Here is a 54,927-nt window from a genome sequence, read left to right as displayed (position 1 = left end):
GCTTTCACTCACCATTCTCGGAACATAGCCCGCATCAATTATCGCCTTGTCTATGACCGCCCGCACTCGCCCCCAATGGGTGCTATCGTAGCCGGGCACTGAAGCGATCGGCATGATGATTCCACAAAACCGCTTGGCTGAATCAACTTCAGTTGCGTCGTTCTTCGCCTTCGTCACCTGTTTTGCCTTTTCTCGAGTCATTGGGTCGAACCTTTCGGAATCTCATTGCCGTTTTGAGATGGGAAGGACGTTCCCTTTCTCGGCCGCGTCCCTCAAGGCGATGTCAACTGAGTAATCGTAGTCACCGTTCTTTATCTTCGTGCGCGCCTCGTCGAAGTAGTGTTGCGGCACAACAATCGATTTCGCACGCACGGCGTCTAATCGATCCATCAACTCTCCCAAACGTGCCTCAGCCGGCGCGACGTCCCCATGGGTCACGATTTGGGCAAGCTGGCGGAATCTGTCTTGCAGACTCTTGTACTCTGATGCGGCGTGTTTCAGCTCCTTCACATGAGTTTCAAACTCAAGTGCTTTCGCTATCGATGGGACGAGGGTCGTCAAAAGCCCTGCCAGTGCCACACTCCAAGCAGGAACTAACTCCTTCACGTATACGAGCCCTGTTATCGCCGTGAGTATTATTGGTGTCAGCACGACAACAGCGTGCTGGAACTTCACGGTTCCAAGCCATCCGTAGATTGCAGTCGACGTGTAGAGGCAGCTTTCTTCCTGCCGAAGGGCTTCGGCGCGTATTTCAGCAAGTCTCCGCGTGATCACGTCACGTGTATTGGTATCCTCGGTCCGAATATTTTCTGCCATTCTTGCCCCGCTGCTGCATCGTAGTCGTGTTTCTCCAAATCACACGCCGACTGCGCTATTGCGCGGGCCGTTTCGGCGCGAGAGAGCCACGCATCGCCCAATGCGAACACCTCCCCGGTTCCCGGAATACTGATGTATCCGTTTGCTCGTCGGCAAAGGTATTCGAGGAAATCACGCACATAGAAATCATACCAAAAGGTGCTTTGGTCGCCGTAGCCGCGGGCCGGAAGAAATTGAGAAACCAAAATTTCGATCACGAAGGATTTGAGCGGGACATTTTTCTCGTTGCGCCAATGCTTCATCATCTGTGCAAGCGCGCGGACGTTGCCGTTCATAGCATGATCGGTCTGTTGGATCTGTTCGATCTGCGCCCACGGGTCGACCGCTTTCCATTGTCCCCCATTACTTGTGTCGGGCATGAGATAGGTGCCCCAGTTTCGAAACACGGGCACAACTTCGATGGCGATCGAATTGAAGTCCACGACTACCACTTGACCGTCACCGCGAATGTCGGTTTGCGGGTAGTCCTCTAGCAGCAGACTTTTCACTTCCTGCAGTAGTTGTGATTGTACGTTACCCTGGCGCTGGTCGAAACGCGTCTTCACGGCATCTGGCAGCACAAAAAAGGAGTCGACATCCTGAGAGGGGCGTACTTGGGTCTGCTTGCCCCAGGAGCCTACGAGGAAACCCGGAGGTGCCGGATGAACATTTCCACCATAGTAGGCTCGTTCGAGAACTTCTCCGATAGCGAGGTGTTTGCCGATCCCGTCGTCACGTTGGATGGTTGTGATTTGAAGTGCATCGACGAAACGACGAAATCTTTCTCGAACAGCAATCCACATTTCGTCGCTCAACGCCTCGATACATTCACAAGTTATTCCACCATCTTCGACACTATGTCTAGTGGTGGCTCCCCGGCCGCCGTACTTCAGGAACTAAACTCGAAGCCGCGAGAGTATTCGCGAGTGCTGATGAGGTTGCTGCAGCCATGTTGCGGCCAAGAGCGGAGCGAAAGATTGATGCCCTTTGGGACGCAGTCGGCGCCTTGCTACCCTGGTGCACTCCTGGAGAATGCGCCGACTACTTTAGAGCTGCGGGATATGCGGCTATTTCAACCAGGTGACCGATCTTCAGGGCATCGATGGCGCCTTTGCGGGCGGGATCGTGCCTGTCTATGCCGGCTTCGATGCGACGGCGGACAGTCTGCATGTCGGGCACCTCATGCCGATCATGGCGCTCAGGCGGATGCAGCAGGCGGGGCACAAGCCGATCGTGCTGATCGGCGGCGGCACCACGCGTATCGGCGATCCCAGTTTTCGCTCGGCGGCACGGCCGATGCTGTCGGAGGACGAGATTGCGGCCAATTTCTCCGGCATCCGCACGGTCTTCGAGCGGCTGCTGACCTTCGGCGACGGGCCGAGCGATGCGGTCATGGTCAACAATGCCGACTGGCTGGACAGGATGGCCTGGATCGACATGTTGCGGGACGTGGGAAAACATCTCTCCGTCAACCGGATGCTCTCGTTCGACAGCGTCAGGACGCGGCTGGAGCAGCAGGAGAACCTGAGCTTCCTCGAGTTCAACTACATGATCCTGCAGGCGGTCGATTTCCTCGAGCTGTTCCGCCGCACCGGCTGCCGGATCCAGCTCGGTGGCGGCGACCAGTGGGGCAACATCGTCGGCGGCATCGACCTGATCCGGCGCATGGAGGGACAGGAGGTCTTCGGCATGACCACGCCGCTGCTGACCACCGCCTCGGGCGTCAAGATGGGCAAGACGGCGGCCGGCGCCGTCTGGGTCAACGCCGATCGCCTGTCGCCCTACGACTACTGGCAGTTCTGGCGCAACGTCGAGGATGCCGACGTGGTGCGCTTCCTGAAACTCTTCACCGAGCTGCCGCTCGACGAGATCGAACGGCTCGGCCGCGCCGAGGGTGCGGCGCTCAACGCGGTGAAGGAGCGGCTTGCCAACGAAGCGACGGCGCTGGTGCATGGGGCGGACGCCGCGCGGCAGGCGCAGGAGACGGCACGGCAGGCGTTTGGCGCCGGCGAAGCGGCCGAAGGGCTGCCGACCGTCGTGCTCAGCGATGCCGAGCGCAGCGTGGGCGTGGCGCTGATCGACCTGCTTGTCCGGGCCGGACTGGCGTCATCCAAGGGCGAGGCGCGGCGGGCCATCGCCGGCCGCGGCATTCGCATCGATGGCGAGGTCGTCGAGGATGCGGATGGGCTGGTGACCGTCGAAGGAGAGCCGCTCCGGCTCTCTCTCGGCAAGAAGCGCCATGTGGTGGTGAAGTAGGTCGGCTCGCGCGGCGGCTACCAGGCCCAGGCAGCCGCCGCTTCCGTTCCTGTGCCCGTCGCAAGATTCCAGCCGCACCGCGTCTGCGACGCGAACGCGCGTCGCGGCCCAGTGCAAGTGCGTAGCGCTGCTGGCGCCGTTTTCAGCCGTGCGGACGCACGGCTGCTGGATCCCTGTGACGAGCACAGGGATGAGGGAGGGTTGTATCCGCCAAGAACCGGGCCCCAGAGGCACGAAGTTGGGAATTGAGACGGAGCAGCGGCGAGATGACAGCTCCGCGAACCTCGGACAACGTCCCCTGGGTCCCCGCGTCACAATGTTCTCCGCAAACACCACAACGACACCATCGCCCTCATTCCTGTGCTCGTCGCAGGAATCCAGCCGCGCCGCGTCTGCGGCGCGAAGGAGACCTGCTGCCAGGTGTAAGAGCACGAGCGTGGTGGCGCATTTATCCGCCGCGCAAACGCGCCGCTGGAAGCAGGGATGTGAAGAGAATGGGCTGGAGCCGCCAATATCGAGGCGCCAACAGCCCCGGCAACAGATCGAGGGGCTTCGGCGGCCGACATTGCTGTTCCAACGCCGCGCTCGAAAGTGAGCCGGCACGAGGCCACCCGAGATCGGCCGCTAGGCGGATGCAACCGCCCTCGCCTCGACCTGCCCTGCGTCGTCGCCGTACCTCAAGCCCCACTGACACAAGGCCTCCGCCGCCACGTTCAGCGCCGCGCCGCGTGTCGTCAGCGAATAGACCACCTTGGGCGGAGTTTCCGGATAGGTCGTGCGGCTGACAAGGCCGTCGGCCTCCAGTTCGCGTAGCTGCTGCGCCAGCATCTTTTCGCTGATGGCGGGGATCGCCTGGCGCAGGCGGCCGAAGCGGCGGGCGGCGGTGCCGAGTTCGCAGAGGATATCGACCTTCCACTTGCCTTCGATCGCCTTCAACGCGGTGGCAAAGCCGCAATTTTCCATCGGTCTCGTCACGTCCTTCTCCCTTACTTCAGCGTAACCACTAACCGCCGGGTGCGTATTGCGCCGCGGTGATCCCACCATACGTCTGACCCGCACCGGCAGCCGCCGGCCGCGTCACGGGTCAAGCGCGATACAGGCGAGAACAAACGCCCGCGCGCCATGGATATGGAGATTGAAAATGCAACCTGCAATCAGCGTTCTGGGAATGGGGCGCATGGGATCGGCGCTGGCGCGCGCGCTGCTGGCCGCCGGCTACCGCACGACGGTCTGGAACCGCACGGCCGAAAAGGCGGCGCCGCTCGCCGCAGCCGGGGCCGAGGTCGCCGCAAGCGTTGGCGATGCTGTTGCGGCGAGCGCCATCGTCATCGTCAATGTCAGCGACTATGCGGCGACGGAGGGCCTGCTGCGCAACGGCGCTGTTGCCACCGCGCTTCACGACAAGCTGATCGTCGAGTTGACTTCGGGAACACCGGATGGCGCCCGCGAGGTGCAGGGCTGGGCAGCGCGGCACGGCATCCGCCATCTCGACGGCGCGATCCTGGCGACACCGGATTTCATCGGCACCGAGGCGGGCACGTTGCTGGTCTCCGGGCCGGCAGACGTCTTCGAGGCGGCGCGCTACGTGCTGCGGGCGCTCGGCGGCAATGTCCAGTACATCGGCACGGATCCGGGCCTTGCCAATGCGCTCGACAGCGCCCTGCTCGCCCTGATGTGGGGCGCGCTGTTCGGCGCGCTGCAGTCGATCGCCGTCTGCCGCGCCGAGGCGATCGATCTGGAAACGCTTGACAAGCAGTGGTCGGCAACGGCGCCGGTGGTCGAGGGGCTGGTTGCCGATCTGATCAGGCGCAGCGCCGCCGGTCGCTATACCGCCGACGCCGAAACGCTCTCCTCCGTCTCGCCGCACTTTGGCGCCTTCCGCCATCTCGTCGACCTGATGGAAGCCCGCGGCATCGACCGGACGATTACCGACGGCTACGAGGCGATCTTCCGTCGGGCGATTGCCGCCGGTCACCTGCATGACGACTTCGCGTCGCTGTCGCAGTTCATGGGCCGGTCGGCCTAAGGCATGGTGGCGTCAGAGTGGGTGTCGTCCCGCCTTGACGCCGCCTGTTCCCGGCTACGCGTGCAGGCGAAAACGCCTGGCGTCATTTGCCTGCCTTCGCACCGCTGTCTTCGATCGCCGGATCGAGCACGCCGACCAGGGTCATGCCGTCGGTAAAATAGGGGTCGCCGCCGCCGTTGCGACCGGTTGTCGTCGCACCGACGCCGGGGATCTCATAGGTCGACGGCACCTGCCCGGCCTTTCCGAGGTCGCCGATCACCAGATCGCGTTCGGCGTCGAGGTCGGGGCCGATGTGGTGCGTGATCTGTCCGGTGTCGTGGCTCAGGCCCACGCCGCGGTCGAAACTGGCCGAACCGAGCCAGAGCGGCCTGTCGCCCTCGGCCGTCGTCGTGGTCTGCCAGAAGCGCACATGGTTGCGCTGGTCGGCGCTGCGGCCGACCGGTTTTTCGAAGGCCAGGTCCTGCTTGCGCCCCTCGTAGAACAGCGGGCTGACGGGTGCATCCAGATCCGGGCGATCAAGCACGACGCTGAGGCCGATATCGATCGAAGACCGCAGCGTGACCTTGTCGGCGGCATCCCAGCCGGCGGCCGTAAAGGCACGAATGATCTGCTCCCTGGAGCCGACCAGCCCGACATTGATAGGGTCGCCCGGAATACCCTGTTCCGTCGATGTGACCATGGCATTGAGCGGAGTTTTCCGACGGTCGTCGTGAAAGATCCAGAGTTCGGGCACGAGGAAATAGCAGACCGCGAGATAGGCGATCAGCACGACCGCCGTCACGAAAAGACCAAGGCGCATGCCCGAGCGACGCCGCATCTCACTCCCCCCTCACCGTCGATCACGGCCGCAGTCTACGGCCAACCGGAACAGGACGGAAGATTATGACACCCAAGGCCGCGTCTGCACAGCGGGGGCCGTGGCAGAAGAAAATGCGCGGCTCCGTGGAGCGCGGACGGCAACGGTACCGCCGGCGTCAGGCGTGCACCGCACCTATAGTTGAGAGACGACCCTACTCCGCCGCATGCGCCTTCACCTCCAGCGCTTCCAGTTCGTAGGAATAGCCTTCCAGCATCTCATAGGCCTGCTCGATGGCCTTGATCTGCTCGTCGGTGTTCTTGATCGCCTCGGCAATCGACCGCGAGCGGGCGCGCAGCATCGAACCGAGCACGTCGGTCTCCGGCCGGCGGCCGAGGCGGTCGAGGTGCTTGCGCACGCGGGCGCGGTGGCGCTCAAGCTCGAGGATATGGAAACGGCTCTTGACGATATCGTCCGAAAGCTTGCGCCGCATGGCGGCGACGGGATCGAAGCTACCGGGCTCGCGTTCGTCGAGAATGAACTCGTTGACCAGCGTTTCCAGCATCATCAGGCCCTTGAGGTCACGTGGATCGGCGAGCTGCGGATCGTAGCCGGTATCGTCATAGACCTTGCGGCGCACCGGATCCTTGAGCAGTTCGTAGGCTATCTGCAGGCGCGCAAACTGTTCGGGATCGCCGCCGGAATCCGGATGCGCCGATTTCGCCGCCTTGCGATAGGCGCTGCGGATTGCCTGATTGTCCGCGTCGCGTTCCAGTCCAAGCAGTTCGTAAGGGTCGATCACGCTGTCCCTCTCCGTAAGTCACTCCACCGCCCGGCAAAGCCGTCCGGCGCATTCTCCGGGCGACGCAGTCGTCCGGCCCTCGCAATACTCTCGTCCGGTCAAGACGACACATTATCCGATCCGGACGCCATTTGGTCCGGCACGACCACACAATCTTCCTGCCAGAGCGACACTTCGTCCGGCCAAGGCGAAACTTCGTCCGGCCAAGGCGACGCTTCGCATGGCGCGGCCGCCGCCCCTGCCCCTTGGCTACGCCATCGCCGGCCAAGACGGAACCAACCTTCGGTAAAGCCTGCGCGTTATCCCGAAGATGTGCAAGCCTCCGGCTCGATGCCAGACGCAACGACGCCATCCGCTCGGGCGCAGCAAACAGCCCCGTCGGCGGCGCGCACGTTCGGTCGAGGTCGGGACGAAATTGTGTCGAGAAACGGGCCGTCCCCGATTTTTCTGACGGAGGAGTGAAGGGAGCTGCAAGAACCGGCAAATGCCTTGCGAAGACGGCAGGTTCGCCCTTTGACGCAACGCACAAGGTACTTGCCTTTTTCTGCAAATACTGTCACTTCTTGCGCCGTTCGGGCGATTTCTATCCCGGAGACTGGACTTTCAACTGCGCCCGACCTCGTGTTGGGACTGCCGGCAGCGGCACCGTAGACGTCTTTTCCCCGAATCGTGACCACTCGACGCCTTTCCGCTTGCAAGCGGAAGACGAGATGCCCACATCCCCCAGGGGGCGCGGGCAACGCAAATTGACTGAAGGAAAAGGACTTCTTCCATGGCCACTAAGGGCATCGTTAAATTCTTCAACCAGGACAAGGGCTTCGGCTTCATCACGCCGGATGGCGGCGCGAAGGACGTGTTCGTACACATCTCCGCCGTTCAGGCCGCTGGCCTTGCAACCCTCAAGGATGGCCAGCAGGTCACCTTCGACACCGAGCCGGACCGCATGGGCAAGGGCCCGAAGGCCGTCAACATCCAGGCTGCATAAGCCGGATCGTCCGATCGGACAGTCTTCAAGGAAACGGCGCTCCGCAAGGGGCGCCGTTTTCGTTTCAGGGGATCGATGCCCCAGGGACATGCCTCGGACAATCTGGTCCGTCAGCTCCGAAGCCCCGCCTCGTAAGCGGCCTTGAGCTCCGGAAACAACTCGCCATACGGCGGGCAATCTACGCCGAGGATCGCGACCTCGATTTCGCCCAGCTCCTCGAAATAGTCTTCGATATACGCGCCGCCGGTCGATCGGATCACCGTATCCCCGAGCATGACGACGATGACGCTTTCTTTGGTGATGATGTCGCGGCGATATGCGCTGGTAGGCAAGAACCGTCCAAACGTAACGCCCATTGCGGCATCGCCGTTCTCGAACGCCGTATACCCAATGAGCTGATCGTCGACGTAGATTTCGAACCGCTGCATTCGATAGTTCTCAGCGGTTCTCAGCGAGCTACTCCGCCGCCTGCTTCGCCGCCGTCGCCTCGAACACCGCACCGAAGGCTGCGTGGATCACTTCCGGCCCTGCCCCCTGGCGGGTCGCATCGGAAGACAGGATCTGTCGGTAGCGCCGGGCGCCCGACCAGCCCTGGAACAGGCCGACCATGTGCCGCGTCACATGGATCAGCCGGCCGCCGTTGGCGATATGCGTCGCGGCATACGCGGCCATAGCGTCACGGACATCGCTCCAGAAATCGAGATCGAGCCGGTGACCACGCTCGGAAAATTCGCCCGCAGGCTGCGCCGCCGTTCCTGTGAGCGGGTGCGGGAAATGGCCATCGGCCGCCGTCAGCATCGCACTGTCGTGATAGGCGGCACGGCCGAGCATGACGCCGTCAAGGTGTCGCAGTTGCTCAAGCGCCTGGCTCAAGGTCTGAAGGCCACCATTGATACCGATGAAAAGATTAGGATTTTCCCGCTTCAGCCGATGCACAAGGTCATAGTCGAGCGGTGGGATCTCGCGGTTTTCCTTGGGGCTCAAGCCCTGCAGCCACGCCTTGCGAGCATGCACCCAGACGGCATCCGTGCCGGCATCGACCACCTGCGCAACCAGCCTGCGCAGCGCCACCTCCGGGTCCTGATCGTCGACGCCGATGCGGCACTTGACCGTCACCGGGATCTTGACCGCCGCCTTCATCGCCGAAACGCAGGCCGCGACCGTTTCCGGCTCCTGCATGAGGCAGGCGCCGAAGGTGCCCGATTGCACCCGGTCCGACGGGCAGCCGACATTCATGTTGATCTCGTCATAGCCGAAAGCCTCGGCGATGGCCGCCGCCTCCGCCATCTTCCGGGGATCGTTGCCGCCAAGTTGCAGCGCGACCGGGTTCTCCGAGACGTCAAAGCCGAGCAGCCGCTGCCGGTCGCCCCGCAGGATCGCTTCGGCGACGATCATTTCCGTATAGAGCAACGCATGCTTCGACAGCTGCCGCGCGAAGAAGCGATAGTGGCGATCGGTCCAGTCGATCATGGGCGCCACGGCGAAGACCGGTGCGTTGAAATAGTGACGGTTGCCCGGATTTCCAGGCTGCGCGCGGCCTTCTGCCATGCTCGATCAACTCTCGTTATTCTGGCTCTGCACGCCGGTGCCACAATGTAGCACGCACGGCGGGTCTGTAGCACCGGGGCCCGATTGGCGCCAAGGCTCCCACAGGGGACCGCGCCTTATACAGCGCAACGCCCAAGAATGCGAGACGGTGCGAACGAAACGGACGGACCCTCTCTCGACGCAACCAGGAGTCCGCCGATCGCCGGACAGGACGTCCGGCTATCCAATTGATATTGCGGCCATCACACTTGCCGGCTACAACCTGCGCGGCAAAAATCTATGGGGAACATCGATGCTGAAATATCTCTACCTCGGACTGGCCGCGCTTGCGCTCTCGGGCTGCCAGCCGCCGGCGCCGGAATCCGTCCTGGCAACGCAAAAGCCGCCGTCGGCGGCGGTGCGCAGGGAGTATGTTGCCGTGATGCGGTCAATCGACGCCAAGGGCGCCCAGTTCAAGACGGCGGAGATATCGAGCGTGGTCTTGCTCAATCCCGAAGCCAAGATCTACGCGTTCTGCGTTCGCTTCAGGGAAACGAGGATTCAGGAAGTATTGCAGGTCGGTGGCTATGCCCTGCGCGATGGGAAAATCGTTGACTCGAGCTCGTACGATTCCCGCTGCGGCGACAAGAGACTGCGCTGGTACGACTTCCCGGAACTCCGCACGATGCGGGGCTGACGGGATCGCCAGTCGGGCGGAGGCCGCACAACGTCGCGAGGACCGCCTCCGCCCCCCCGATACTCCGCCATCAGCATGGTTTCCATTTTGTTAAGCAGAATCGCCGATCGTCCCGCTTTGACTTGATCGTCGTCGGAGCGAAGACATGAGCTACGATTGGAGCGGCGCACGGCGCCGACGCACAATAGCGACCGCGATAGGCGCAGCGTTCCTGTTGGCAGCGCTGGCCGCCACCGTCGCCGCGGCCGTTGCCGGCAGCCTGTTCTGACGCGCACTCTGCTAGCGCGCAAAAAACAGCAGGCCGCCCGGGTTCGAACCGACAGCGCCGGGTCTCGGCGCTCACTGGGCGGAAGCTTGCCTTCTTCGCCGGGAAATGATCGCCTCTCGCTGCAACCGAAAAGCGAAGGAATCATGCGATGTCGAAATCCCCGGACGATATGAGCGCTGAGGAGCTTCGCCTCCATGGCGATGCAGCGCAACTCGGACAGCTGTCGATCCTGAATGCGACGGTGGCAGCTCTCGTCATGCAGGCGCAAGACAAGCAGGCGATCGTCGATTCCATCGCCACGTGCCTCGCCGATCTCAGGGCCGCGTGGCAGAACGTCGAGGATGCCGGATCTTTCGGAGAAGCAGCCATGGCCGGTGCAGAGGCGTCCGCCAACCTCTTTCTCTACTACGCGGACCCGCCGGCGCAGCACGACGCGTGACGCGATTTCCGCCCTTGCGGCTCCCCGGACTTGACAGGAACGACCCAAGGCGATTACAGCGCCGCGCGTCTATCGATATGCCAGTGGTCACTGTCCAAGCACCTGCTCCCTAGTTTCGCCTTTAATCCATTTCGAACTAAGGACCTATAAGGTAAGGCAGCGCCCTGTATCGATACAGTAGCCAGGAAAAAGGACGGACGGCATGAAACGCGCGATCGCGGCACTGTTCACGCTTCTATTGGCCGGATGCCAGTCGATGGAACTGGAGACGCCGGAAATCGCAAGGCCGAGGCCTGTCGCTCCCTCCGTGCCGACCCTTTCGGGTGACGCGCTCCGGGACTTCCTCGTTGGCAAGACACTGCGCTACAATCTCAACGGTGTCGCCTCCACCTATTTCGCCGACGGCCGCTACGGCTATCGCGACTACGAGGTGCGCGATGGCGGCAGCTACACGATCACCGGCGACGAAGTCTGCATCGCCTTCGAGGACGGCGGCCACCGCTGCGACCAGTACGCCCTGATCGGATCCGACTACTACCGCATCGAAGAAGGCGGCCGCCGCACCAAGGTCGACCGCGTCGTCCCTGCGGCCTGATTGCCCGGAACTTGGGATCCTATCTCGCTGCCCTGAACAAAGTGGTCGGGGCGCCCTTCTGACCCCTCATTCCCAAGGGGTTCAATTCGGCCGCGTTCTGCCATAGTGCGCCTAAAAGCGCGGCCGAACGGGAGGGACGGGTGGCCCCATTGCGAGCGACACAATGCCTGGCGCTGTCGAAGGTCGACATGGCAAGGCTGCAGCGCGTCTTCGACGTGCTTTGCATCGAACAGGGCTGGGCGCGCGACGGCGAGCCGGCGCGGCGCCATGCCAGAATGCTGATCGACGACTATCTCGCCGGCAACACGAGCGAGGGGCGGCTGCTCATTGCTGGCCGCGCCTATGCCGAACGGCTGCAGCGCGACGTCTCCTGCTAGGCTCGCTACATCTCTCATCCGCCCCACGGACTACCGCCGGCGCGTGCAGCGGACCGCAGAAACACGGAAAAGCTGCTTACAAATCCGTCCTCCTGCGCTACATTAGCAAGATCGACTGTCGAGGCCACTTGAGAGGAGCCAGGGGCCGACAGCCGCGGTGCCGGCATTCATTGAGATGATCTCGAGGAGGAGACGCATGCAATTAGTCTGGAAACAGCCGATCGAACTCGACTTTGTTGGCGGCGTTTGCCGCACCGTAAAAGGTCCCAGGGACGCACTTGCTTGCCTTGCCGATCATTGGCCCCGTCGCGGGCCGTTCTATGTTGCCGCCCGCAGCGCCTGCCGCGCCGCCATCGATGGTCGCCGCACGGCCGAAGAGGCACGAACGCTGTTCATCTCGGCCGCCGAGGAAGCCGAACTAGGCACCCACTGAGGCGCGCCCGCGCCGGACATGTCTCGCCGTTCTGAGCGGCAAACGCTCGCCATCCGCGGGCGCAAGCTACCGTTTTAGTTGAAGTCGCATAGCCCGTCGCTTGCTGACTGACGGTTGGCTCAGATCTTGGGCATTTGCCCGAAAACTGCATCATTTCGGCGCATTGTCGCCCAATCGCGCATGATTTTTCCAGAAACGGCCCAATTTCTGTCGTGAAGCCTTCATTTCTCTGGCCTATATTCTGAGGTGCCTCATAAAAACCAATTTCGGAGCGCGTTAATCCCCGCAAGGGAATTCAAAAAAACGATATACGGGAGAGAAAATATGAGCGAGAGCAATCTCTATCGCATCGTTGAAGTCACCGTGAAGCGAGAAGGTGGCCGCCGCGACCTCGGCATCATGACCGTGCGCCAGGCGCTTGAGCTTCCCCAGGTTCCCAGTCTCGAATATAGCCATCCGGAGCTCAATTCGCGCTCGGACGGTCGATTCCTGACCCGAGATCAGCTTCAGGCCTACGCGCAGTGCGCCTGAGTTATCCGATCACGGCACCTTCTCGGGTGTCGTGAATTCGCGCGCCCATCCGGGCGCGCTTCAGCCGCAACCTCATCCTTGATCCCTGTCTTATTTTTCTACGGATCGATTCCGATTCGCGGATTTATGCAGTAACGTCCGGATTCTCTCCTGCCTCGCTCGAAGCCGAAATCGGCCGACGGCGAGCGCCCATCAAACGCGCAGCGATCTTCCTGTCGATCGAAGACAGATAGACGCGCAAGACCGGACGATCATGGAAACCATCCCTCCTCCGCTTCCCGTGCTGTTGCCGATCTCCGGTGGCCTCGTCGGATTTCCGGTTCGCCGGGTCTATTGCGTCGGCCGTAACTATGCCGCCCATGCCATCGAAATGGGCCACGATCCGGACCGCGAGCCGCCGTTCTTCTTCCAGAAGAACCCGGACAACCTGCTTGCCGCCGGTAGCGCCTTCCCCTACCCGCCGCTGACCTCGGATGTTCATCACGAGGTCGAACTCGTCGTGGCGTTGAAGCGCGGCGGCAGCAACATCGCCGTCGAGGATGCGCTGGATTGCGTCTACGGCTATGCCGTCGGGATCGATTTCACCCGCCGCGATCTGCAGGCGGAGGCCAAGAAGGCCGGCAAGCCCTGGGCCGCCGCCAAGGCCTTCGAACATTCCGCTCCGGTCTCGGCGATCGCGCCGGCCGAGGCGATCGGCCATCCCGTGAACGGCAATATCTGGCTGAAGGTGAATGGCGAAATGCGCCAGCAGGGCGATCTCGACCAGATGATCTGGAAAGTGCCGGAGATCATCGCCGAACTCTCGAAACTCTTCACCCTTGCTCCTGGCGACGTCATCATGACCGGCACGCCCTCGGGCGTTGGTGCCGTGGTGCGCGGCGACGAGGTCACCTGCGGCGTCGACGGCGTCGCAGCCCTTGCCGTGAGCGTTCTCTAGAGCCTCCAGCGTCCGCATGAACGTGCGAAGGATGTTCTAGAAGAGACCGCCCAGGAAAGGCATCAACCGCCCGTCCTGGCATTGCATCATTTCAGACGACATGAAGGATACCTGCCGATGCCGCTTTATGCCCTTGGATCGCTTCGCCCGCAGACACCGCCGAAAGGCAGCTACTGGGTGGCGCCTGACGCAAACGTCATCGGCCAGGTCGAGATCGGCGACGAGGTCGGAATCTGGTTCGGAGTAACGCTGCGCGGCGACAATGAGCCGATCCGGCTCGGCGCCCGCGCCAACATCCAGGAAAACGTCGTCATCCATGTTGACCCGGGCTTTCCGGTGACGATCGGCGAAGGTTGTACCATCGGCCATGGCGCGATCATCCATGGCTGCACCATCGGCGAGAACTCGCTGATCGGCATGGGCGCGACAGTGCTCAACGGCGCCAGGATCGGCCGCAACTGCCTGGTCGGCGCCAATGCGCTGGTGACCGAAGGCAAGGAATTTCCCGACAACTCGCTGATCGTCGGCGCGCCAGCCAAGGCGATCCGCACCCTCGACGAGGCGGCAGTCGAAGGCTTGAAGCGCTCGGCAGCGCATTACGTCAAGAACTGGCGGCGCTACGCCGCCGATCTCACCCGGCTGGACTGAGCTCCAGCCAATCAGGCTCTTGCGCCCAGCATGGCAGCGCCGAACTTAGGCGCAGCTCTGGCAATGGCCGCGGATCTCGATCGTGGTCTTCTCGGTCTTGAAGTTCTGTGCCCGGGTCAGGGTCGAAAGCCGCTGCTCGATGGCCTCGTCGTGAAACTCCGTCACCTGGCCGCAGCCTTCGCAGATGGTGAAGGCAGTGACGCCATGGTCGTGCTCGTGATCGTGCGGGCAGGTGCAGGCAACGAAAGCATTGATGCTCTCCAGCCGATGGACGAGGCCGTATTCGAGCAGCTTGTCCAGTGCGCGATAGACCTGAAGCGGCGCGCGGAAGCCATGATCGCGCAGCTTGTCGAGAATGGTATAGGCGCTCATCGGCCCTTCGGAATGGCTGAGCGCATCCATCACCAGCGTCTGGTTCTTGGTCAGTTGCGGCGTAACCATCAGTGGTGTCCTCCGGGCGTGGAATGATGCGCTGCCTCGATCGGGCGGCGGCCGATCGGTAGCAGACTCAGAACGAAAAGCCCAACCGCGGCAACGACGATAGACGGTCCCGACGGCGTATCCCAGTGCAGCGAGCCGAAAAGTCCGCCGGTGACGGCGAGCGCCCCGATGACCGAGGCAAGCACCGCCATCACCTCCGGCGAAGTCGAGAAGCGCCGTGCGGTTGCGGCCGGGATGATCAGGAGCGAGGTGATAAGCAGAATGCCGACGATCTTCATGGCGATCGCGATCACAAGCGCCATCAAAAGCATGAAGAAGAGCCGTGTGCGCTCGGGCTTCAGCCCCTCGGCTTCGGCCAGCTCGGGATTGACGGTCGAAGCCAAGAGCGGTCGCCAGAGATAGACGATCGCAAAAATCACCAGGATGCCGCCACCCCAGATGATGTCGATATCGGATTCGGAGACCGCGAGAATGTCGCCGAAGAGGAAGCCGACCAGATCGATGCGCACCCAGGTCATGAAGGCGACGATGACGAGGCCGACGGACAGCGCCGAATGGGAGAGGATGCCGAGCAACGCATCCGTCGACAGCGCGCCGCGCCGCTGCAGGAAGAGGAGCAGCACCGAGACGACGGAAGCGACGATGAAGACGCTGAGCATCAGATTGAGCTCGAGCAGCAGCGACAGCGCCACACCGAGCAGCGCCGAATGCGCCATGGTGTCACCGAAATAGGCCATGCGGCGCCAGATGACGAAGCAGCCGAGCGGCCCGGCCATGACGGCGATGCCGATGCCGGCGATCAGTGCGCGCACGAAGAAATCGTCAAGCATCGCGCTTCTCCTTCGCGTCATAGCCATGCAGCCGCGAATGATGGCCGCAACCGCAATCCTCGCCGTGATCGTGCACGTTTTCCTCGTGGTCGTGGTGGTGGCCGTCGCCGGGATAGCAATGCTCGGTAATCGAACCGTCCGCATGCAGCACCCGGCCATCGGGCAGATGGGTGTGGTCGTGGTGGTGGCTGTAAACGGCAAGCGCATTGGCGGCCCGACGTCCGAAGAGCTTCTGGTATTCGGGGCTCTGGCTGACCACCTGCGGCGTGCCGCGGCAGCAGACATGGCCGTTGAGACAAACGACCGTATCGGTCTCGGCCATGACGATGTGCAGGTCGTGCGAGATCAACAGGATGCCGCAGCCGGTGCGGTTACGGATCTGCTTGATCAGTTCGTAGAGTGCGATCTCACCGCTGAAGTCGACCCCCTGAACCGGCTCGTCGAGCACCAGCAGGTCCGGCTTGCGGGCAATGGCGCGGGCGAGCAGCGCGCGCTGGAATTCGCCACCGGAGAGATGCTGCACCTCGGATTTCGCCAGATGCAGCACGCCGGTCGCCGACAGCGCTTCCTCGATCTCCCGGCCCTTCAGCGGACCGGTCAGCGTCATCAGCCGCTCGACCGTCAAAGGCAGCGTCCAGTCGACCGCAAGCTTCTGCGGCACGTAACCGACCTTCAGGCCTGGCTTGCGTTCGACATGGCCCTCGTCCGGCTTCAGCACGCCGATCGCCGTCTTCGCCGTCGTCGATTTGCCCGAGCCATTCGGCCCGATCAGCGTGACGATCTCGCCCGGGCTGATCGAGAACTCGACGCCACGCACCAGCCAGCGGCCGTTGCGGCGCACGCCCGTATTGCTGAGATTGACCAGCGGCAGCGTTTCTGGGGAGCGGAAATTCAGCATGAAAAAATTCCGGATTGGATGGTTGCCACTGGCTATCGCACACGTTATAGCATAACGCAATTGATGTAATAACATTACATGACGACTTCAAGGCCATCAACGACCTGCTGAAGCAAGAGATTGCATGCCCGACAGCGCGCCCGGTCGATGCGGCCAGGTGCGTCATTCAAGCCCGGAGAACCCGATGAAATCGACATCCGCCCTGCTCTTTGCCTCCACCATGTTCTTCACCGCGCCGGCATTCGCTGCTGGCCCCAATGTGGTGGTTTCGATCAAGCCGATCCACTCCCTCGTCGCCTCGATCATGCAGGGCGTCGGCGAGCCATCGCTGATCGTCGAGGGCGCGGCATCCCCGCACACCTACAACATGAAGCCCTCCAACGCGTCGGCCCTGCAGGCGGCGAAGGTGGTCTTCTGGGTCGGCCCCGGGCTCGAAGCCTTCCTCGACAAGCCGCTCGATGCGCTTTCCGGCGACGCGAAAGTGGTGGAGCTCAGCGAGGCCCCCGGCATCGAGAAGCTGAAGTTCCGCGAAGGCGGTGCTTTCGAAGACCATGACCATGGCGAAGAAGGTCATGGCGATGAGGGCCACGGAGAGGAAGGCCACAAGCATGCGGAAGGCGAAGCGGAGCACGATCACGCCGCTGCGCCGGAAGCGGCCCAAGCGCACGACCACGGGCACGACCACGACCACGGACACGGCGATACCGACATGCACATGTGGCTCGACCCGATGAATGCCAAGGCCATGGCCGCCGAGATCGAAAAGACGCTTGCCGCGGCCGATCCGGACAACGCCGGCGCCTACAAGGCCAATCTGGAAGCGCTGAACAAACGGCTGGACGCGCTCGACACCAAGCTGACGGAGACCGTGGCGCCGGTGAAGGACAAGCCCTTCGTCGTCTTCCACGACGCCTACCAGTATTTCGAGCATCGCTACAAGGTCCGCGTCGCCGGCTCGATCACCGTCAGCCCGGAGGTGCTGCCGGGTGCGGAGCGGCTGTCGCAGATCCACGCCAAGATCAAGGAACTCGGCGCAACCTGCGTTTTTGCCGAACCGCAGTTCGAGCCTAAGCTGATCAATGTGGTGATCGAGGGAACGCCGGCGAAATCCGGCACCCTCGACCCGGAAGCCGGCACCCTCGACGCTGGCCCGGATCTCTACTTCCAGATGATGGAAGGGATCGGCACCTCGCTGAAAACCTGCCTCGCCTCGGCAAGCTGACCCGTCCTCCCAAGACGGCGAGGTGGGCGTTCGCGCCCGCCTCCTCCTCCTTCCAGCGTCCCCTCGTCCCCTTCTTCTGTCATGCTCGGGCTTGACCCAAGCATCACCGTGGACGGAGGCAGAACCGTTCCTCCAGTCAAGCCGAGGATGACGAGCGGAAGGTCAGCCACCGGTTACGGAGGAGGTTATGAGAACGACTGGCTGAGCGGCAAATCGGGTCCTGCCGAAGGGTCGAACGCCAAACTTCGAACTCGCGTATCCGGCGGGCGTCCGCGCTCGCCTTTTCTCTTCGCATCGTATGTAACGATATAACATTCAGGAACCAATTGATGGAAAAGCTCCCTGTCACCGTTCTCTCCGGCTTCCTTGGCGCCGGCAAGACGACGCTGCTTAACCACGTGCTTTCGAACCGAGACGGCCTGCGCGTCGCAGTCATCGTCAATGACATGAGCGAGGTCAACATCGATGCGGCACTGGTGCGCGACGGCGGCGCCGGTCTGTCGCGCACGGAAGAACAGCTTGTAGAAATGACCAATGGCTGCATCTGTTGCACGCTGCGCGACGATCTCCTGAAGGAGGTCCGCAACCTCGCGGAACAGAACCGCTTCGACTATCTGCTGATCGAATCGAGCGGCATTTCCGAGCCCCTGCCCGTCGCCACCACCTTCGATTTTCGCGACGAGGACGGCGAGAGCCTTGCCGATGTCGCGCGCCTCGACACGATGGTGACCGTCGTCGACGCCGTGAACCTGATCGCTGACTATTCCTCGCTCGATTTCCTCGCCGATCGCGGTGAGACCGCCAGCGAAGGCGATACGCGCACGCTGGTCGACCTCCTGGTCGAGCAGATCGAATTTGCCGATGTCGTCGTCCTCAACAAGATCGGCACGGCGACGCCCGAGCAGGTGGATGCCGCCCGCAAGATCATCGTCGGGCTCAATCCCGATGCGCAGCTGATCGAGACCGATTTTGGCAAGGTGAACCTGCGCGAGGTTCTTGGGACCGGTCGCTTCGATCTCGCCAAGGCCGAAGAACACCCGCTCTGGTACAAGGAACTGCATGGTTTCAAGGAACATATCCCAGAGACCGAGGAATACGGCATCCGCTCCTTCGTCTATCGCGCCCGCCGTCCGCTCGACCCCATGCGCTTCCAGGCGTTCCTCAACCGCTCCTGGCCGGGCGTGCTCCGCGCCAAGGGTTTCTTCTGGCTCGCGACCCGCCCGCACTATGTCGGCGAGATCAGCCAGGCGGGGCCGCTGGTCCGTACAGGAAAGATGGGCCTTTGGTGGTCGGCCGTGCCGAAGGAGCAGTGGCCGCGTGATCCGGGTTTCCTGAAGGCAGTCGGTCCCTACCTGGATCCGGTCTGGGGCGATCGCCGCCAGGAGATCGTGTTCATCGGCGCCGACCCGATGGACGAGGCAAATCTTCGCGCCGAACTCGACGCCTGCTTGATTGCCGACGATAGCTTCCGTCCGGAGCGCTGGCGCGATCTCGCCGATCCCTTCGCCAACTGGTCGCCACGGGCCGCCTGATGGCAGACACTGCGCGCGCCCAGCGCCGACCACGCTTCATCTGCATGGCGCTCAACGCCGCCGGGCGTCCGGTGCCGATGTTCGATCCCATTCTCGGGGATGCACCCTGGAGCGAAGTGGATATGCTGGATGTAGCGGGCGAGATCGAAGGACTGCTGTTTGGAGAACGACCGGGCGCCGTCACCGCCCTTGGAAACGGCAAAGGGGCGGCGTAGTGAACGCCACCCCTTTGTTGTATCGGCGATCCGTGAGGATCAGCGAACCGTGGTCAGGCCGACGATGACGCCGGTTGCAAGGCTGATCAACAGGAAGTCGTTGCCAGACCGCACCCACTGCTGGCCGCGCGGCGGCGGGCGCAGCTTGTAGTAACGGTAGTCGCGCACCTGCGCCATGTGGCGGCGTTCGGCCGGCGACAGGCGATGACCGCGCGCCCAGCGCTCCTTCTTCTTGACGATCACGCGCTTCTCGATCGTGACGTGCTTGTCGACATGGCGGTCGACGTGACGATCCATATGGCGATCGCCATTCCGGTCGATTGGGCGGCGGGAGCGATCATAATTCTGCGCCACCTCGAAAGATCCTGCCGGCTGGGCAAGGGCCGCGACCGGCGTGATCAGAACGGAGCTGGCGACGAGCGCGATCAGGAGACGTTTCATTCGGGTGTCCTTTCGTTGTATGCACCCGGAAATTAGGCCACGCTTCCTGAACCGAATATGAAACTCTACATTACAAATACGCAATGATATCTGATGCTTATTCGTATTTTCTAATGTTTTTGCATTAGCCCGCACCAAGACTGACGTAACGGAAGCAATCGAAATCGGCGGGCTTGCCGGCACCGGATGTATCGAAGGCGAACATGCCGGCGAAGGCGCCGGTGAAGGATCCATGCTCGCCGCGGCCACCCTCGTCCGAGACCACGCCCGCATCGAGAACCGGGCCGACCGCGCGCCAATCGCCTGCCCGCCTCTCCCGCCAGAAGAACTGCAGATCGTTGTCGCGGATCTCCATGGCAAGCTCGATCGGGCCATCCGGAATGGCGACGCCGCTGCCAAGTGGAAATTCCAGCCGGCCATGCGGGAAATCACCCGGGCATGACAGGATCGTCAGCGCCCGCCCCAGCGTTTCATGCCAGGTGACGCCGAGTGCATGGAACTTGTGGCGGTTGTAGTAATGCGTCAGGCCCGCGACCTGCTGGTAGGTTTCGGCCGTGAAGTCGACGGCTGTTTCGGCGCGGAAGGAATGATGCTCCTGCCGCCGCGCCACCAGCGCCTGCTCGAACCAGCTGCCGATGCTCTCGCGGCCGAAGAGCCGGAGATGACCGGCTCTCCTCTCCGGCGAGAAGATCCGCTCCGGCCGCGGCGTGCGCAGCCACTGGAACTCCAGAGGAAGTGCGTCGTCGTCGAAATCCGTCTCCACGACATCAGGCGCCTGCAGCTCTTCCACCGGCCCCGGCGCGGGCACGAGCACCTCTGGCACCGGGCCGCCATTCTCCAGATAGAGCCAGCCGTCGTCGCGCCAGACGCATTTCTGCAGCGCCGTCTCGCGGCCGAGCGTGCAGCGGCGCAGAGGCGTAAGCGGCCGGCCGGTCAGGTGCGTGTGATAGGCCTGGCCATCAGGCGTTTCGACATATTGCCCGTGACCGGCACGCTGCAACGGCGCCTCCGGGTGATCCTTTGACGTGATCAGATAGGTATCCGGGTGCATTTCATAGGGGCCGTCGATGGAGCGTGAGCGCGCCATGGTGACGGCGTGGTCGTAGCCGGTGCCGCCTTCCGCCGTCGTCAGGTAATACCAGCCGTTCTTCTTGAAGAGATGCGGACCCTCGACGAGGCCGAGCGGCGAACCGGCAAAGATGTTCTTCACCGGGCCGACGAGCTTGCGGGTCCGCTCGTCCCACTCCTGCAGCAGGATTCCGTCGAAGGCCGGATGTTTCGGCGAGCCGCCGAAGCTTTCAGTCCGGTGGTTCCACTGCATGTTGAGGAACCATTTGCGGCCGTCGTCGTCATGATACAGCGACGGGTCGAAGCCTGAGGAATTGACGTAGACCGGGTCCGACCAGGTCGCCTCGATCGCCTCCGCCGTGACGATGAAATTGTGCGCGTCCTTGAAGTTGCCGTCGAAGCGCTTGACGTCGGTGTAGACCAGAAAGAACAGCCCGTCGTCGTAAGAGAGACACGGCGCCCAGATGCCGCAGCTGTCCGGGTTGCCGCGCATGTCGAGCTGGCTTGCGCGCTCCAGCGGCCGGCGAATGACCTTCCAGTTTACCAGATCCCGCGAGTGGTGGATCTGCACGCCCGGGTACCATTCGAAGGTGGAGGTCGCGATGTAATAGTCGTCTCCGACGCGGCAGATCGATGGGTCCGGGTTGAAGCCCCTAAGGATCGGGTTGCGGATCATGGCGGTCATGTTTCGGCGTCCTCCGTTGGTGCGCGCATCCGATCTTAAAAATCATACGATTTCAAGACTGCAACGTTGCAGTAAGGCGCACGCACCGATCCCTGTGGCCGCGTTTCCACACCGATTCGCACGGCTTGCGGGTCGGCTGGAACCGTCCGCCCGTCGTCGGGCCGCCGTTGCAAAACGGGTTTGCACAAACAATGAGCAGAGCGCCGTGACAGCCTATTCTACTTTAGTCGGAGGCGGCCGAACTACACGGGAAAATCGCATCGCGGACTTGAACGCGCGCTTGAAATCGGCACTCTGGCTGTGCTTGGCACAATAACGATAAGAGCCACTGCGGGGAGGAAATCGATGAGAGCTTTGCTCGGCTTCAGCCGACTTATAGACACGATCACGGAGTTTATCGGAAAGGCGGTTTCATGGCTCATCCTGGCGGCCGTGCTCGTCAGCGCCGGAAACGCCGTCATCCGAAAGATCTTCAACATGTCGTCGAACGCCTGGCTCGAGGCGCAATGGTACCTGTTCGGCGCCGCCTTCATGTTCGCCGCCGCCTACACGCTCAGCCAGAACGAACATATCCGCATCGACGTGGTGTACGGCCAGTTCTCGCGCCGCGTGCAGCACTGGATCGACCTGCTGGGGCATCTCTTCTTCCTGATGCCCTTCGTGCTGCTGGTGCTCTATTACCTCTTCCCCTACGTGAAGATGTCCTACGTATCGGGCGAGGTCTCTTCCTCGGCCGGCGGCCTGATCATCTGGCCCGCCAAGGCCATCCTCCTCTTCGGCTTTCTGCTGCTCGCGTTTCAGGGCGTATCCGAGATCATCAAGAAGATCGCGATCATGACCGGCAACATGGAGGACCCGACACCCTACGTGCCGACCCATGCGCCGCTTGACGATGTCGTTTCGCCGGAGACCCGTCCATGATCGAATTCATCGCTGAAAACCTGGCGCCGATCATGTTCGCGTCGCTGATCGTGTTCCTGTTGCTGGGATACCCGGTCGCCTTCTCCCTCGCCGCCAACGGCCTCCTGTTCTTCATCATCGGCGTCGAACTCGCACCGCTGTCGGACTCGATCAATCTTTCCTGGCCGCTGCTCAATGCGCTGCCGGACCGGTTCTGGGGGGTGATGTCGAACGACACATTGCTTGCCATCCCCTTCTTTACCTTCATGGGGATCGTCCTCGAGAAATCGGGCATGGCCGAAGACCTGCTCGACACGATCGGCCAGCTCTTCGGACCGATCCGCGGCGGTCTTGCCTATGCGGTCATCTTCGTCGGCGCGCTGCTTGCAGCCACCACCGGTGTCGTTGCCGCCTCGGTCATCGCCATGGGCCTGATCTCGCTGCCGATCATGCTGCGCTACGGCTATGACCGGAAGGTCGCCTCGGGCGTCATCGCCGCCTCGGGCACGCTTGCCCAGATCATCCCGCCGTCGCTCGTCCTGATCGTCCTTGCCGATCAGCTCGGCCGCTCGGTCGGCGACATGTATGCCGGCGCCCTGATCCCGGGCCTCGTGCTCACCGGTCTGTACATGGTCTACATTCTGATCATGACGGTCCTGAAGCGTGACTCGATGCCGGCGCTGCCACCGGAAGCCCGCACGCTCGGCTCCGGCGTCACCTCGCTGATCATCGCGCTCATCGTCGCCGGCGCTTTTGCCTATGCGGCGCATGTCTACCTCTATCCGACCCATGGCGAGAACGCCGATATCCTCGGCGCAACCGTGGGCGTCGCCTTCATCTACGTCGTCGCCCTGCTCGATCGCGGCCTGAAGATCAATGCGATGTCCAGGCTCGCCCAGCAGGTCATCATCGTGCTGATCCCGCCGCTGGCGCTGATCTTCCTCGTGCTCGGCACCATCTTCCTCGGCATCGCGACGCCGACCGAAGGCGGCGCCATGGGGGCCGTCGGTGCGCTGATCATGGCGGCGGCCAAGGGCCGGCTCCACATGGACGTCGTGCGTGGCGCGCTGACGGCGACGACGCGGCTTTCGGCCTTCGTGCTGTTCATCCTCATCGGTGCGCGCGTCTTCTCGCTCACCTTCTATGGGGTCAACGGCCACCTCTGGGTCGAGCATCTGCTGACGGCGATGCCGGGCGGCGAGACCGGCTTCCTGATCGCCGTCAACCTGCTCGTCTTCTTCCTGGCCTTCTTCCTGGATTTCTTCGAGCTCGCCTTCATCATCGTGCCGCTCCTGGCGCCGGCTGCCGACAAGCTCGGCATCGACCTCATCTGGTTCGGCGTGCTGCTCGGCATCAACATGCAGACGAGCTTCATGCACCCGCCCTTCGGCTTCGCGCTCTTCTATCTGCGCTCGGTCGCGGCAAAGGTGCCCTATCTCGACAGGCTCACCGGCAAGACGATCCAACCGGTGACGACCGGGCAGATCTACTGGGGTGCGGTGCCTTTCGTCGGCATCCAGATCCTGATGGTGGCACTGACGATCATGTTCCCGCAGATGGTCATGCACTACAAGGGAACGGGACCGGTCGTCGACCCGAACACCATCAAGATCGAGGTTCCCGGCTTCGCGCCAGGGGGCGGCTTGTCATTGCCGGACAATGGCGGCGGTCTCGGCCTTCCGGGCGGCCTGCAGCTTCCGGGTGGTAGCCCGCTCGACCAGAAGCCTGCCGACCAGGGCGGCGGCTCTCAACCGCAGCCGGCACCTTCGAACGACCTCAGCCAGCCGCCGTCGTTTGGCACGGGTGCCCAGCCGCAGCCAGCGCCTTCAAACGACCTCAGCCAACCGCCGTCGTTCAAGTAAGACGGCTGGCACCCCAAACAGAAGGGCGGCCCCGTAAGGGTCGCCCTTTTCGTTTGCCAACAACGATGCACGATACCTGCAGGAGGTCGAGCGGAAACCACACTCTCCCTCATCCCCGTGCCTGTCACAGGAATCCAGCCAGCCCTAGTCCTTGGACTGAAAAAAGCCTTTCGATCCGACGGACGTCGGATCGCTGGATCCCCGCCACAAGGGCGAGGATGAGGGAGAACAGGGCACGCATATCGCCACAAGCCATCGGTGATGGTCCGTCAGCAATCTCAGAGCAGCCACACCAAACGCATTGTTCACTCGATCCGCTTGGCCGGATTGTCGCGATACCAGTCGACGATCATGGGCATCATCTCCTCGAACGGACCTCCGACGAAGACATTGAGCAGCCCCATGCGCTCGGCGCTCTCGTTGCGAAAATCATGCATCGTGCCGCGCGGGATGACGCACAGCGAACCCTTCGGCATCTGGTGCCAGGTGTCGCCGACGAGCACGCTGGCGGTGCCATCGATCACATAAAAGATCTCGTCATTGTCATCATGCTTGTGGGCGCCCGGCCCCTCGTGTCGGGCCTCCAGCCACCATTCCGAGATCGAAAAGCGGCCCGCCGTCTCGGCACCATCGGCTTTGAAGACCGCCTTGATCGCACCCATGTCGTACCGCCGGCCGCCATCGGGGCCGAGCACGACCGATTGAGCTTCGCTTGGCATGGCTGCTCCTCCGCTCCGTTGAGGCCGCAACCCTACCACGAAATCGCTTTGTTCGCCGGTCGATGTCTTCAAACGAAAAAACCGCCCGCAACGAATGTTGCGAGCGGCTCCTGATCTGTCGGCGATGGGCGAAAAGCTTAGAGCTTGCCGCCGCGCTGCTGGATCATCATGAAGGTATCGTAGTTGTATTCGGCGATCTGGGCGTTGAGGTAGTACTCGCCGCGGAACGCCTTGATCGAGTCCCAGATCTTCTTGAAGGTCGGATTCGAGTCTTCCATTTCGGCATAGACTTCGTTTGCCTTGTCGAAGCAGGCCGAGAGGATTTCGGCGCTGAACGGGCTGAGCTTCGCGCCTGATGCAACGAGGCGCTTGATCGCCGCCGGGTTCAGGTAGTCGTACTTCTGCAGCATGTTCGCGTCGGTCGCCTGGCAGGCGGTGCGCAGCAGCGACTGGTAGTTCTTCGGCAGGCCTTCGAAGGCCGCCTTGTTGAACATGGCGTGAACCGTCGGGCCACCTTCCCACCAGCCGGGATAGTAGTAGTACGGCGCGACCTTGTAGAAGCCGAGCTTCTCGTCGTCATAGGGACCGACCCACTCGGCCGCGTCGATCGTGCCTTTTTCCAGTGCCGGATAGATGTCGCCGCCGGCGATCTGCTGCGGCACAACCCCGAGCTTTTCGACGACCTTGCCGGCAAAGCCCCCGATGCGCATCTTCAGGCCCTGCATGTCGGCGACCGTCTTGATCTCCTTGCGGAACCAGCCACCCATCTGCACGCCGGTGTTGCCGCCGGGGAAGCCGATGAGACCCTGGGTCGCCAGGAACTCGTTGAAGAGGTCGATGCCGCCGCCATGGTAGTGCCAGGCGTTCATGCCACGCGCGTTGAGCGCGAAGGGAACGGCCGCACCAAGCGCCCAGGTCGGGTCCTTGCCCCAGTAATAATAGGCGACCGTGTGGCAGGCCTCGACCGTACCGGCCGCAGCAGCGTCAGCGGCCTGCAGGCCAGGAACGATTTCGCCGGCGGCAAAGACCTGGATCTGGAACGCGCCGTCGGTCGCCTCGGACACGTATTTGGCCAGCACTTCGCCGCCGCCATAGATCGTGTCGAGAGACTTCGGGAACGATGACGCCAGGCGCCAGTTGACCTTGGGGTTTGCCTGCGCGATGGCCGGCGTCGCAAGCGCGGCAGCACCTGCGGCCGCCAGGCCGCCGAGGCTTGCGTTTTTGATAAATGAACGGCGATCCATGGTTCCTCCCCTAGTTCTCGCCTGAAGGGCGGGCGCGGTGCGCCACCACCCACTAATCCACCCTGCCCCTTCCCGGACGACGGTGGCTCCTCCTCGTTACCCGCCGAAAGCGACACGGATCCGCATCGCAACCGCCGGGCATTGTCGCACCTTACAGAAACACAAAACCATGTCCAGAAGGCGCCTTCCGGCGCATATTCGACTTTTGTCTAATGCGCCGGAAGATAGCCCGATCTGCCCAAAATGCAGGCAAATCAATGTTTTCAGCAGACCTCAGCGTTCGGCCGAGGAGGCCCAGAGGTTGATGTCGGCTTCGCGTGCATAGAGATCGATCTCCGCCAGTTCTTCCGCCGTGAACGTGTCGTTCTCCAGCGCCTTGACGCAATCGACGATCTGCGCGGAGCGGCTGGCGCCGATCAGCGCCGAGGTGATGCGACCGTTGCGCAGCACCCAGGCAAGCGCCATCTGCGCCAGCGTCTGGCCGCGCTTTTCAGCAATGCCGTTTAGCTTGCGGATGTTGTCGATGATCTCAGGACGAATGAAGTCCTTCTTCAGGAAGTGGTTCTGCGCCGCGCGGCTGTCGCTCGGAATGCCCTGCAGATACTTGGTCGTCAGCATGCCTTGAGCGAGCGGCGAGAAGACGATCGAGCCGATGCCGAGATCCTCGAGCGTGTGGATCAGGCCATCATCTTCGATCCAGCGGTTGAGCATGGAATAGCTCGGCTGGTGGATGAGGCAGGGCGTACCCAGATCCTTCAGGATCGCCGCCGCTTCGCGGGTGCGCTGCGAGTTGTAGGAAGAGATGCCGACATAGAGCGCCCGGCCGGAACGAACGATATGGTCGAGCGCGCCGCAGGTCTCTTCGAGCGGCGTGTCCGGATCGAAGCGGTGCGAATAGAAGATGTCGACATAGTCGAGGCCCATGCGCTTCAGGCTCTGGTCGCAGGACGCGATCATATATTTGCGGCTGCCCCATTCGCCATAGGGACCAGCCCACATGTCGTATCCGGCCTTGGACGAGATGATGAGCTCGTCGCGTAGGTGCGCGAAATCGGTGCGCATGATCTCACCGAAGGCGGTCTCAGCCGAGCCCGGAGGCGGACCGTAATTGTTGGCGAGATCGAAATGGGTGATGCCGAGATCGAACGCGGTGCGGCACATGTCGACCTTGCGGTCGTGCGGCGTGTCGTTGCCGAAATTGTGCCAGAGCCCCAGCGAGATCGCCGGCAGCTTCAGGCCGGAGCGTCCGACGCGGTTATATTTCATGGTGTCGTAGCGGTTTTCCGCCGGTAGCCAGGTCATCGCAAATCCTCCGCGATCGGTATCTGGATGGCGTGGGAACAGCCATCCAGTGAACTCAAGGGGCTCCGCAGTGCTTGCGGATACCCGACAGGAAAAGCTCTAGCGCATATGCGGAAGACCCGGAATCGATATCGAGGTGATTTGCACACTTTCGCGTTGCGGCCCAGGCTGCCTAAACCGCCTGGAGATTTTCCGATTTCGCCAAGAGCAAGCGGTCGTCGTGCACTTCATAAGGTGTAGCTGGCATTCGCCCCGTCACAGGAACTGGCGTCGACAGGAGTTTCACCGGCAACGGGAAGGGCACATTCCGACCAGCCGCTTCGATGCGCTCTTTTTCTGAAAGCATCATGTCAAGCAGCCCCGCATTGCTCTCGGTGGTACAAAGCCAATCCGGCGCCAATTCGTGACGTACGAAACTGGAATCCTCCGATCGCACGCCGATCATGGCGAGAAGCTTCACCTCCGTACTTTCGGCTCGCTTGTCACCAGGCTCGCGCCATTGCGTACCGCCCGAAGCTATATCCATTGCGACATCCGGCGCCATGAGATGAAGGATAAGTATCGCCGTTGCAGCATCGCATTCGGGCTGCGTCACAACCCATAACAGGACGTCGTAGAGCTCTTCGTAGTCCCAATTGAGCCCAGGCAGCAGATGCCACAGATCCGGATCTCGCGGCGCTTCAGTCCTCAACCACTGCAAAATGTCTGGAATCTCCCAGAAATAATATTCTGCCGCCCAACGGGCATCCGAGGCCCGTTTAGCCTCCGCGTCGAGCTTGGCTTGGCGCCTCACCCGCCTGTACCGGGCCACGCGATCGATCATTTGTCGGGCGTACGATCTGCGTGGCGGCGGCCCGCCGTAAATGTCGCGCAATTGCTGAAACGCCTTCTGCTCTTGCTCGGAGAGCCGGGGGAACGTGCTCTTGAATTCCCGATCGTTCATCGTCGTTGTCGCGTGCAACAATTCGACAAAGCGCGCCTCGCGTTTGCTAAGGTCGGCAAATACCGGCGGCGGCCCACCGCTCCTCGTCTCGGAGATCGTTTCCAACGTACCGAGCATGGCGTGCCGCGGCTGCGTTGAGTGCGCCGATGCACGTGACCCGGACAGAAAACTTGCACGCGCCTCGTCGTAGACTTCGGGCAATTTGGCGAGCGCCCTGTTCAGCCTCCGCCGGTTCATATGCCGGCAGAGAAGAAACAGACAACTCAGGACGACAACGGCGATCCAAAACAGCGTCTCGACACGCATATCAACACCCCAGATTGTATCATGGGTGTATAATCACTCTGCGTTGCCGATCAGTTAAGCGATGTTGGTGATGTATCGTTGCCGTCCATCGCACTGGGGCGCTTCACCCTTGGAAACGTCCCAGTGCTGATGCGGGCAGCCGTAGACCTACGAGGCTGCGGAGCGTCTTTCGGTCGAAACCTCTTCCTCGGCCTCACGCAGCAGCGCTCTGGCCTCCTCTATACCAAGGGCGGCCGGCTGAGTGCAGGTGGTGGAGAGGTCGATGAAGCGGCCCTCCTCGCCCGACTTCAGGATCGATACCATGACGTCGACGCCGTGCAGCGCGCGGTCGAGTGAGCAGCGGGCGTCGCGGCCTTCGAGGATCGCGAGCGCCATGTCGGCAAGACCGGCGGTGCGGTAGTTCGCCATCGGCCCTTGCGGGTGATCCTGGTTGGCGATGCCGAAGGGATGGTCCCAGGGCTCGAGCGGCTGGATGTTCTTGTCCTGGCCGCTGATTTCCACCCGCCCGCCGAAGAAGTTCGGGTCGGGCACATAGAGCGAACCTTCGGTGCCGTAAAGTTCCATGTTGGCGTGGCGGTGCGACCAGACATCCCAGCTGGCCGACAGCGTGATCGTCGCGCCGTTTTCGAATTCGAGTAGCGCGTGGATGTTGGTCGGCGTCTTCACCGGGATCACCTCGCCCTTGCGCGGCTCGCTGGTGATCGTGCGGGTCGGGTTGGCCTTGGTGGCGAGAGCCGCCACGCGCTTCACCGGGCCGATCAGGTTGATCAGGTTGGCGATGTAGTAGGGGCCGAGATCGAGGATCGGGCCGCCGCCCGGCAGGAAGAAGAAGTCCGGGTTCGGGTGCCACATCTCCATGCCGGGGCTCATGACATGGCAGGTGCCGGAGGTTACCCGGCCAATCTTGCCGGCATCGACGGCGCTGCGGGCAAGCTGATGCGCCCCGCCGAGGAAGGTATCGGGCGCGCAGCCGACCGAAAGACCCTTCGCCTTGGCGATCGCCCTGAGCTCTTCGCCCTGCTCGAGCGAAAGCACCAGCGGCTTTTCCGAATAGACGTGTTTCCCGGCTTCGAGGATCGCCTTGGAGACCGGGTAATGCGCGTCCGGGATCGTCAGGTTGACGACGATGTCGACTGCAGGATTGGCCAGCAGCGCCTCGATGCTCTGGGCCTCGACGCCGTATTCAGCCGCCCGCGCCTCGGCCGCCGCCGGATTGATGTCGGCGCAGGCGACAACCTTGATGCCCTTGAAGAGCGGGGCAAGCTTGAAGTAGGTGGTGGAGATGTTGCCGCATCCGATGATGCCGACGCCAAGTTCCTTGGTCATGGATGAACCTGTTCTCAATAGGATTGGATGGAGGCGAGGGAGCGCTTGGCGAAGCGCTGGAAATCACTCGGATTGTCATGCTCGGCGATGAAATAGCGCGCCTTGGTTCCCGAGAGCGCCTGGAACAGGCCCTTCCAGTCGACCGTGCCTTCGCCGACATCGGCCCAGCCATCCTCGTCCTTCTTCTCGCCCGTCGGCGCGATATCCTTCACATGCACGGCGGTGATGCGGTCGCCATACTTCCTGATCCAGGCGATCGGATCGGCACCGCCACGGATGATCCAGGCGATATCGGCTTCCCACGAGAGATCCGGTCCGCCCTCAAAGATCAGGTCCTGCGGGATGCTGCCGTCCGGAAGGGCAAAGAACTCGAAATCGTGGTTGTGCCAGCCGAAGATCAGCCCGGCATCGCGATAGGGCTTGCCGGCCTTCTGCAGCCGCTCGCCGAAGGCACGCCAGCCGGCGGCATCGGTCGGGCGCTGGTCGGGCAGCAGGTAGGGGCAATAGATCGCCTTGATGCCGAGCGCTTTGGCGATTTCGAGCACGCGCGCCGGATCGCTTTCGAGCATGTCGAGACCAAAGTGGGCAGTCGGCATGGCAAGCCCATTCTCGTCGAGACCTTCCTTGAAGCTCGCGATCTCGGCGTCACTGAGCGCCGCATAGAGCGCGCCATAGCCTTCGACCTGGCTGTAGCCGGCGTCGCCGAGCGCCTTCAGCACATTGGCGAAGGGCGGGAAATTGCGGGCGCTATAGAGCTGGAAACTGACGTCCTTCATGAAATCCTCCTCGATTTCGTCTTGGGTCCTTGGGGGGCTAAGGGGGCTTGGGATTGTCGGGTCCTGGGGATCACTTGAGCCAGGTGTCGTAGTCCGACACCAGCAGATGGGTGGGTGCCGCATCCTCCTCGATCGCCGAGAAGCGACCGACCGGCTCGCGGAAATAGTTGTCGGTGAGATCGTCGTTGACGGTCGAGACTTCGCCCATCAGCACGTCGCCGCCTTCGGCCCAGAAAGCATGCCAGTTGCCGGGTAGCAGCGTGACGCTTTCGCCGGCCTTGAGCTTCAACAGGTCGCCGGCTTTGAGCGTGCGCAGCCGCGCGTCGGTCGCGACGACGACGTCGCTCTCCTCGTCGACCGAGCCATCGGCCTTGGAATTGTACATCTGCAGCACCAGCGCGCCGCCGCCGCGATTGATGATGTCCTCGGTCTTGATCGCGTGGCGATGCAACGGATTGACCTGATCCTTGGCGGTGATCATCAGCTTTTCGGCATAGACCATGCCCTGCCCGGTCTTAAGGTTTGCGGCATTGCCGTTGCGCAGCGTGAAGAGCACCAGCCCCAACTCGTCGAAGCGGCCCTTGCCATAGTCGGTGATGTCCCAGCCGAGCCGGGCGTCGAAGATCGTCGGGCTGTCGGACCTGATACGCACCTTCAGCTGCTCCGGCGACCAATAGGCAAAGGGCGGCAGTGTGAAGCCGAAGCTCTTCATGAAGGCATCGCTTTCGGCGATGATGTCGTTGACGTGGCTGCGTTTCATGACGGTCAACCCTTTCCCTGGCAGGATTCGAGATCGAAGGCGGCAAAGCGCGGCAGCGCACCTGCGCCAAGCGGCACCTTCGGGGTGAAACGGATGACCTTGGCCTCACCGGCGGTGAGATCAAAGGCGTTGTCGGAATAGCGGCCGGCGACATCCGCCTCGATCATCACATGCAGCGCCAGGCCGCTCGCCTTGACCGTGACGTCGAAGACGCCCGCGCCTGCGGGCGCGACATCGAGCGTCAGGCCGGATGGCTTGAGGTCGAGCGCCTTGTAGGTGCCGTTGACGTGATGCCCCTCGCCGCGCATGCCGTTCGATGCCTCGAACGTCCAGAACAGCAGGTTGCCTTCGGGGATGTCAAAAGCGGCAATGCTCAGCAGCGTGACGGCCCGGTCGGGGCTGCAGGTGCCGGCGGCCGCCGTCAGCGGCGTGCGCCTGCCGTCGAGCGAAACGAGGAACGTCTGCAGCTCCACCGTCACCGGCTCGGCCGTATCGTTGACCATCGAGAAAGCGATCTCCTTGCCGTCGGCCGACGGTATCGCCGCGACCGAGACCGGCTGGAAGAAGCGGCGGACCATGTAGTGCATCGCCTTCCAGCTGCCGCCATAGTCGAGGCTCGACCAGGAAGCGACCGGCCAGGTGTCGTTGAGTTGCCAATAGAGCGTGCCCATGCAATGGGGCTTCAGCGAGCGCCAGTAATCGACCGCGGTCTTGATCGCCAGCCCCTGCTGGATCTGGCTCAGATAGACGAAAGCCGGAAAATCCTTAGGGAAGCGGAAGTAGCGGAACATCGTGCCGGCGATGCGCTCGTTGCCGCCGACGTTCTTCTGGTGGCTCTCGATCACAGGCGACGCGATGTTGAGATCCTTCTCCGCCGCGAACTGCCGGATGACCGGCATCGACGTATAGGACTGGAAACCGAACTCCGAGCAGAAGCGTGGGCGTACCGACCGATAATTGTCGAACGACTTGTTCTCGTGCCAGACCGACCAGTAATGCATGTCGCCGGAACCGTCGGCATGCCAGGCATCGCCGAAGTCGAGATAGCCGGACGCCGGGCTAGACGGCCACCAGATCGCCTCGGGCAGCGCTGCCTTCAGCGCCACCTCGATGGTGCGGTTCAGCCGGTCATAGGAGACGAGATAACGGTCGCGATCCTTGCGCGGTTCGTCGAACCAGGTGAGCGCGCCGACGAGTTCGTTGTCGCCGCACCAGATTGCGATCGACGGATGGGTCGACAGGCGCTTGGCCTGATAGTCCACTTCGGCCGCGACATTTTCGAGAAAGTCCGGCGTCGACGGGTAGAGGTTGCAGGCGAACATGAAGTCCTGCCAGACCATGAGGCCCAGCCGGTCGCACAGATCGTAGAACCAGTCCGGCTCGTAGAAGCCGCCGCCCCAGACGCGGATCATGTTCATGTTGGCATCGACAGCCGAGGTCAGAAGATCCTCGACGCCATCGCGCGTTACCCGCGACGCCAGCGCATCCGCCGGGATCCAGTTGGCGCCCTTGCAGAAGATCTCGCGCCCGTTGACGCGGAAGGCAAAGCGGCTGCCGGCCTCGTCCTTGTCGGTCAGAAGCTCGACGGTGCGGAAACCGATCTGACGCGTCACCTGCTCCTGCGGCACCTCGACGGTCAGCCGCGACAGATGCTGCTCGCCGCTGCCGGCCGGCCACCAGCGCTTGGGCTCGCTCACGGTGAAGACATGGGTGATGCGGGTCTCGCCCTTGCCGACGGCGCAATCGAGCCGTTCGCGGTCCTCGTCGAGCGAGAAGTGCACCGGCACAATGCCCGGCCCATCGGCAAAGAGCGTCAGCGTCACCACCAGATCGACGCTGCCATCCTCCAGCCAGACCTGCTTCGTCGTCACATGCTCGACGCGGGCAATCTCCAGCCGGCAAAGGGCGATTTCGCCGTAGACGCCGAGGGGCGCGATCGCGAGGTTCCAGTCCCAGCCGAAATGGCACTGGGGCTTGCGCAGCATGTTGCCGTTGGCGATCGGCGAATTGCCGGGATGGTAGGGAACGTAGAAAGGCTGCTCCGCCTGACGGCGCACACCCTCCGCGATCGAGGAATGCAGCACGATGCGGATGCGGTTTTCACCGGCGGTGAGCGCGCGCGAGACGTTCGGCCGATAGCGGCGAAAGCAATTCTCAGCTTCGAGCACCGGCTTGTCGTTGACGAAGACGGACGCGACCGTGTCGATGCATTCGAGGTCGAGATACCAGTACCCGGCAAGATCGTCAGCTGCGACCGACACCGTGCGCTCGATCACCCAATCCTTGTGCGCTACCCACTGCACGTCGTTCTCGTTGCGGCCGACATAGGGGTCGTCGATCTCGCCGGCCTTCTGCAATGCCGAGTGCACATCGCCAGGCAGCGCGATCGCCAGCGCATGGCTGTTGTCGACGGAGCTGAGCTGCCAATCCCCCGAAAGGTCGAGGCGGATGGCGGTGCGGGTATAGTCCTCAGAGAGCATTGTCATATTCCACGGTCGACCGGCGGCGCCGGCACAGTCATTGTCGGGATGGGCCGGGCGGCAGTTCCGCCCGGCGCCATCTCATTGTTTAAAGGCGATTCTCGCTCGTCGCATCGAAGATCGAAGCAACGCCCATGTCGAAGGAAAGCGTGACGGCCGTGCCCGGCGCGTAGCGACGCTGGCCGGCGATGCGCACCGACATCGATTGCCCGGCGAGCTTCAGCCACAAAAGGTTGTCCGCACCCATCGGCTCCTCGATATCGACCACCGCGCGGTGCGAGGCCACAGCACCGCTCGCCGCCTCGTCGACGCGCACATGTTCGGGCCTGAGGCCGAGCACGACCTTCTGCCCATGCACGAAGGGCGCGCGCGACGGATAGGCCGACACGTCGAAATCGACGCCGTTGGCGTGCACATAGGCGCGCTGATCGCGAAGCTGCAGCTCGCCGCGGAAGAAGTTCATCGACGGCGAGCCGATGAAGCCGGCGACGAACAGGTTTTCCGGCGCGTTGTAGATCGTCATCGGATCGGCAAGCTGCTGGATCACGCCGCTCTTCATGACCGCGATGCGGTCAGCCAGCGTTAGCGCCTCGATCTGGTCGTGGGTGACGTAGATCATCGTGTTCTTCAGCGACTGGTGCAGCCGCTTGATCTCGACGCGCAGCTCCGAACGCAGCTTGGCGTCGAGGTTGGAGAGCGGTTCGTCGAACAGGAACACATCGACGTCACGCACCAGCGCCCGGCCGATCGCCACGCGCTGGCGCTGGCCGCCGGAGAGTTCCGAGGGCTTGCGCTTCAGCAGCGGCTGGATCTGCAGAATCTCGGCGGCGCGGCTGACGCGCTTGTCGATCTCCTCCTTCGGCACTTTCGCGACCTGCAGGCCGAAGGAGAGGTTCTTTTCCACCGACATCTGCGGATAGAGCGCGTAGGACTGGAACACCATGCCGATGCCGCGGTCCTTGGGTTCCTCCCAGGTCACATTCTTGTTCTTGATGAAGATCTGGCCGTCGCTGACATCGAGCAGGCCGGCGATGCAGTTGAGCAGGGTCGACTTGCCGCAGCCGGACGAGCCGAGCAGCACCAGGAACTCGCCGTCCTTGATGTCGAGGTTGAGCGTGTCGAGCACAGTGACGGCACCGAAGCTCAACGACAGGTCTTTGACCGATACGCTGACGTTTTGCATGTTGTTACCCTTTCACTGCGCCGGCGGCGATACCGCGGACAAAAAGCCGTCCGGAGACGAAGTAGACGAAGAGCGGAACCGCCCCGGTCAGGATCGTCGCCGCCATGTTGACGTTGTATTCCTTCACGCCCTGGACCGAATTGACGATGTTGTTGAGCTGGACCGTCATCGGGTAATATTCCGGCCGGGTGAACACGACGCCGAACAGGAAGTCGTTCCAGATGCCGGTGACCTGCAGGATCATCGCCACGACGAAGATCGGCAGCGACATCGGCAGCATGATCTTGAAGTAGATCGTCCAGAAACCGGCGCCATCGACGCGCGCCGCCTTGAACAATTCCTCCGGAAGGCCGGCGAAATAGTTGCGGAAGAGCAGCGTCAGGATCGGCATGCCGAAGATGGTGTGCACGATGATGAGACCGGTCAGCGTTCCGTAGATGCCCAGTTCCCGGAGCACAATGACGATCGGATAGATCATCACCTGATAGGGAATGAAGGCGCCGACGATCAGGATCGTGAAGAACAGTTCCGCACCCTTGAAGCGCCAGTTGGCAAGGGCATAGCCGTTGACCGAGGCGATCGCGATCGAGACGATCGTCGAGGGCACGGTGATGCGCACCGAGTTCCAGAAGCCGCGCGAAAGCCCGTCGCAGTTGAGCCCCGTGCAGGCGCTCGCCCAGGCCTTGACCCAGGGCTCGAAGGTGATTTCGACCGGCGGCGCAAAAATGTTGCCGAGCCGGATTTCCGGCATGCCCTTCAGCGAGGTCATGACCATCACATAGAGCGGCAGCAGGTAGTAGAGCGCCACGACAACAAGCGTGCCGTAGATCATGATGTTGCGGCCCGAAAGCGCCCGGCGGGGCTTGGCACCGCGGGGACCGGCGACGACCCGGTTTGTCCGCGCCTGCAGTGCCGTCTCGTCAGTCACTGAATTGAAAGCAACGATATCAGACACGCTTGCGCCCTCCCCCGAATTCCAGATAGGCCCAAGGCACGATGATGATGGCGACGGTGATGAGCATCATGGTCGAGGCGGCGAAGCCCTGGCCGAGGTTCTGCGCCTGGAACATGTAGTCGTAGACGTATTTTGCCGGCACTTCCGACGCGATGCCCGGGCCGCCGCTCGTCTGCGCCACCACCAGATCGTAGACCTTGACGATGCCGCTCGCGATGATGACCAGCGTGGTGATGAAGACGCCGCGCATCATCGGGATGACGACGAAGATGTAGGTCTTCCACATCGGGATGCCATCGACGCGCGCCGCCTTCCAGATATCCTCGTCGATGCCGCGCAAGCCGGCCAGCATCAGGCACATGACAAGCCCGGTGCCCTGCCATAGGGCAGCGATCAGGATGCCGTAGATGACGATCTCGGAATTATAGAGCGGGTCGAAAGTGAAGCTTTCCCAGCCGAGCGATCGCACGACCGACTGGATGCCGAATTCCGGATTGAGCAGCCATTGCCAGACCAGCCCCGTCACGATGAAGGACAGAGCGAAGGGATAGAGCATGATGGTGCGGAAGGTGTTCTCGAAGCGGATCTTCTGGTCCATCAGCGCCGCCAGCACGAAGCCGATGACGAGGCTGAAAATCAGCGAGAAGAGACCATAGATCGCCAGATTCTGCACCGAGACCAGCCAGCGTGGTGCTGCCCACAGGCGTTCATACTGGTCGAGACCGACGAAGGATAGCCGCGGCAAGAGCTTGGAATTGGTGAAGGAATAGACGACCGTCCAGATCGTACCGCCGAGGAAGATCACCACGGCCGTCAGGATCATGGGGACGGAGGCAATCTTCGCGTTCAGGTTCCGCAGCCACTGGTTCGGTCGGCCCGAACCCTCAGTGTAGCCTGCCATTTTTGTTCCTCCGGAACTGCAATGGGTTTCGGACGATGGGCAGCGCCAATTGCGCCTTGCCTCATCAGGGCGACAACCACTCCCAAGGGGTCCGCGAACGCGATCACGCGCGGACTGCCGGCAGGGTCATGCCGTGCCGGATGGGAGGCTTTGACCGGCCCCTTGAAGCGAGGCCGGTCAAGGCAGTTGCGGTTACTCCGCCGCGGCGATGATGTCGGCGAAGCGCTTCTGCGCGTCTTCCGGCGTGATCGACGGGTTGGCGAAGAATTCGGAGAACAGGTCCTCCTTCTGCTTCTGGCTGTCGGCCGAAAGCAGCTGGTCGGTGCCCTGGATCACATTGCCCTTGGCAAGGATGTCCAGGCCCTTCTTCATGCAGTCGTTGGCAGCAGCCAGATCGACGTCGCCGCGTACCGGCAGCGAGCCCTTCTTGAGATTGAAGGCCACCTGCGTCTTCGGATCGAGCAGCGTCGAAGCAAGCGCTTCCTGCGCCTTCGACTTTTCCTCGTCCTTCAGAAGCGGGAAGTAGAAGGCGTCGCCACCGGTCGAGATGATCTCGTTGACGCCGAGGCCGGGCAAGCAGGTATAGTCGGTTCCAGCCTTCTGGCCGGCAAGCGCGAACTCACCCTGTGCCCAGTCGCCCATGATCTGGCCACCCGCCTTGCCGGTGATGACCATGTTGGTCGCCTGGTTCCAGTCCTGGACATTGGTGCCCTTCGACATGCGGCGTGCGTCATCGGCAGCCTTGAAGACCTTGGCGATCTCGGGGCCTGCGGCCACTTCCTCGTCCTTGTCGCCGAAGACCTTCTGGAACGTATCCTTGCCGGCGATCGCCACCATCAACACGTCGAAGGCGCCGGCTGCCTGCCACGGCTGACCACCGACGGCGAGCGGCACGATGCCGGCTTTTTCGAGCGCGGGCGCTGCCGCCACGAACTCATCCCAGTTCTTCGGCACGTCGACGCCGGCCGTCTTGAAGGCGGCGTTCGACAGCCACAACCACTGCCAGGAGTGGATGTTGACCGGGGCGCAATAGATCTTGCCGTCGATCGTGCAGGAATCGAGCAGGCTCGCCGGCTTGATGATGTCCTTCCAGTGCTCGCGGGTCGCGACATCGGTCAGGTCGCGCATCAGGCCAGCCTGAACCAGCTCCTCTGCCTGGCGGCCATGGTTGAACTGCGTGGCGCCCATCGGGTCACCACCGGTGATGCGACTGATCATGATCGGGCGGGCGGTGCCGCCGGAGCCGGCGATCGCACCGTCGACCCAGTGATTGCCCGTCGCATCGAAGGCCTTGGCGAGCTCCGCAACCGCGGCAGCTTCACCGCCGGACGTCCACCAATGGGTCACTTCAAGATCGGCAGCGCTGACTGCGCTGAGCGGCAGGGCCACGGCGGCCGAAAGCACGATGGCGAAAGAACGTAAATTCATGAGTCTCCTCCCTCACTGTAACGTTACCGTAAAAAACTTAGTGCAATCGATTACAGGACGCAACACCCACCACAATCGATTTAAACAGAATCTTGGAAAACACCTATTGCGTGCATATGACATCGCATGTCCAAAGCGCTTTGCACCTCGCTTCCGCCCCGTTTCGCCATGCAGAAGATGCAACTATCCCGCTGATAATCATCGTTTTTCATCGAAGCTCCGGTTCCGATGTGGAAATCTTCATCTCGCAACCGCAAAAAACATCTGCCCGAAAGGGCGATTCAACCAGGCCGCTTCATCTTTCGCAGTGCAGCAACGAAAACGCTCGACATCGCTACTGTATCGTTACAGATTTGAAGCAATTCGATCCAACTGAAGCGGGATAGCCGCTCGCCGCTTTTCGTATATAAGGCGATGAAGTGACGCGGCGGCCCGGGTAGTGGACAGGACTGAACCGACGCGCGTCGCTGCCGGGCGGGCAAACCGGCGGCATGCGGGCAAAGAGTGGGCGGGTAACGGCAATGGACAGCAAGACTAAGAACAGGCCGCAGACGCTGCCGGATGGTGCCCGGCCGACACTGAAGACGATCGCCTTCATGACCGGGCTCGGGATCACCACCGTTTCGCGGGCGCTGAAGGATGCGCCCGACATCGGCGCCGAAACCAAGGAGCGTGTGCGCCTCGTCGCCAAGCAGATCGGCTATCAGCCGAACCGCGCCGGCGTGCGCCTCCGGACCGGCAAGACCAATGTCATCAGTCTCGTATTGACGCTGGAAGAGGAGATCATGGGCATCACCAGCCCGATGGTCGTCGGCATCACCGAGATCCTCGCAGGCACGCCCTATCATCTGGTGGTCACCCCCTATAGCGCCGTCAAGGACGCGCTGGCACCGATCCGCTATATCCTCGACACCGGCGCCGCGGACGGCGTGATCATCTCGCGCACCGAGCCGCACGATCCGCGCGTGGCGCTTCTGACCGAGCGCGGTCTGCCCTTCGTCACCCATGGCCGCACCGAGATGGGCATCGTTCATCCCTATCACGACTTCGACAACGAGCGCTTCGCCTATGAAGCGGTGCGCAAGCTCGTCGCCCGCGGCCGCCGGCGGCTGGTGCTTCTGGAGCCGCCGCCGCACCTCACCTTCTATTCACACATGCGCGCCGGCTTCGAACGGGGCTTGCGCGACTTCCAGGCCGATGCTGTCGGCTTCCACCAGACCAACATCGACCATTCGCTGGTCGAGATCCGCGATGCCTTCGAGGTGCTGATGCGCTCCGAGGATGCGCCTGACGGCATCGTCTCCGGCAGCGGCTCCGGCGCGATCGCGCTGATCGCCGGCCTTGAGATGGCCAAGAAGAAGCTCACGGAAGACTGCGACATGGTTTCGAAGTCCCCGAGCGACTTCTTGCGCTGGCTGCGGCCGGAGGTCATGACCATGTACGAGGACATCCGAATTGCCGGTCGCGAATTGGCGAAGGCCGTCATCGGCCACATCGACGGCCAGCCGCCGGAAACGCTGCAGAGCCTCAGCCAGCCGGAGTTCCAGCCGCCGATCACGCGCGGTCTGCGGGCCTAGGAACGGCTGAAAACAGCGGCGAAGTCTTGCTTGTGACGCAGAAACCTGCGACAGGCCGGGGCAATGTATGGGCGCAACGGCGCCCCACTCCTCCCTTCAGGCTACCGCAGACATGATCCGCATCGAAAACATCAGCAAGCAGCTCAGCCACCGCATCCTTTTCATCGAAGCCTCCGCCGCTCTGAACCGCGGCGAAAAGGTCGGCCTCGTGGGCCCCAATGGCGCCGGCAAGTCCTCGCTCTTCCGCATGATCACCGGCGAGGAAATCCCGGACGAAGGCCAGGTCGCCGTCGATAAGGGCGTCACGATCGGCTACTTCAACCAGGACGTCGGCGAGATGTCCGGCAACAGCGCGGTTTCGGAAGTGATGAACGGCGCCGGACCGGTCAGCGAAGTTGCCGCCGAGCTGCGCGAGCTCGAAGCCGCCATGGTCGATCCCGATCGCCTTGATGAAATGGACGCGATCATCGAGCGCTACGGCGAGGTGCAGGCGCGCTATGAGGAGCTCGACGGCTACGCGCTCGAGGGCCGCGCCCGCGAGGTGCTGGCGGGCCTGAGCTTCTCCCAGGAGATGATGGACGGCGACGTCGGCAAGCTCTCGGGCGGCTGGAAGATGCGCGTGGCGCTCGCCCGCATTCTCCTCATGCGCCCCGACGTGATGCTGCTCGACGAGCCGAGCAACCATCTCGATCTCGAAAGCCTGATCTGGCTCGAAGACTTCCTCAAGAACTATGACGGTGCGCTGATGATGACCTCGCACGACCGCGAGTTCATGAACCGCATCATCACCAAGATCATCGAGATCGACGCCGGCCAGCTCAACGCCTATTCCGGCGACTATGGCTTTTACGAGCAGCAGCGCGCCCAGAACGAGAAGCAGCAGCAGGCGCAGTTCGAGCGCCAGCAGGCGATGCTCGCCAAGGAGATCAAGTTCATCGAGCGCTTCAAGGCCCGCGCCTCGCACGCCTCCCAGGTGCAGAGCCGGGTGAAGAAGCTCGAAAAGATCGACCGAGTCGAGCCGCCGAAGCGCCGCCAGACGGTCGCCTTCGAATTCCGCCCGGCGCCGCGCTCCGGCGAAGACGTCATCAACATCAAGGGCGTGCACAAGAAATACGGCAGCCGCAGCATCTATGAAGGGCTCGATTTCATGGTCCGCCGCCGCGAGCGCTGGTGCATCATGGGCATCAACGGCGCCGGCAAGTCGACACTTCTGAAGCTCGTCGCCGGATCGACCGAGCCGGACGAAGGCAACGTCGCGCTCGGCGCGAACGTCAAGATGGGCTACTTCGCCCAGCACGCGATGGACGTGCTTGACGGTGACCGCACGGTGCTGCAGCAGCTCGAAGACACTTTCCCGCAGGCCGGCCAGGCACCGCTGAGAGCGCTCGCCGGCTGCTTCGGCTTTTCCGGCGACGATGTCGAGAAGAAGTGCCGGGTGCTTTCCGGCGGCGAGAAGGCGCGCCTTGTCATGGCGATCATGCTCTTCGACCCGCCGAACCTCTTGGTGCTCGACGAGCCGACCAACCACCTGGACCTCGACACCAAGGAAATGCTGATCAAGGCGCTCGCGGACTACGAAGGCACGATGCTCTTCGTTTCGCACGACCGCCACTTCCTCGCAGCCCTTTCCAACCGCGTGCTGGAACTGACGCCTGAAGGCATCCACCAGTATGGCGGCGGCTATACGGAATATGTCGCCCGCACCGGCCAGGAAGCGCCGGGTCTCAGAAGCTAAGGCCCAGCCAGCCCCGCGCGCCGCGTTCGCGAACCCGGCGCGCGTTCTTCTCGGAACCATCACCGCTCTCAGCGGTTATCCCATTGACGCAGGCAAGCGTATCGCTGCCGCATGTCTCCTTCGGTCTCATCGATTCAAGAACAAGACATGCGGCATATCAATGTGCTGCAGCGATCTCCCGCGCGTCCTGGCACGCGCGGCTCTGCAGCGGTGCGCGGCCGCCATCGTTTGCTGGTAACGATGAAAGCGTGTGGGCACTATGAGAACCAAGCACTATGTGCTGCAAATTTTCCGGACCGCCTTCACCGACAGGCTGGTGCTGATCATCGTTGCCTTGATGGTCGCCTCCCTGTTCAGTGTGCTGCCGATCAAGTCCTGTTCCAACCCCGGCGCCTCGAACGGTTCGGGATCGGCGGAGATATCGACGCCCGCCCCAGGGGTTGGCTGACGGCCTGACCGCAATAGCGTCCGAAACGCAAACGGGGCGGCCAAGGCCGCCCCGCGCTGAATTGTACGTCAGGCACTCAGCCGTTAAGACCGCTGCCCCATGGGCCGTGGTGGCTGTCGGCGCCGTCGACGCGGTCGAAGCCATGGGCGCCGAAGAAGTCGCGCTGGGCCTGGATGACGTTGGCCGTGCCGCGGCCGCGGCGGTAGCTGTCGAAATAGCCGAGCGCCGAGGCAAGCGCCGGGACTGGCAGGCCGCCGAGAACGGCGGCCGAGACGACACGGCGTAGCGCGCCGTCGGTTTCCTTGACCATGGCGGCAAAGGCCGGCGTGACGATCAGGTTGGCGGCGTCAGGCGCCTTGGTGAACGCGGTGGTGATCTCGTCCAGGAACTGCGAGCGGATGATGCAGCCGGCGCGCCAGATCTTGGCGATCGTCGGCATCGGCAGGTTCCAGTTGAACTCCTTCGAGGCGGCCGACATCACCGCAAAGCCTTGCGCATAAGCGCCGATCTTGGCGGCAAGCAGCGCGCTTTCGAGATCCTTGATGAAGGCGGCCTTGTCGGCGACCTTGAATTCACCGACCTGGGGCAGGCCGAGGATCTTCTCGGCGGCTTCGCGCTCGTCCTTCATCGAGGAGATGCTGCGCGCGGCAACCGCCGCCTCGATGCCGGTTGCCGGCACGCCCATGTTCTGCGCCTCGATCACCGACCACTTGCCGGTGCCCTTCTGGCCGGCCTTGTCGAGGATCATGTCGACGATCGGCTTGCTGGTCAAAGGATCGGCCGCCTTCAACACCTTCTCGGTGATCTCGATCAGGTAGGAGTTGAGGCGACCCTTGTTCCAGGTGCCGAAGACTTCGCCGATCTCGGTTGCCGACATCTTCAGGCCGTCGCGCAGGATGCCGTAGATTTCGGCGATCATCTGCATGTCGGCATATTCGATGCCGTTGTGGATGGTCTTGACGAAGTGACCGGCGCCGTTTTCGCCGAGCCAGGCAACGCAAGGTACGTTGTCGTATTTGGCGGCAATCGAGGTCAAAACGGTCTCGACGCGCTTCCAGGATTCTTCCTTGCCGCCGACCATGATCGACGGGCCGTGGCGCGCACCCTCCTCACCGCCGGAAACGCCCATGCCGATGAACGTCAGGCCCGAATCCTTCAGCGTCTCGAAGCGGCGCATCGTGTCGCGGAAGTTGGCGTTGCCGGCGTCGATCATGATGTCGCCCTTGGCGAGATATGGCTCGAGGATCTTCATCTGCTGGTCAACGGGCTCGCCGGCCTTGATCATGATGATGATCGGGCGCGGCGGGCGGATGGCGGCGACGAATTCTTCAATGGTGTCGCAGGGCACGATCTGGCCCTGGAGGTCGCCGGCTTCCGCGTAGAATTTGTGCGTCGCTTCGACGGTGCGGTTGAAGACCGCGATCTTGTTGCCTTTTTCAGCGATGTTGAGTGCCAGGTTCGAGCCCATGACGCCGAGACCGATTAGGCCGATTTCCGCCTGTGACACGTGATTGCCTCCTTGGACAGAAGTGCCGGGCGCGATCGGGATAAGCGCGTCAGAGCCGGCCCTTCGAATTGAACTGCGCCCTCTCGCGCGGGGCTCTGTCGAAGGCCCGGGCGCGAGAAGCGACGGCGGAGGTTGTTTTGGCATTCAAATCGATTAAGGACAAGCGATTACTGACGAAATCACTTCTTTTCAGGCTTGCCGTCGCCATCGTCGAGGACCCGCCAGGAGGCCCCTTCGAGGTCTTCGTACTGGCCGCTTTTCAGCGCCCAGAGGAACGCAACGAGGCCGATCCCGCCGAGAAAAAGCGCAATGGGAATGAGATAGATCAGTGTGTTCATGAGGCACTCCCGACCGGCCGCAGCGTGGCCGGTGCCTGCCGCTCCGCCTGCTCGGCGACATTGCCGGTTGCCGCGCGTAGGCGCAAGGCATTGGCAACGACGATCACCGACGAGGTCGACATGGCGACCGCCGCGATCAGCGGTGTCGCATAGCCGAGGATCGCGATCGGCACGGCGACGACGTTGTAGCCGATCGCCAGCGCGAAGTTCTGGCGAATGAGCCGCCCGGCCCGCCTCGACGTATCGATCGCCATCGGCACGGCATTGAGCCCCTGATGCAGGAAGACGAAGTCCGCCGCCTGCCGGCCGACATCGGCAGCGGTTGCCGGCGCCATCGAGACATGGGCCGCACGCAGCGCCGGAGCGTCGTTGATGCCGTCGCCGACCATCAGCACGCGATGACCGCCCTCAGCGGCAGCCGCGCATTCGTCCACTTTGCCGCGCGGCGTCAGTTCCGCCTTGAAGCGTTCGATGCCGATCCGGCGGGCAAGCGCCGCCACGACAGGCGCACGGTCGCCGGAAAGGATGCCGGTCGACAGGCCCAGCCGTCCGAGTTCGTCGATGCTTTCGCGAGCGAAGGGCCGCAGCCGGTCCTCGAAGCGGAAGCAGCCAAGTTCACGGCCATCGAGCGACAGGATCACTTCAGACTGACCGGTCGCCTCGCCGGCATCGCCGCATGCAAAAGCACGGCTACCGAGCCGGTAGACACCGGCTTCGGTATGCGCCTCGATGCCGGCACCGGGTATTTCGCGGATTTCGCCGTTGACGACGGGTGCGATGGTCGCCGCATCATGAATGGCCATCGCCAGCGGATGACGCGAGTGCACGGCAAGGCCTGCCGCCGTTGCCAGCACGGAGGGCTGGATCTCCTGGCCATTGACGAGCCGCGGCTCGCCCACCGTCAGCGTTCCCGTCTTGTCCAGCAGCACCGTGTCGATCTCGGCAAGGCGCTCCATCGCAGAGCCGTCCTTGACCATGACGCCGTTCTGGAAGAGCCGTCCAGCGGCGATGACCTGCACGACGGGCACCGCAAGCCCGAGCGCGCAGGGGCAGGTGATGATCAGCACAGCGACCGCAACCAGCATCGCATGGTGAAAATCGCCATTGACGAACATCCAGCCGATGAAGCTCAACAGCGCCAGCAGATGCACCGCAGGCGAATAGTATTGCGCCGCCCTGTCAGCGATACGGCGATAGCGCGCCCTGCCCCCTTCGGCGGCCTCCATCAGGCCCATGATCTCGGCCAGCAGCGAGTCACGCGCCGCGGCCGTCGCCTCGATTGTCAGCGGCCCGGTGAGGTTCAGCGTGCCGGCTTCCACGGTGTCGCCGACGTTGACCGGCGCCGGCGCACTCTCGCCATTGACGATCGAGCGATCGAGGTCGCTGGCGCCCGTGAGAATACGGCCGTCGACCGGAATGCGCTCGCCGGCTGATATCGCCAGCTTTTCGCCCGGCTTGATCTCGTCGACGGGGCGATATTCCCGCCCGCCAGCCGCATCGAGCACCATGGCGCCGCGCGGCGAAAGTCTCGCCAGGCTGCTGATCGCCGAACGGGCGCGACCGCGCATCATATGGTCAAGCGTGCGGCCGATCAAAAGGAAGAAGAGCAGCATCACCGTGCCGTCGAACCAGGCATGGGTGCCGTGGGTGATCGTCTCATAGAGCGAGATCGAGAACGAAAGCGTGATCGCAAGCGCAATCGGCACGTCCATGTTGGTGCGGCCGTGCTTCAGCGCGTTCCAGGCCGACGCATAGAAGAAGCGCCCGGCATAGATCAGCGTCGGCGCGGCAATCAGCGCCGAGATCCAGTGGAAGAGGTCACGGGTCGCAGCCTCCGCCCCCGACCAGACCGAGACCGAAAGCAGCATGATGTTGGCCGAGGCAAAGCCGGAGACGGCAACGGCACGCACCAGCTTCTTCAGCGTCTGGTCGCCGTCTTCCTCGCCCGGCGCGAAGAGATGGGTCTCGTAACCGCGCGAGCGAATGGTCCGCGCGAGTTCCCGCGGATCGGTGCGGGCGCCATCGACTTCTTCCTTCCAGACGATCGAGACCCGCCGCGACGAAAGGTTCACGCGTGCCCGGTCGACTTCCGGCAGCACCTTCAGCGCGCCTTCCAGCGTGGTGATGCAGGCGCCGCAATGCACCCCGGGGACGCTGAGGTCCGTCTGGCGCAGGCCGCCGCCCAGCGACCGGCTCGTCAGCCACAATTCTTCGGCTGTCGGCAGCCCCTGCCCGGCCCTGTCGATCTCCAGAGCCATTTCGGTTCCTGGAGCACAGCAGCTCATTGCCCGGCTCCCGGCACCATGAAGCGGATCGCCTGGCGGTAGACGACCGCATCGCCCCTGGTCGCGGTGATATCGGCAATCCACTGACCACGCTTCAGGTTCGCGGCGGCAACGAAGACGCCCTCGCCCTGATGCGCCATCTCGACCGTCACATCCTCATGCTCCTCGACTGGCCGCTTGAGGATCGCGACCACCTTGTCGGCAGTCAGCTCCGGCTTGCCCTGGCGTGTCAGCGTGTAGCGCAGCGCCTCGTTCTCGACGCTGAGCTTGCCGTCGAGGCCAATGGCGGCAAAGGCCTTCGCCTCCTTCACCTTGCCGTTGAACTGCTGGCTGGCGACATAGGTGTTTTGCACCACCAGTCCGCTCCAGCTATGGCTCGCATTCCAGGCCATGATCAGGTTGACGGTGATGATCGTGCCGAAGAACAGCACCATGACGCCGAGCATGTGCCAGCCGGTGAAGGGCCGCGGTGCTTTTGCCTGCTTGGTGGTCATTTTGCGGCTCCCGGGCTGTTGAAGTTGGCCTTGTAGACGTCGCGCTCGTGGCTCGACGGATCCTCGACAATGAGGCTGAAACCGTCAGCTGCTTCGGTCAGCTTGTCCTTCGGCAGCGTCACGAAAACCTTGACCGCCGTTACCTTGTCCGGATCGACGCCCACTGCAAACGTGCGGCCGTCGCCCGGCGCGTGGCCGGCGATGCGCATGGTCGCCGAGGGCATGCCGTCGATTGCGAGCGTGATGGTGCGTTGTTCGGGGATCATGTTCAAGAGCTTGACCAAGTAGCCGTTGCGCACCGAGCCATCGGATTCGACGACGAATTGCGGGTTGCGGTCGTGCAGCACGTTGAGTTCCAGCCGGTCGCGCGACAGAAGCGCATAGAGCAGCCCGATGCCGACGAGCGTCCAGACGCCGAGATAGAGAAGCACGCGCGGCCGGAAGACGATCCTCCAGTTGAAGTGGCGAACCTTGTCGACGAAAGCGCCGTCCGCGTCGCGCACCCGGCTCGGGTCGATCGTGGTCGTGCCGCCATTGGTGGCAAGCGCCATGTTGGCGGCATAATCGTTCAGCGTCGCATAGGAGATCAGCCCGCGCTCGCGGCCGAGCTTGTCCATGACGCCGTCGCAGGCGTCGATGCAGAGCGCGCAGGTGATGCATTCGAGCTGCTGGCCATCGCGGATGTCGATACCCATCGGACAGACGACGACGCAGGCGTTGCAATCGACGCAATCGCCGACGGCTTCCCCGGCGGCAACGGCCTTCTTCTGGTGGCGCGAACGCGGCTCGCCGCGCCAGTCGTTATAGGTCACGACCAGCGAGTTCTCGTCGAGCATCGCCGCCTGGATGCGCGGCCACGGGCACATATAGGTGCAGACCTGCTCGCGCATCAGCCCGCCGAAGACATAGGTGGTGGCCGTCAGGATGCCGACGGTCATGTAGGCGACGGTCGGCGCCTCAAGCGAGATGAAGCTCTTGAGCAGCGTCGGTGCGTCGGCGAAGTAGAAGATCCAGGCGCCGCCGGTGGCAATGCCGATCAGGATCCAGATCGAATGCTTCGACACACGCTTGACGACCTTGTCGAACGTCCAGGGGCCGGCATCGAGCTTCATGCGGGCGTTGCGGTCACCTTCGATATAGCGCTCGACCACCAGGAAGAGATCGACCCATACGGTCTGCGGACAGGTGTAGCCGCACCAGGCGCGGCCGACGGCCGATGTCACCAGGAACAGGCCGAAGCCCGCCATCACCAAAAGGCCGGCGACGAAGAAGAATTCCTGCGGCCAGATTTCGATGAAGAAGAAATAGAAGCGACGAGCGGCAAGATCGACCAGCACCGCCTGGTCAGGCGCATGCGCGCCGCGATCCCAGCGGATCCACGGCGTCAGGTAGTAGATGCCGAGCGTCACCAGCATCACCAGCCACTTGAACCGGCGGAAACTGCCCTCGGCGCGCTTCGGGAAGATCTTCTTGCGTTTTTCGTAGAGCGGCTTGCGCACATGCGCCGCATTGACCGGTTCGGCCTCGTGGCGTTCGACAGAGGCAGGATTTGCGGCTGAATGAGGGCTCATTTGTGGGAAATCCCCGGATATGTCATGTATTGCATCACCTTTTGCCCGATTTGGCAGCCGAAAACGTTGATCTGTGTCAAGTTTGAGGGCTAAAGCGCCAGCATGCGGCGAAAGGTCCGGGCCTTCCCATGGAAGTGCCCAGGCTTCAAAAGAAGTGCACTGCCTTTCCCATTCGATCCGCATCGCGGTTCGCCACATCATCATACCTTGCAATACCAATGAGGAACCGCATGGACACGATCATCGGCTTTCTGAACACGATCTTTTGGGGCTATGTGCTGATCTACGGCCTGCTCGCCGTCGGTATCTATTTCACCCTGCGCCTCGGTTTTCCGCAGATCGTGCATTTCGGCGAGATGTTCCGGGTCCTGAGCAGCGGCGGCTCGAAGGATGCGGCCGGCATCAGCCCGTTCCAGGCGCTGACCGTCAGCCTCGCCTCACGCGTCGGCACCGGCAACCTCGCCGGCGTTGCCGTGGCCCTCTATCTCGGCGGACCGGGTGCCACCTTCTGGATGTGGATGGTGGCGCTGGTCGGCATGGCGACGGCCTATGCCGAAAGCGCACTGGCGCAGCTCTACAAGGTGCGCAACGAGAGCGGCCAATATCGTGGCGGTCCTGCCTTCTACATCGCCCGCGGCCTCAATGCGCCCTGGGCGGCGACGATCTTCTCCGTCTGCCTGATTCTCTCCTTCGGCCTCGTCTTCAACGCCGTGCAGGCCAATTCCATCGCCGATGCCGTCCAGGGCGCCTTCGGCGTGCCGAAGATCGCCGTTGGCATCGCGGTTGCGACCATCTCCGGCATCGTCATCTTCGGCGGCATTCGTCAGATCGCCCGCGTCGCCGAAATCGTCGTGCCCTTCATGGCGATCGCCTATCTCCTGACGGCGATCTATGTGCTGATCGCCAACGCCTCGATCGTCCCGAGCGTCCTGTGGACCATCATCTCCAGCGCCTTCGGCCTGCAGGAAGCGGCCGGCGGTGTTGCCGGCGGTGTGACCGCAGCCATGATGAACGGCGTCAAGCGCGGTCTCTTTTCCAACGAGGCCGGCATGGGCTCGGCCCCGAACATCGCCGCCGTCGCAACGCCCGTGCCGCATCACCCGGCGTCGCAAGGTTTCGTCCAGTCGCTCGGCGTCTTCATCGATACGATCCTGATCTGCACCGCAACCTCGGTCATGATCCTGCTGTCGGGCACATTGGAGCCGGGCTCTGGCGTCACGGGCACGCAGCTGACGCAAGCGGCGATGAACGTGCATATCGGCTGGGCCGGCAGCTACTTCATCGCGATCGCAATCTTCTTCTTCGCCTTCACCTCGATCATCGGCAACTATTCCTATGCGGAGAATGCGCTCACCTATCTCGGGGGCGCCAACCGTCTGGGCGTCCTGATCATGCGCTGCGCCGTGCTCGTCATGGTGGTCTGGGGCGCCTCCGAGAGCATCACCACGGTCTTCGACGCCGCCGATGCCTCCATGGGCCTGATGGCGACGATCAACCTCATTGCCATCGTTCTTCTGTCCGGTACCATTGCCAAACTGACGAAGGATTATTTTGCCCAGCGTCGGCAAGGTCTTGATCCGGTGTTCCATGCGGCCGACTATCCGGAGCTGCAGGGACAGATTGACGGTGAGATCTGGTCGCGCGAAGGGACGACCGGCGCTACCGGGGGCGTGGAGAACAAGACATGGACGGCGCCTTCGAGCCCCTGACACGTACACGGCCGACACTGGCAAAGCCGACACTGGCCAAACAGCGCGGCATCTATCGCGAGCGCGCCGCACCAGGCGCGCTTGGCGGCCATGTCGAATGCCTCTGGAGCCACCGGATGCCGGACGCGCCGCCAGCACCGATGGCGGTGGTGCCAGACGGCTGCGTCGATATCCTCTGGTCCGATCGAGGCCTCGTCATCGCCGGCCCCGATCGGGTGGCAGCCTTGCCGGTCATCGCCAGCGGCGCCAACATCGTCGGCCTGCGTTTCCGCCCAGGTGTCGCTGCGTCGTTCCTGCGCACATCCCTTTCGGAAATCACCGGTCAAATCGTCCCGCTAGACGTGTTCTGGGGCAAGGAAGGGCGTGAACTCGACGCACGGCTTCAGGACGCACCGGATACGACCCGCCGCGCGGACATCCTGGCGGATGCGGTGCTGCGGCGCCTGCCGGCCGTCTCTCCGCCGCCAGGTGATGTCGCGGTCACCCTCGCCTATCTCCGGCAGAGCCCTGATTCGCCTGACAACCCCATCCGCGCACTGGCTACGGCCACCGGCACCAGCGAACGGACGCTGCGCCGGCGCTGCCACGAGCATTTCGGCTATGGCGCCAAGACGCTCGATCGCATCCTGCGGCTGCAGCGCTTCCTAGGCGCATGCCAGAGGGAACCGTCGGCAACGCTCAGCCTGCTAGCGCTCGATGCCGGCTATGCCGACCAGGCGCATCTTTCGCGCGAGGCCAGGCAGCTGACCTCGCTGTCCCCGGCGGAAATCCGCCGTCAGCTCTCCGTCGACCGGCATGCGGCCTGACTGGCCGTTTCGTTCAAGACCGGTGAGGCCACCCATGCTACGTCTTCTCAAAGGAGAACCAGGCATGGCAACACTCGAAGCAAAAATCGTTCACACCACAATCAACCGCGACTGGCGCGAGGTCTATGCCTTCATGGCAAAGCCCGAAAACATGCCGCGCTGGGCGTCCGGCCTGTCGTCGGGCCTGGCGCGCGAGGGCGACCATTGGCTGGCGCCCGGACCGCTCGGAAACGCCCGCGTGCGCTTCGCTCCCGCCAACGACTTCGGCGTCGTCGACCATCTGGTGACGCTCGAAGATGGCACCAAGGTCAACAATGCCCTGCGGGTCGTGCCGAACGGCGATGGCGCGGAGGTGATGTTCACGCTTCTGCGGCAGCCGGGCATGAGCGCGGAACAGTTTGCAGGCGATGCCGCCTGGGTGACTGGAGATCTCGCCACTTTGAAATCGATCATGGAATCCGGAGAAGACAGATAAAATGGGTAACAAGGGCAACGACAGCCGTATCGACTATGTCGAGTTCAACGTCTCCGACATCGCCGCCAGCAAAGCCTTCTACGGCAGCGCTTTCGGCTGGACCTTCACCGACTACGGCCCGGAATATTGCGAGTTCCAGGACGGCCGGCTGACCGGCGGCTTTACCACAACGGGTCCCGTCGGCAGCGGTGGACCGCTCATCATCCTCTATGCCGACAAGCTCGAGGACATGTTCGCCCGCGTTGAAAAGGCGGGCGGCAAGATCGTCAAGCCGATCTTTTCCTTCCCCGGCGGAAGGCGCTTCCACTTCGCCGACCCGGATGGGTACGAGCTGGCGGTCTGGTCGGCGCAGTAAGGCTGAGACACTCAGGGAGGTAGAGCGGGGACGATGGCAGCAGCCTCGCCACACGGGCGCAGTGGCCGCCTCCTCCCCACCCTCATCTCTGTGCTTGTCACAGAGATCCAGCGGCCGTGCGTCCGCACGGCAAGAGGCGCTGAGCCAAAACATGCGGGCCGCTTTTCTCGCGCCGCCGACGCGGCGCGGCTGGATTTCTGTGACAAGCACAGAAATGAGGGAGGTTGGAGAGACGGCAGCGCGTGCCGTTCGCGCTGCGTGCCTCGCTGCGTAATCGGCAATCAACCGATACGTCTGCGACTGCGTCGCCGCCACCCGTATCCTGTGGACGCACACTCCCGCTTTACGCCGGCTTAATCTCTACACGCCAGAATTGCGCACAAAGAACACGAGGGCGCGCAAGAGCATGGCCGACACGCATAACTTTCTGAAAAATTCCGTCATCATCGGCGCCCATCCCGACGACGAGCTGCTGTGGTTCACCTCGATCCTCAACAAAGTCGACGAAGTGATCATCCTTTACCGCGACATCTGGTCGGAACCGCAGATGGGCGATGCGCGCGCTGCCGCGATCAAGGCCTATCCGCGCGGCAATGTGCGCTTCCTGGAAATGGAAGAAACCGGCTCCTTCGACTGCGCCGACTGGACCAATCCGAAGCCCGGCCCCTTCGGCATGGAATTCGGCACAGAAGGAACGCGGCGCGAGGCCAAACGCATCGTCAAGAAGTCGCTGTCGCAGATCATGCCCGGCAGCTTCCGCCACTCGACGAGACCGATTGCGCAGGCCTATCGCGACAACTACGAAACGCTCTACCGCACGCTTTACCCGCTCCTGAAGCCCGAGATGAACGTCTTCACCCACAATCCCTGGGGCGAATACGGCCATGAGGATCACGTCCAGGTCTTCCGCGTGCTCGACCGCCTGCGCGGCGAGATCGGATTCAAGCTCTGGATGTCCAACTATTGCACCGAGCGCTCCATGCCGCTCGCCATGCAATATTTCAGCCGCAAGCCGACCGGCTATGTCCGCCTGCCCGCCGACAAGGGCTTTGCCGAGCAGGTTGCCAATATCTATCGCCAGCACGGCTGCTGGACCTGGCGCGACGACTGGATCTGGTTCGACGACGAATGCTTCATGGAAGCGCCATCCAGCAAGCCGGAAGGTGGCGGCTTCCACCTCTTGCCGATGAACCTCTTCAATTTCGGCACGGTGGTGAAGAAGCCGGTCAACGCCCCGCTGCTTCTCGGCACCGCGCTATCGAGCGTCGTGGTCGGCGCCACCATCGCTGCCGCCCTGGAATGAGAAAGGCCGCGTCCTGACGCGGCCTTTTCCCGAATGGGTAGATTGGTGCGGCTGCGCTCTGCGCTGCCCTCACTGTCCTGCCGGACATCTCTCCCCGCGGGCGGGGAGAGAGACGCTGGGCGCACCCTCTGGTCCCAAACCAGCGTTCCCAAACCGAGGCGGTCCCGATCCGCAGCGTTCTGTGGTCCCGCGGCTGTGTTCCTGCTCGGCGAAACGTTCGAGATGGGTTAGCCGGTGCCACTTGTCTCCTTCTCCCCGTCGTGACGGGGAGAAGGTGGCGGCAGCCGGATGAGGGGCGGTCGCCGACCGAAGCCAGCCCGTTACTCGCCGCCACCCAGCGAATGCACGAACACGGCAAGCTGCTTGACCGTGGTGTCGCCGAGGCGCGGCAGCCAGGCCGGCATCACGCCGTGCTTTGGCGTCTTCATCTGGGCGATGATCGCCTGTTCGCCCGAGCCGTTCAGCCACAGCGCGTCGGCGAGATCAGGTGCACCGAACTCGCGGTTACCCTTGGCATCGGGGCCATGGCAGGAGGCGCAGTTGGCTTCAAACAGCGCCTTGCCCGGCTCGACCATCGACGCATCGGACGGCGTGCCCGTGAGGCTGACGACATAGGCGGCGGTCTGCTTGATCTCTTGCGGCTGCAGGATTTCGGCGAAGGACGGCATTTCCGACACGCGGGTCTCGCCATCGCCGTTGTAGCGGATGCCATGGGCGATCGTCTGGTAGATCTCCTCGGGCTTGCCGCCCCAGAGCCAGTCGTCGTCGTTCAGGTTCGGGAAACCGGCGGAACCGGCCGCACCCGAGCCATGGCACTGGGCGCAGTTGACCTTGAAGGCCGAGGCGCCGCCGGAGACGGCAAACTGCTGCAGCTGCGGATCGGCAATGATCTGCTCGATCGTGCTCGATGCGATCTTCTCGAGGTTGCCGGCCTGCGCGGCCTTGGCGCTGGCAAGCTCGGCGCTCACCTCGGCACGGCTCGAATAGCCGAGCACGCCCTTGGTTGCGTCGGTCAGGAGCGGTACCGCCGGATAGACGATCATGTAGCCGACCGCCCAGACGATGGTCGCGTAGAAGGTATAGACCCACCAGCGCGGCATCGGGTTGTTGAGTTCGCGGATACCGTCCCATTCGTGGCCGGTGGTCTCAACGCCGCTGATTTCGTCGACGTGTTTGTCCGCCATTATTTTAATCCTCCTTCAGAGGGATGGCTGCGGCCTGGTCGGCGGCCTTCTTGGCGCCGGGCCGAAAGATGAAGGCGACGACGCCGAGGAAAAAGAGCGTCATGCCAAGCAGCGCCCAGCTATCGGCGAACTGGCGCATGGCCGTGTAGGTTTCCATGTGCGTTTCTCCTTAGCGGTATCCGGTCGTGTCGTCGTAAGTGGAGAAGTCGACCAGCGTGCCGAGCATCTGCAGATAGGCGATGAGCGCATCCATCTCCGTCAGCTTCTGCGGATTACCGTCGAAGTCGCCGAGCTTGGCCTTCGGATAGCGCGCCTCGAGGCCCGAGGTGTCGGCGTTCGGATCGGCCTGCGCCTTGATGTCGGCCAGTGCGTTGTCGATCATCTCGTCCGTATAGGGAACGCCGACCGCCTTGTTGGCCTTCAGGTTCATGGCGATGTTCTTCACGTCGAGCGTCGTCTCCTTGAGGAAGGCGTAGCTCGGCATGACCGATTCCGGCACCACCGAGCGCGGCTCGGTCATGTGCTGCACGTGCCACTCGTTGGAGTAGCGG

The 54,927-nt window shown here is 62.8% G+C and carries 58 protein-coding genes and 1 pseudogene (2 of these 59 cut by a window edge); 26 read left to right on the top strand and 33 right to left on the bottom strand.

From position 1 onward, the window contains the following. The 3 genes in view from AB4Z53_RS18270 to AB4Z53_RS18260 are tightly spaced (at most 45 nt apart) and all read right to left on the bottom strand, a layout consistent with a single transcriptional unit that may run on beyond the window. A protein-coding gene (locus tag AB4Z53_RS18270; protein ID WP_441596947.1) for a hypothetical protein crosses the window boundary here: on the bottom strand, positions 1-177 show its start. 744 nt of this gene lie to the left of the window's left edge; 177 of the gene's 921 nt are visible here — the first part of the coding sequence; it begins with the start codon at positions 175-177; its stop codon lies beyond the left edge, outside the window. Between the two features lie 45 nt (positions 178-222). Beyond that, positions 223-816, bottom strand: a complete 594-nt coding sequence (locus AB4Z53_RS18265) for a hypothetical protein (protein WP_441596945.1) — start codon at positions 814-816, stop codon at positions 223-225. Beyond that, a complete protein-coding gene (locus tag AB4Z53_RS18260; protein WP_441596943.1) occupies positions 771-1,670 on the bottom strand; it encodes an SMODS domain-containing nucleotidyltransferase in 900 nt (299 codons plus the stop codon). Before AB4Z53_RS18260 ends, AB4Z53_RS18265 begins: the two co-directional genes overlap by 46 nt. 131 nt (positions 1,671-1,801) lie before the next feature. On the opposite strand from AB4Z53_RS18260, the pseudogene AB4Z53_RS18255 reads away from it, so the two are divergent. Then, a pseudogene (locus AB4Z53_RS18255) lies at positions 1,802-1,939 on the top strand (IS630 family transposase); the annotation flags it as partial. Next, on the top strand, positions 1,936-3,111 hold the full coding sequence (gene tyrS, locus AB4Z53_RS18250; protein WP_441596941.1) for a tyrosine--tRNA ligase: 1,176 nt from the start codon (positions 1,936-1,938) through the stop codon (positions 3,109-3,111). The pseudogene AB4Z53_RS18255 and the gene tyrS, both read left to right, overlap by 4 nt. Positions 3,112-3,735: 624 nt before the next feature. On the opposite strand, the gene AB4Z53_RS18245 is transcribed toward tyrS, so the two are convergent. Beyond that, positions 3,736-4,086 carry a winged helix-turn-helix transcriptional regulator gene (locus AB4Z53_RS18245; protein WP_441596939.1) on the bottom strand — a complete coding sequence of 117 codons (351 nt, stop codon included), beginning with the start codon at positions 4,084-4,086 and terminating at the stop codon, positions 3,736-3,738. Between the two features lie 166 nt (positions 4,087-4,252). Here AB4Z53_RS18245 and AB4Z53_RS18240 point away from each other — a divergent pair, with 166 nt between their 5' ends. Then, complete coding sequence (locus AB4Z53_RS18240) at positions 4,253-5,137, top strand: NAD(P)-dependent oxidoreductase (protein WP_441596937.1); 885 nt, start codon at positions 4,253-4,255, stop codon at positions 5,135-5,137. A gap of 82 nt (positions 5,138-5,219) precedes the next feature. On the opposite strand, the gene AB4Z53_RS18235 is transcribed toward AB4Z53_RS18240, so the two are convergent. After that, complete coding sequence (locus AB4Z53_RS18235) at positions 5,220-5,954, bottom strand: LssY C-terminal domain-containing protein (RefSeq protein ID WP_441596935.1); 735 nt, start codon at positions 5,952-5,954, stop codon at positions 5,220-5,222. A gap of 193 nt (positions 5,955-6,147) precedes the next feature. Continuing rightward, the gene (locus AB4Z53_RS18230) at positions 6,148-6,735 is read right to left on the bottom strand and encodes a J domain-containing protein (protein ID WP_441596933.1); all 588 of its coding nucleotides are present in this window, start codon (positions 6,733-6,735) and stop codon (positions 6,148-6,150) included. 772 nt (positions 6,736-7,507) lie between these two features. Here AB4Z53_RS18230 and AB4Z53_RS18225 point away from each other — a divergent pair. Then, positions 7,508-7,720 (top strand): cold-shock protein, encoded by a 213-nt coding sequence (locus tag AB4Z53_RS18225; RefSeq protein WP_034788487.1) that lies wholly within the window; start codon positions 7,508-7,510, stop codon positions 7,718-7,720. A 110-nt stretch (positions 7,721-7,830) separates the two neighbouring features. On the opposite strand, the gene AB4Z53_RS18220 is transcribed toward AB4Z53_RS18225, so the two are convergent. Together AB4Z53_RS18220 and dusA are read right to left on the bottom strand one after the other, a co-directional pair. Next, positions 7,831-8,148, bottom strand: a complete 318-nt coding sequence (locus AB4Z53_RS18220) for a hypothetical protein (protein WP_441596931.1) — start codon at positions 8,146-8,148, stop codon at positions 7,831-7,833. A gap of 28 nt (positions 8,149-8,176) precedes the next feature. Beyond that, entirely contained in the window at positions 8,177-9,268 is a 1,092-nt protein-coding gene (gene dusA / locus AB4Z53_RS18215) for a tRNA dihydrouridine(20/20a) synthase DusA (RefSeq protein ID WP_441596929.1), read from the bottom strand. A 292-nt stretch (positions 9,269-9,560) separates the two neighbouring features. Between dusA and AB4Z53_RS18210 the strand changes: the two genes are divergently transcribed. The 9 genes from AB4Z53_RS18210 (at position 9,561) to AB4Z53_RS18170 (ending at position 14,172) form a co-directional block, all read left to right on the top strand. Continuing rightward, on the top strand, positions 9,561-9,944 hold the full coding sequence (locus AB4Z53_RS18210) for a hypothetical protein (RefSeq protein WP_365886769.1): 384 nt from the start codon (positions 9,561-9,563) through the stop codon (positions 9,942-9,944). A 145-nt stretch (positions 9,945-10,089) separates the two neighbouring features. Beyond that, positions 10,090-10,212: a hypothetical protein gene (locus AB4Z53_RS18205; protein ID WP_268906811.1), complete on the top strand. Its 123-nt coding sequence runs from the start codon at positions 10,090-10,092 to the stop codon at positions 10,210-10,212. 148 nt (positions 10,213-10,360) lie between these two features. Continuing rightward, the gene (locus tag AB4Z53_RS18200) at positions 10,361-10,651 is read left to right on the top strand and encodes a hypothetical protein (RefSeq protein WP_113539386.1); all 291 of its coding nucleotides are present in this window, start codon (positions 10,361-10,363) and stop codon (positions 10,649-10,651) included. Positions 10,652-10,853: 202 nt separating this feature from the next. Then, positions 10,854-11,246 carry a hypothetical protein gene (locus AB4Z53_RS18195; protein WP_113539385.1) on the top strand — a complete coding sequence of 131 codons (393 nt, stop codon included), beginning with the start codon at positions 10,854-10,856 and terminating at the stop codon, positions 11,244-11,246. 140 nt (positions 11,247-11,386) lie between these two features. Then, positions 11,387-11,623, top strand: a complete 237-nt coding sequence (locus AB4Z53_RS18190) for a hypothetical protein (protein ID WP_441596926.1) — start codon at positions 11,387-11,389, stop codon at positions 11,621-11,623. Between the two features lie 196 nt (positions 11,624-11,819). After that, positions 11,820-12,056, top strand: coding sequence for a DUF982 domain-containing protein (locus AB4Z53_RS18185; RefSeq protein ID WP_113539383.1), 237 nt, complete (start codon positions 11,820-11,822; stop codon positions 12,054-12,056). A 324-nt stretch (positions 12,057-12,380) separates the two neighbouring features. After that, the gene (locus AB4Z53_RS18180; RefSeq protein ID WP_043625188.1) at positions 12,381-12,587 is read left to right on the top strand and encodes a hypothetical protein; all 207 of its coding nucleotides are present in this window, start codon (positions 12,381-12,383) and stop codon (positions 12,585-12,587) included. 253 nt (positions 12,588-12,840) lie between these two features. Then, on the top strand, positions 12,841-13,524 hold the full coding sequence (locus AB4Z53_RS18175) for a fumarylacetoacetate hydrolase family protein (protein ID WP_441596922.1): 684 nt from the start codon (positions 12,841-12,843) through the stop codon (positions 13,522-13,524). 117 nt (positions 13,525-13,641) lie between these two features. Beyond that, positions 13,642-14,172, top strand: a complete 531-nt coding sequence (locus AB4Z53_RS18170) for a gamma carbonic anhydrase family protein (protein WP_441596920.1) — start codon at positions 13,642-13,644, stop codon at positions 14,170-14,172. A 45-nt stretch (positions 14,173-14,217) separates the two neighbouring features. Here AB4Z53_RS18170 and AB4Z53_RS18165 read toward each other — a convergent pair whose 3' ends face one another. From AB4Z53_RS18165 to AB4Z53_RS18155, 3 genes are read right to left on the bottom strand one after another with little or no spacing between them, the layout of a single operon-like run. Beyond that, complete coding sequence (locus AB4Z53_RS18165) at positions 14,218-14,613, bottom strand: Fur family transcriptional regulator (protein WP_223727585.1); 396 nt, start codon at positions 14,611-14,613, stop codon at positions 14,218-14,220. Beyond that, complete coding sequence (gene znuB, locus AB4Z53_RS18160; RefSeq protein WP_113539379.1) at positions 14,613-15,443, bottom strand: zinc ABC transporter permease subunit ZnuB; 831 nt, start codon at positions 15,441-15,443, stop codon at positions 14,613-14,615. The genes AB4Z53_RS18165 and znuB overlap by 1 nt, the downstream gene beginning before the upstream one ends. Beyond that, complete coding sequence (locus tag AB4Z53_RS18155; protein WP_441596917.1) at positions 15,436-16,341, bottom strand: ATP-binding cassette domain-containing protein; 906 nt, start codon at positions 16,339-16,341, stop codon at positions 15,436-15,438. The genes znuB and AB4Z53_RS18155 overlap by 8 nt, the downstream gene beginning before the upstream one ends. A gap of 184 nt (positions 16,342-16,525) precedes the next feature. Between AB4Z53_RS18155 and znuA the strand changes: the two genes are divergently transcribed. From znuA to AB4Z53_RS18140, 3 genes are all read left to right on the top strand, one after another. Further along, complete coding sequence (gene znuA / locus AB4Z53_RS18150) at positions 16,526-17,563, top strand: zinc ABC transporter substrate-binding protein ZnuA (protein WP_441596915.1); 1,038 nt, start codon at positions 16,526-16,528, stop codon at positions 17,561-17,563. A gap of 326 nt (positions 17,564-17,889) precedes the next feature. Further along, a complete protein-coding gene (zigA, locus tag AB4Z53_RS18145; protein ID WP_441596913.1) occupies positions 17,890-19,095 on the top strand; it encodes a zinc metallochaperone GTPase ZigA in 1,206 nt (401 codons plus the stop codon). Then, a complete protein-coding gene (locus tag AB4Z53_RS18140; protein WP_441596911.1) occupies positions 19,095-19,310 on the top strand; it encodes a hypothetical protein in 216 nt (71 codons plus the stop codon). The genes zigA and AB4Z53_RS18140 overlap by 1 nt, the downstream gene beginning before the upstream one ends. Before the next feature lie 39 nt (positions 19,311-19,349). Here AB4Z53_RS18140 and AB4Z53_RS18135 read toward each other — a convergent pair whose 3' ends face one another. Both AB4Z53_RS18135 and AB4Z53_RS18130 read right to left on the bottom strand, forming a co-directional pair. Then, positions 19,350-19,751, bottom strand: a complete 402-nt coding sequence (locus AB4Z53_RS18135; RefSeq protein ID WP_113539374.1) for an RcnB family protein — start codon at positions 19,749-19,751, stop codon at positions 19,350-19,352. 124 nt (positions 19,752-19,875) lie between these two features. Further along, positions 19,876-21,504 carry a glycoside hydrolase family 43 protein gene (locus tag AB4Z53_RS18130; protein ID WP_441596909.1) on the bottom strand — a complete coding sequence of 543 codons (1,629 nt, stop codon included), beginning with the start codon at positions 21,502-21,504 and terminating at the stop codon, positions 19,876-19,878. Positions 21,505-21,849: 345 nt separating this feature from the next. Here AB4Z53_RS18130 and AB4Z53_RS18125 point away from each other — a divergent pair, with 345 nt between their 5' ends. Continuing rightward, the gene (locus AB4Z53_RS18125) at positions 21,850-22,425 is read left to right on the top strand and encodes a TRAP transporter small permease subunit (RefSeq protein WP_113539372.1); all 576 of its coding nucleotides are present in this window, start codon (positions 21,850-21,852) and stop codon (positions 22,423-22,425) included. Then, positions 22,422-24,266, top strand: a complete 1,845-nt coding sequence (locus AB4Z53_RS18120) for a TRAP transporter large permease subunit (RefSeq protein WP_441596907.1) — start codon at positions 22,422-22,424, stop codon at positions 24,264-24,266. The genes AB4Z53_RS18125 and AB4Z53_RS18120 overlap by 4 nt, the downstream gene beginning before the upstream one ends. A gap of 305 nt (positions 24,267-24,571) precedes the next feature. Here the strand turns inward: AB4Z53_RS18120 and AB4Z53_RS18115 are convergent, their stop codons facing one another. The 12 genes from AB4Z53_RS18115 to AB4Z53_RS18060 form a co-directional block, all read right to left on the bottom strand. Then, a complete protein-coding gene (locus AB4Z53_RS18115; protein ID WP_441596905.1) occupies positions 24,572-24,985 on the bottom strand; it encodes a cupin domain-containing protein in 414 nt (137 codons plus the stop codon). A 137-nt stretch (positions 24,986-25,122) separates the two neighbouring features. Next, positions 25,123-26,229: a TRAP transporter substrate-binding protein gene (locus AB4Z53_RS18110; protein ID WP_113539369.1), complete on the bottom strand. Its 1,107-nt coding sequence runs from the start codon at positions 26,227-26,229 to the stop codon at positions 25,123-25,125. A 273-nt stretch (positions 26,230-26,502) separates the two neighbouring features. Continuing rightward, complete coding sequence (gene mgrA / locus AB4Z53_RS18105; RefSeq protein WP_441596903.1) at positions 26,503-27,531, bottom strand: L-glyceraldehyde 3-phosphate reductase; 1,029 nt, start codon at positions 27,529-27,531, stop codon at positions 26,503-26,505. 172 nt (positions 27,532-27,703) lie between these two features. Beyond that, positions 27,704-28,780 (bottom strand): DUF4274 domain-containing protein, encoded by a 1,077-nt coding sequence (locus AB4Z53_RS18100; RefSeq protein WP_441596901.1) that lies wholly within the window; start codon positions 28,778-28,780, stop codon positions 27,704-27,706. 147 nt (positions 28,781-28,927) lie between these two features. After that, positions 28,928-30,106 (bottom strand): Gfo/Idh/MocA family protein, encoded by a 1,179-nt coding sequence (locus AB4Z53_RS18095; protein WP_441596899.1) that lies wholly within the window; start codon positions 30,104-30,106, stop codon positions 28,928-28,930. 14 nt (positions 30,107-30,120) lie between these two features. Then, positions 30,121-30,882 (bottom strand): sugar phosphate isomerase/epimerase family protein, encoded by a 762-nt coding sequence (locus AB4Z53_RS18090; RefSeq protein ID WP_441596897.1) that lies wholly within the window; start codon positions 30,880-30,882, stop codon positions 30,121-30,123. 70 nt (positions 30,883-30,952) lie between these two features. Further along, on the bottom strand, positions 30,953-31,642 hold the full coding sequence (locus AB4Z53_RS18085) for a D-lyxose/D-mannose family sugar isomerase (RefSeq protein WP_441596896.1): 690 nt from the start codon (positions 31,640-31,642) through the stop codon (positions 30,953-30,955). Positions 31,643-31,647: 5 nt separating this feature from the next. After that, entirely contained in the window at positions 31,648-34,122 is a 2,475-nt protein-coding gene (locus AB4Z53_RS18080; protein WP_441596895.1) for a beta-mannosidase, read from the bottom strand. Positions 34,123-34,210: 88 nt separating this feature from the next. Beyond that, on the bottom strand, positions 34,211-35,305 hold the full coding sequence (locus AB4Z53_RS18075) for an ABC transporter ATP-binding protein (protein ID WP_291149853.1): 1,095 nt from the start codon (positions 35,303-35,305) through the stop codon (positions 34,211-34,213). A gap of 4 nt (positions 35,306-35,309) precedes the next feature. After that, complete coding sequence (locus tag AB4Z53_RS18070; protein ID WP_365886783.1) at positions 35,310-36,137, bottom strand: carbohydrate ABC transporter permease; 828 nt, start codon at positions 36,135-36,137, stop codon at positions 35,310-35,312. A gap of 115 nt (positions 36,138-36,252) precedes the next feature. Next, entirely contained in the window at positions 36,253-37,161 is a 909-nt protein-coding gene (locus tag AB4Z53_RS18065; RefSeq protein ID WP_291149851.1) for a carbohydrate ABC transporter permease, read from the bottom strand. A 192-nt stretch (positions 37,162-37,353) separates the two neighbouring features. After that, a complete protein-coding gene (locus tag AB4Z53_RS18060) occupies positions 37,354-38,589 on the bottom strand; it encodes an ABC transporter substrate-binding protein (RefSeq protein WP_113539361.1) in 1,236 nt (411 codons plus the stop codon). Between the two features lie 521 nt (positions 38,590-39,110). Here AB4Z53_RS18060 and AB4Z53_RS18055 point away from each other — a divergent pair. The 3 genes from AB4Z53_RS18055 (at position 39,111) to AB4Z53_RS18045 (ending at position 42,349) form a co-directional block, all read left to right on the top strand. Then, complete coding sequence (locus AB4Z53_RS18055) at positions 39,111-40,166, top strand: LacI family transcriptional regulator (protein ID WP_441596892.1); 1,056 nt, start codon at positions 39,111-39,113, stop codon at positions 40,164-40,166. Between the two features lie 112 nt (positions 40,167-40,278). Beyond that, positions 40,279-41,901, top strand: coding sequence for an ABC-F family ATP-binding cassette domain-containing protein (locus tag AB4Z53_RS18050; protein ID WP_441596890.1), 1,623 nt, complete (start codon positions 40,279-40,281; stop codon positions 41,899-41,901). 259 nt (positions 41,902-42,160) lie between these two features. Next, complete coding sequence (locus AB4Z53_RS18045; RefSeq protein WP_441596888.1) at positions 42,161-42,349, top strand: hypothetical protein; 189 nt, start codon at positions 42,161-42,163, stop codon at positions 42,347-42,349. Positions 42,350-42,425: 76 nt separating this feature from the next. Here the strand turns inward: AB4Z53_RS18045 and gndA are convergent, their stop codons facing one another. From gndA to ccoG, 5 genes are all read right to left on the bottom strand, one after another. After that, entirely contained in the window at positions 42,426-43,856 is a 1,431-nt protein-coding gene (gene gndA, locus AB4Z53_RS18040) for an NADP-dependent phosphogluconate dehydrogenase (RefSeq protein ID WP_441596886.1), read from the bottom strand. 179 nt (positions 43,857-44,035) lie between these two features. Then, a complete protein-coding gene (gene ccoS / locus AB4Z53_RS18035; protein ID WP_043615060.1) occupies positions 44,036-44,194 on the bottom strand; it encodes a cbb3-type cytochrome oxidase assembly protein CcoS in 159 nt (52 codons plus the stop codon). Further along, positions 44,191-46,479, bottom strand: a complete 2,289-nt coding sequence (locus AB4Z53_RS18030; protein ID WP_441596884.1) for a cation-translocating P-type ATPase — start codon at positions 46,477-46,479, stop codon at positions 44,191-44,193. Before AB4Z53_RS18030 ends, ccoS begins: the two co-directional genes overlap by 4 nt. Then, on the bottom strand, positions 46,476-46,973 hold the full coding sequence (locus tag AB4Z53_RS18025) for a FixH family protein (protein ID WP_113539354.1): 498 nt from the start codon (positions 46,971-46,973) through the stop codon (positions 46,476-46,478). Before AB4Z53_RS18025 ends, AB4Z53_RS18030 begins: the two co-directional genes overlap by 4 nt. Then, the gene (ccoG, locus tag AB4Z53_RS18020; RefSeq protein ID WP_441596883.1) at positions 46,970-48,544 is read right to left on the bottom strand and encodes a cytochrome c oxidase accessory protein CcoG; all 1,575 of its coding nucleotides are present in this window, start codon (positions 48,542-48,544) and stop codon (positions 46,970-46,972) included. The genes AB4Z53_RS18025 and ccoG overlap by 4 nt, the downstream gene beginning before the upstream one ends. A gap of 230 nt (positions 48,545-48,774) precedes the next feature. On the opposite strand from ccoG, the gene AB4Z53_RS18015 reads away from it, so the two are divergent. The 5 genes from AB4Z53_RS18015 to AB4Z53_RS17995 all read left to right on the top strand — a co-directional run bounded on the left by AB4Z53_RS18015 (position 48,775) and on the right by AB4Z53_RS17995 (position 53,192). Beyond that, a complete protein-coding gene (locus AB4Z53_RS18015; protein ID WP_441596881.1) occupies positions 48,775-50,253 on the top strand; it encodes an alanine/glycine:cation symporter family protein in 1,479 nt (492 codons plus the stop codon). Next, on the top strand, positions 50,229-51,059 hold the full coding sequence (locus AB4Z53_RS18010; protein WP_441596879.1) for a helix-turn-helix domain-containing protein: 831 nt from the start codon (positions 50,229-50,231) through the stop codon (positions 51,057-51,059). Before AB4Z53_RS18015 ends, AB4Z53_RS18010 begins: the two co-directional genes overlap by 25 nt. 64 nt (positions 51,060-51,123) lie before the next feature. Further along, entirely contained in the window at positions 51,124-51,534 is a 411-nt protein-coding gene (locus AB4Z53_RS18005) for an SRPBCC family protein (RefSeq protein WP_441596877.1), read from the top strand. Position 51,535: 1 nt separating this feature from the next. Then, entirely contained in the window at positions 51,536-51,889 is a 354-nt protein-coding gene (locus tag AB4Z53_RS18000) for a VOC family protein (RefSeq protein WP_113539349.1), read from the top strand. 406 nt (positions 51,890-52,295) lie between these two features. Continuing rightward, positions 52,296-53,192 (top strand): hypothetical protein, encoded by an 897-nt coding sequence (locus AB4Z53_RS17995; protein ID WP_441596874.1) that lies wholly within the window; start codon positions 52,296-52,298, stop codon positions 53,190-53,192. 320 nt (positions 53,193-53,512) lie between these two features. On the opposite strand, the gene ccoP is transcribed toward AB4Z53_RS17995, so the two are convergent. The 3 genes in view from ccoP to ccoO are tightly spaced (at most 12 nt apart) and all read right to left on the bottom strand, a layout consistent with a single transcriptional unit that may run on beyond the window. Then, the gene (gene ccoP, locus AB4Z53_RS17990) at positions 53,513-54,376 is read right to left on the bottom strand and encodes a cytochrome-c oxidase, cbb3-type subunit III (RefSeq protein WP_441596873.1); all 864 of its coding nucleotides are present in this window, start codon (positions 54,374-54,376) and stop codon (positions 53,513-53,515) included. A 4-nt stretch (positions 54,377-54,380) separates the two neighbouring features. Further along, positions 54,381-54,533, bottom strand: coding sequence for a cbb3-type cytochrome c oxidase subunit 3 (locus AB4Z53_RS17985; RefSeq protein WP_113539347.1), 153 nt, complete (start codon positions 54,531-54,533; stop codon positions 54,381-54,383). A 12-nt stretch (positions 54,534-54,545) separates the two neighbouring features. Further along, positions 54,546-54,927, bottom strand: partial view of a cytochrome-c oxidase, cbb3-type subunit II gene (gene ccoO, locus AB4Z53_RS17980; RefSeq protein WP_441596870.1) — the 3' portion only. The gene runs 350 nt beyond the window's last position; 382 of the gene's 732 nt are visible here — the last part of the coding sequence; the start codon falls outside the window, past its right edge — the gene reads right to left on this strand; it ends in the stop codon at positions 54,546-54,548.

It is taken from the genome of Ensifer sp. 2TAB8 (assembly GCF_052115125.1).
GTDB lineage: Bacteria > Pseudomonadota > Alphaproteobacteria > Rhizobiales > Rhizobiaceae > Ensifer.
This window is presented reverse-complemented; position numbering and strand designations above follow the sequence as displayed.

Bases quoted from the DNA above. Each gene is read 5' to 3' on its own strand.
- AB4Z53_RS18125 (WP_113539372.1), top strand. From the start codon at position 21,850: ATGAGAGCTTTGCTCGGCTTCAGCCGACTTATAGACACGATCACGGAG.
- AB4Z53_RS18165 (WP_223727585.1), bottom strand. From the start codon at position 14,613: ATGGTTACGCCGCAACTGACCAAGAACCAGACGCTGGTGATGGATGCG.
- AB4Z53_RS18115 (WP_441596905.1), bottom strand. From the start codon at position 24,985: ATGCCAAGCGAAGCTCAATCGGTCGTGCTCGGCCCCGATGGCGGCCGG.
- AB4Z53_RS18065 (WP_291149851.1), bottom strand. From the start codon at position 37,161: ATGGCAGGCTACACTGAGGGTTCGGGCCGACCGAACCAGTGGCTGCGG.
- AB4Z53_RS18205 (WP_268906811.1), top strand. From the start codon at position 10,090: ATGAGCTACGATTGGAGCGGCGCACGGCGCCGACGCACAATAGCGACC.
- AB4Z53_RS18080 (WP_441596895.1), bottom strand. From the start codon at position 34,122: ATGCTCTCTGAGGACTATACCCGCACCGCCATCCGCCTCGACCTTTCG.
- AB4Z53_RS18225 (WP_034788487.1), top strand. From the start codon at position 7,508: ATGGCCACTAAGGGCATCGTTAAATTCTTCAACCAGGACAAGGGCTTC.
- AB4Z53_RS18155 (WP_441596917.1), bottom strand. From the start codon at position 16,341: ATGCTGAATTTCCGCTCCCCAGAAACGCTGCCGCTGGTCAATCTCAGC.
- AB4Z53_RS18240 (WP_441596937.1), top strand. From the start codon at position 4,253: ATGCAACCTGCAATCAGCGTTCTGGGAATGGGGCGCATGGGATCGGCG.
- AB4Z53_RS18050 (WP_441596890.1), top strand. From the start codon at position 40,279: ATGATCCGCATCGAAAACATCAGCAAGCAGCTCAGCCACCGCATCCTT.
- AB4Z53_RS18265 (WP_441596945.1), bottom strand. From the start codon at position 816: ATGGCAGAAAATATTCGGACCGAGGATACCAATACACGTGACGTGATC.
- AB4Z53_RS18030 (WP_441596884.1), bottom strand. From the start codon at position 46,479: ATGAGCTGCTGTGCTCCAGGAACCGAAATGGCTCTGGAGATCGACAGG.
- AB4Z53_RS17985 (WP_113539347.1), bottom strand. From the start codon at position 54,533: ATGGAAACCTACACGGCCATGCGCCAGTTCGCCGATAGCTGGGCGCTG.
- AB4Z53_RS18220 (WP_441596931.1), bottom strand. From the start codon at position 8,148: ATGCAGCGGTTCGAAATCTACGTCGACGATCAGCTCATTGGGTATACG.
- AB4Z53_RS18060 (WP_113539361.1), bottom strand. From the start codon at position 38,589: ATGAATTTACGTTCTTTCGCCATCGTGCTTTCGGCCGCCGTGGCCCTG.
- AB4Z53_RS18120 (WP_441596907.1), top strand. From the start codon at position 22,422: ATGATCGAATTCATCGCTGAAAACCTGGCGCCGATCATGTTCGCGTCG.
- AB4Z53_RS18200 (WP_113539386.1), top strand. From the start codon at position 10,361: ATGTCGAAATCCCCGGACGATATGAGCGCTGAGGAGCTTCGCCTCCAT.
- AB4Z53_RS18045 (WP_441596888.1), top strand. From the start codon at position 42,161: ATGAGAACCAAGCACTATGTGCTGCAAATTTTCCGGACCGCCTTCACC.
- AB4Z53_RS18000 (WP_113539349.1), top strand. From the start codon at position 51,536: ATGGGTAACAAGGGCAACGACAGCCGTATCGACTATGTCGAGTTCAAC.
- AB4Z53_RS18170 (WP_441596920.1), top strand. From the start codon at position 13,642: ATGCCGCTTTATGCCCTTGGATCGCTTCGCCCGCAGACACCGCCGAAA.
- AB4Z53_RS18140 (WP_441596911.1), top strand. From the start codon at position 19,095: ATGGCAGACACTGCGCGCGCCCAGCGCCGACCACGCTTCATCTGCATG.
- AB4Z53_RS18175 (WP_441596922.1), top strand. From the start codon at position 12,841: ATGGAAACCATCCCTCCTCCGCTTCCCGTGCTGTTGCCGATCTCCGGT.
- AB4Z53_RS18005 (WP_441596877.1), top strand. From the start codon at position 51,124: ATGGCAACACTCGAAGCAAAAATCGTTCACACCACAATCAACCGCGAC.
- AB4Z53_RS18025 (WP_113539354.1), bottom strand. From the start codon at position 46,973: ATGACCACCAAGCAGGCAAAAGCACCGCGGCCCTTCACCGGCTGGCAC.
- AB4Z53_RS18210 (WP_365886769.1), top strand. From the start codon at position 9,561: ATGCTGAAATATCTCTACCTCGGACTGGCCGCGCTTGCGCTCTCGGGC.
- AB4Z53_RS18195 (WP_113539385.1), top strand. From the start codon at position 10,854: ATGAAACGCGCGATCGCGGCACTGTTCACGCTTCTATTGGCCGGATGC.
- ccoS (WP_043615060.1), bottom strand. From the start codon at position 44,194: ATGAACACACTGATCTATCTCATTCCCATTGCGCTTTTTCTCGGCGGG.
- AB4Z53_RS18070 (WP_365886783.1), bottom strand. From the start codon at position 36,137: ATGATCTACGGCACGCTTGTTGTCGTGGCGCTCTACTACCTGCTGCCG.
- AB4Z53_RS18010 (WP_441596879.1), top strand. From the start codon at position 50,229: ATGGACGGCGCCTTCGAGCCCCTGACACGTACACGGCCGACACTGGCA.
- AB4Z53_RS18185 (WP_113539383.1), top strand. From the start codon at position 11,820: ATGCAATTAGTCTGGAAACAGCCGATCGAACTCGACTTTGTTGGCGGC.
- AB4Z53_RS18095 (WP_441596899.1), bottom strand. From the start codon at position 30,106: ATGACCAAGGAACTTGGCGTCGGCATCATCGGATGCGGCAACATCTCC.
- AB4Z53_RS18055 (WP_441596892.1), top strand. From the start codon at position 39,111: ATGGACAGCAAGACTAAGAACAGGCCGCAGACGCTGCCGGATGGTGCC.
- AB4Z53_RS18090 (WP_441596897.1), bottom strand. From the start codon at position 30,882: ATGAAGGACGTCAGTTTCCAGCTCTATAGCGCCCGCAATTTCCCGCCC.
- znuB (WP_113539379.1), bottom strand. From the start codon at position 15,443: ATGCTTGACGATTTCTTCGTGCGCGCACTGATCGCCGGCATCGGCATC.
- dusA (WP_441596929.1), bottom strand. From the start codon at position 9,268: ATGGCAGAAGGCCGCGCGCAGCCTGGAAATCCGGGCAACCGTCACTAT.
- znuA (WP_441596915.1), top strand. From the start codon at position 16,526: ATGAAATCGACATCCGCCCTGCTCTTTGCCTCCACCATGTTCTTCACC.
- AB4Z53_RS18235 (WP_441596935.1), bottom strand. From the start codon at position 5,954: ATGCGGCGTCGCTCGGGCATGCGCCTTGGTCTTTTCGTGACGGCGGTC.
- ccoG (WP_441596883.1), bottom strand. From the start codon at position 48,544: ATGAGCCCTCATTCAGCCGCAAATCCTGCCTCTGTCGAACGCCACGAG.
- AB4Z53_RS18110 (WP_113539369.1), bottom strand. From the start codon at position 26,229: ATGGATCGCCGTTCATTTATCAAAAACGCAAGCCTCGGCGGCCTGGCG.
- AB4Z53_RS17995 (WP_441596874.1), top strand. From the start codon at position 52,296: ATGGCCGACACGCATAACTTTCTGAAAAATTCCGTCATCATCGGCGCC.
- AB4Z53_RS18180 (WP_043625188.1), top strand. From the start codon at position 12,381: ATGAGCGAGAGCAATCTCTATCGCATCGTTGAAGTCACCGTGAAGCGA.
- AB4Z53_RS18100 (WP_441596901.1), bottom strand. From the start codon at position 28,780: ATGCGTGTCGAGACGCTGTTTTGGATCGCCGTTGTCGTCCTGAGTTGT.
- AB4Z53_RS18075 (WP_291149853.1), bottom strand. From the start codon at position 35,305: ATGCAAAACGTCAGCGTATCGGTCAAAGACCTGTCGTTGAGCTTCGGT.
- AB4Z53_RS18135 (WP_113539374.1), bottom strand. From the start codon at position 19,751: ATGAAACGTCTCCTGATCGCGCTCGTCGCCAGCTCCGTTCTGATCACG.
- mgrA (WP_441596903.1), bottom strand. From the start codon at position 27,531: ATGACCTGGCTACCGGCGGAAAACCGCTACGACACCATGAAATATAAC.
- ccoP (WP_441596873.1), bottom strand. From the start codon at position 54,376: ATGGCGGACAAACACGTCGACGAAATCAGCGGCGTTGAGACCACCGGC.
- AB4Z53_RS18130 (WP_441596909.1), bottom strand. From the start codon at position 21,504: ATGACCGCCATGATCCGCAACCCGATCCTTAGGGGCTTCAACCCGGAC.
- AB4Z53_RS18015 (WP_441596881.1), top strand. From the start codon at position 48,775: ATGGACACGATCATCGGCTTTCTGAACACGATCTTTTGGGGCTATGTG.
- AB4Z53_RS18085 (WP_441596896.1), bottom strand. From the start codon at position 31,642: ATGAAACGCAGCCACGTCAACGACATCATCGCCGAAAGCGATGCCTTC.